The sequence below is a fragment of the Methylobacterium sp. J-043 genome, assembly GCF_022829505.1.
GTDB classification, from domain to species: Bacteria; Pseudomonadota; Alphaproteobacteria; order Rhizobiales; family Beijerinckiaceae; genus Methylobacterium; species Methylobacterium extorquens_A.
This window is the reverse complement of record NZ_JAKSYB010000066.1, coordinates 1-55,792: the sequence shown is the minus strand read 5'-3', so window position 1 is coordinate 55,792 and position 55,792 is coordinate 1. Positions and strand designations below refer to the sequence as shown.

Here is a 55,792-nt window from a genome sequence, read left to right as displayed (position 1 = left end):
GCTGACGAGCGAGTACGGCCCGGTCCGGCGCCGGGCGCTGCTCACCAACATGATGTTCTCGGGCTTCCCCCTCGGCGCGGCGCTCGGCGGCTTCCTCGCCGCCTGGATGATCCCGACGCTGGGGTGGCGCAGCGTGCTCCTGCTCGGCGGCGCCGCGCCGCTGGCCCTGGCTGCGCTGCTGGCGCTGCTGTTGCCGGAATCTGTGCGCTACCTCGTGGCCCGCGGCGCGGCGCCGGCCCGCATCCACGCGGTGCTCCGCCTGATCGCCCACGGGACTGGACCGGCCGCCGGCTACGACCTCGGCGCGGCGGCCGCGGGGCCCGGCCGGCCGGCCGGCCTCCGCCTCGTCCTCTCGCCGGCCTACCGGATCGGATTGGTCATGCTGTGGGCCGCCTATTTGATGGGGATCGACCGGTTCGGCGGCATCGCCGGCTCCTTCCTGGTGGCGGAACTTGCCGGGACGAGCCTGCCGGTGACCTTCGCGTTAGTCGCGGTTCCGGCCCTGCTCGCGGCCGCCGCCGTCGCCACCAAACGCAACGCCCGCCGCGGCGCGGCCCCGGCCCGCGCCGCCGCCCTCGGCCACTGACCGGCGGCGCGGGTCGCCCCACCGGCCGCCCGCGCCGCCCAGCCCTCACGCGACCCGAGGATTTCGATGTCCGACGCCACGTTCGACCACCCGCGGGATGCGGGCCAGCCGCCCTCGCTGTTCCCCGCCTACCGCTCGACCGTTCTGCGCAGCCCGCGCGAGCCGCTGGTGCGAATCCCCCACACGCTTACCGAGACCACCGGGCCGGCCGGGACCTGGGAGGCCCTGATGGGCCCGGCCATCGCCGACCTGACCCGCCACGACCGGGGGCCGGGCGTGGCGATCGGTCAGCGCATCGTGGTCACCGGCCGCGTTCTCGACGAGGCGGCGCGGCCCGTGCCTGACACGGTGGTCGAGGTCTGGCAGGCCAACGCCGCCGGCCGCTACATCCACCGACGCGATCAGTGGGATGCGCCGCTCGATCCGAACTTCACCGGCACCGGCCGGGTCGTCACCGATGCGCAGGGGCGCTACCGCTTCACCACGATCCGGCCCGGAGCCTATCCATGGGGCAACCACCGCAACGCCTGGCGCCCGGCCCATATCCACCTGTCCCTGCTTGGGCCGGCCTTCGCCACCCGGCTGGTGACGCAGCTCTACTTCCCCGACGACCCGCTCATCGAGATCGACCCGATCGCCAATGCCGTGCCGATGCCCTACCGCAACCGCCTCGTCGCGCGCTTCGACATCGACACGACGCAGCCGGATTACGCCCTCGGCTACATCTTCGACATCGTGCTGCGCGGGCGCGACGCCACGCCGTGGGAGCATTGAGATGACCGACGCCCTCGAAGGCCTGCCCCGCAACGCCGCTCCCCGCGCCGACAACCAGGACCCAGCCTTGTTCGGCCAGACGCCCTCGCAGACGGTTGGTCCGTTCTTCCATTACGGCCTGCCCTGGAAGGGGGGCGCCGACCTCGTCGGCGCTTCCGACATCGGCGCGCGCCTCGACCTGTTTCCGGAGGAGCATGACGTCCTCCACCTAGCCCCCCCGCGCGGGCCGGTGACGGGCGAGATCGTCTCCGTCGTCGGTACGGTGCGGGACGGGGCGGGCGAGCCGGTCACCGACGCGATGATCGAGATCTGGGGTGCCAACGCCGCCGGCCGCTACCACGGCGCCGCCGACACCCGGGCGGAGATCCCCCTCGATCCGGGCTTCATCGGCTTCGGGCGAGCGGCGGTCGATGCCGCGGGCGGCTTCCGCTTCCTCACCCTGCGGCCGGGCCGTGTGCCGGTCGCGGTCGAGAGCAACCGCTGGCAGGCGCCCCATCTCGCCATCGGGGTCTTCGGCCGCGGCCTGCTGAAGCGGCTCGCCACACGGATGTACTTCGCCGACGGGACCGACAACGACGCGGACCCGATCCTCGCCCTGGTGCCGGAGGCGCGCCGCCGCACGCTCATCGCCCCGCGCGTCGCCGAGGCACCGCCGACCTATCGGTTCGACATCGTGCTGTGCGGGGCGGACGAGACCGTGTTCTTCGCGCTGTGAGGCGGGAGACGCGTCATGGGGCGGGAGTGGTGAGGCGAAAGCCTGAGGCAAGTTCGTGAGGCAAGGTCGTGAGGCAAGAGAGATGAGCAGCAATTCCGTCGTCGTCGCGGTGGCGATCACCGGCTCGGTGCCGCGCAAGGCCGACAACCCGGCCGTGCCGATTGCGGTCGCGGAGCAGATCGAATCGACCCATCAGGCCTTCGAGGCCGGCGCGACGCTGGCCCATATCCACGTCCGCAACGACGACGAGACTCCCTCGTCCGATCCGGACCGGTTCGCCGCCGTGCAGGAGGGGCTGCGCCGCCACTGCCCCGGGATGATCGTGCAGTTCTCCACCGGCGGGCGCGGGCGCGACCCGGCGAGCCGCGGGCTGTCGCTCCGGCACCGGCCCGACATGGCCTCGCTCTCGACCGGTTCGGTCAACTTCCCGAGCATCGTCTACGAGAACCACACCACCCTGGTAACCGATCTGGCGACGCAGATGAAGGGCCACGGCGTGCGGCCCGAGATCGAGATCTTTGACCTCTCGCACATCCATGGGGCCGGGCGCCTGATCGCGGCCGGGCTGATGGACCCGCACCCCCACGTGCAGTTCGTGATGGGTGTGCAGAACGCGATGCCGGCCGAGGAGCACCTGCTCGACCTGCTGCTCTGCGAGACCCGCCGGGTCATCCCCGGGGCGACCTGGACGGCGGCCGGGATCGGCCGCAGCCAAGCGGTGGTGATGGACTGGGCGCTGGCGCGCGGGGCGGACGCGGTGCGCACCGGACTCGAGGACAACATCCGGGTCACGAAGGACCGGCTGGCGGCGAGCAACGCCGAGCTCGTCGGGCTCGCGGTCGAGGCCGTGCAGCGGCACGGCCGGCGTCCGGCGACGCCCGCCGAGGCCCGCGCCGCCCTCCGGCTCGCGGCCTGAGGATGAGCTTCTCTGCCCTCGATTCGGGCCTGCTTGGGCCGCTCTTCGCGAGCGCGGCGATGCGCGAGGCCTTCTCGGACGCGGCGCGCCTCGCCGGGATGCTGCGGGCCGAGGCGGCGCTCGCCCGGGCCGAGGCAGAGGTCGGCCTCGCGCCGGCGGCCCTCGCCGACGCCATCGCGGCGATCGCGCCGGAGACGCTCGATATCGACGCGCTGGCGGCCGGCACCGCGCTGGCGGGGGTGCCGGTGATCCCGTTCGTCGCGGCCGTGCGCAGGCGCCTGCCGCCCGAGCTGGAGCCGGCCTTCCACAAGGGCGCCACCACCCAGGACATCGCCGACACCGCCCTCGTCCTGCAGATGCGGTCGGGGTTCGACCTGATCGCGGCCGAGAGCGAGGCCGTTGTCGCCGGGCTCGTGCGCCTCGCCACGGAGTACCGCGCCACCCCCTGCGTCGGCCGCACCTACGGCCAGCACGCCGCGCCGATCTGCTTCGGCTACAAGGCGGCGACCTGGGCGCTCGGCCTTGCGGAGGTCACCGACCAACTGCCGGGCCTCCGGGCGCGCGTGCTCACCGCCTCGCTCGGCGGTCCCGTCGGCACGCTCGGCGCTCTCGGCGGGCAGGCCGAGGCCGTGGCCACCGCCTATGCCCGGCATCTCGGCCTCGGCCCCGAGACGGTCGCCTGGCACACCCGCCGCGCCCGCATCGCCGAGGCCGGAGGCTGGCTCGCCCGCCTTCTCGGGGCGCTGGCGAAATGTGCGGGCGACATCGCCCATCTCGCCTCGACGGAGGTGGCGGAAGTGTCCGAGCCCTTCGTGCCCGGCCGGGGCGGCTCCTCGGCGATGCCGCACAAGCGCAACCCCGTCTCCGCCACCGTCATCCTGGCCGCCTTCGGGGCCGCCAAGGGCCATGCGGGCACGCTCCTCGACACGATGGCCGCTGCTCACGAGCGGCCGGCCGGCGCTTGGCATGCCGAGTGGCATGCCCTGCCCCAGCTCTTCGGTCTCGCCTCCGGGGCGTTGCGCGAGGCGCGGGCGGTGGCAGAGGGGCTCGTCGTCGATCCCGGACGGATGCGCCGCAACCTCGATCTCACGCGGGGCCTGCTCTTCGCCGATGCCGCGGCCGCGGCCTGCGCGCGCCGCTGCGGCGGCGCGGCGGCGCACGCCCTGGTGGAGCGCGCCTGCGCCGAGGTGCACGCTTCCGGCCGCGACCTGCACACCGTGCTCGCGGCGATGCCGGAGGCGCAGGGCATCGATCTCGGCGCCGCCTTCGACCTCACGCACCCCGTCGCCGCCGCAGCGGCGGCCACCGACCGTGCGCTCGCACAGATCGCGGCGCGCGCGGATTCGACTGCATCGCAATGATCCTGCCGAGACGGAGCCTCGACCCCGCATGCCCCTGATCCGCATCAACGATATCGACCTGACCTACGAGTTCTCTGGCCCGAGCGGCGCGCCGGTCCTCGTCCTTTCGAACTCGCTTGGCACGACGCTGGCGATGTGGGACGGCGTGGCCAGACGGCTGCACGGGCGCTACCGGATCCTGCGCTACGACACCCGCGGGCACGGCGGCTCCGCGACCCGCGACGCCGAAACCCGGATCGAAGATCTCGCCGCCGACCTGCTCGGTCTGCTCGACGCCCTGGGCATCGCACGGGCGCATCTCGCCGGCCTGTCGCTCGGTGGCATGACCGTCCAGGCAGCGGCGGCCGCCGCGCCCGAGCGGGTCCTGAGCCTCACCCTGATGGCGACCTCGGCCCACCTGCCGAGCCCCGAGAGCTGGGGCGAGCGGGCCGCCACCGTGCGGGCGCAGGGCACTGCGGCGATCGTCGAGGCGACACTCGGGCGCTGGTTCACCCCCGGCTTCTCGGCGCACGCGCCCGCCGCCATCGCGGCGATCCGCGAGGCCTTCGTGGCCTGCGATCCGGTCGGCTACGCCGTGTGCTGCGGGGCGATCGGCCGGATGGACCTCCGGCCGGTGCTCGGCCGCATCGGGGCGCCGACCCTCGTCATCGCCGGGCGCGACGACCCGGCGACGCCGCCCGCGATGGCCGAGGCGATCTGTGCGGGCATCCCGCAGGCGGAGCTGGTCCTGTTACCGCGCGCCGCTCATCTCCTCGCCGTCGAGCACCCGGAGGCGACGGCCGCCCATCTTGGCGGCTTCCTCGACCGGCAGCGCGGCGACCGTGCCGCCACCGGCGCCGTGCCCTTCGCGGAGGGGCTGGAGAATCGCAAGGCCGTGCTGGGCACGGCCCATGTCGAGCGCTCCCTGGCGGCGGCCGGGCGCTTTGCCGGACCCTGGCAGGACTTCATCACCCGCACGGCCTGGGGCGAGATCTGGGGCGATCCGCGCCTGCCCTGGAAGACGCGTTCCCTGGTGACCCTCGCCCTGATGGCGGCGCTGGGGCGTGAGGAGGAGTTCAAGCTCCATATCCGTCCGGCGCTCGCCAACGGACTCGACCTCGACGAGTTGCAGGCCCTGCTCCTGCAGACGGCGATCTATGCCGGAGTCCCGGCCGCCAACGGTGCCTTCCGCTGGGTGCGGGACACGCTGGGCGAGGCCGCCGATGCCGGCCCCTGAGGCCGGGGCAGGAACCTGCGCCGCCCGGCGCAGATGCGCGCCGCCGGGCGGGTCGCGGTCCGGCGCCGCTTGTGAGCGCGGGTGCAGGGCTCAGGCATCCTTGCTACCGATGCGGCGCAGGAGCGCGATCAGCTGGGCGCACTCCGCCGCATCGAGCTCGGCGAGCAGCGTCGCTTCGTGGGCGTGCAGCTGCCGCCGCACCTCCGCGAAGACCGCCTGTCCCTCGGGGGTCAGGTCGAGGACGAAGGCGCGGCGATCGGCCTCGTCGGCGCGGCGCGAGATCCAGCCCTTCTCGATCAGCTCGTTCACCAGCACGACCATGTTGGCGCGGTGGATGCCGAGCACGCGGCCGATCGCCCCTTGGTTGATGCCGGGATTGGCCTCGACGACCGACAGGATGCCGAACAGCACCTGCCGCATGCCGCTGCCTTCGATGACGCGGGCAAAGTCGTTCCGCACGGCCGTGCTGGCCCGCCGGAGATGGTAGCCCACAAGATCCTCGATCGCGCCGAGCCGCGGCTGGAGATCCGCCGGGGCAATAACCAGTTCTGTCGCTTTCGCCACGCGGAGCCTCCCGAACCGGCGTGGCTTAACGAGGCGGGCAGCAGGGTTCAAGCGGACGCCGACGCGCGCCGGGCCGGTTACCGGACGCGCAGGGGCGGGGCGCCTCGGGCAGAGGGGTCCGCCGGGCGATTCCGCTTGCGGTAGGCGGCCGGACTGATCCCCGCGCGCTGGGCGAAGAAGCGCGAGAAATAGGCCGGGTCGTTGAAGCCGAGATCGAACGCGATCTTCGAGATCGGCAGCGCGGTGTAGATCAGGGCGCGCTGAGCCTCGAGCATCTGGCGCTCGTGCAGCACCGACTGCGGCGGCTTACCCACGACCTGTGTGCAGGCCGCGTGAAGGCGGTCAGGGCTGACCCCGAGATCGGCCGCGAAGCGGGCGACCGGCCAGTTCTGCCGGAGATTGGCCTCAAGCAGTCGGCGGAAGCGTCGGTAGAGTCCGGCCCGCGCCGCCGCGGCGGGCTCGGTGAAGGCACGCAGGGCGTGCGTGCGTACGACGCCGACGAGCAGAAGCTTGACCAGCGCCGCCACAGCGCTGAACGAGCCCGGCTGCGCGCCGCCGACCTCGCGCCGCAGGCCCTCGAACAGCGAGACCACGTTCATGTCGATCTCGTCGGGCGCGCCTGGGGGGCCGCTGAACACCGCCGCGGCTGTCGCGTCGAGGCGCGCGGCCTCGTGGTCGTGGGTGATGACGGACCCCAGGAAGTCGTCGGAGAGGGAGAGAACGACCCCCTCTGTCTCCGGCCGGAACGAAAAGGCGTGCACCGTGCCGGCGGGGATCCAGAGCAGCCAGGGCGCCCGGAAGCGGTCGTTGCCTGCGTCGATTCGGACCTGGCCGCCGCCCTCCGTAACCATGAGAGCCTGGGTCAGGTGGTCGTGGCGGTGGGCGGCGATCTCCCAGTCGTGCAGGCGCGCGCTCGGCCCGATCCGCTCGGCGTGCACGAAATTCGGCGCGGCGGCCTCCGCCACCTCGCCGTAGAGGCGGAAGACGGGAATCGCGCGCGTGTGGTCCGGCTGCATCGCTGGTCCTGGCCTCCCCATGGCGCGGGCGTCTCGGCGCCCAAATTCGTCCAAGTCTTTCTTGGCGGCGTGCAGGAATCCGGAATTCCGGACCTGTAGGCTCCATTGCTAGAGTGAACTTGTTCTCGGCCGGGATCTACGCCCCGGGAGCCGGAACACAGAACACGAACCGGATACACTTCGGGAGGAGATCGCCCCGCCGGCCGGCACGCGCGAGCGGCCGGATCGCGTCCGGGGCGGCCCGTGCCGCGACGGCAGGGGCGCGACCGCCGCGGGACCCCGCGTCCCGCCCGGCCGCGGTCTGCCGCGCGGCCCCTCCGCCCGGCGACGCGATGGCAGCAAGGAGGGCCTGATGACTGCGCCGAAGCCGTTCCCGATGAACGCATGGTACGCCGCGGCCTGGGATTACGAGATCAAGCGCGCGCTGACCCCGCGCCGGATCTGCGACACCCCAGTGGTGCTCTACCGCCGCGGCGACGGCGGCGTCGCCGCGCTGGAGGACGCCTGCTGGCACCGCCTTCTGCCGCTGTCGCTCGGCCATCTCCGGGGAGACGAGGTGGTGTGCGGCTATCACGGTCTGGTCTTCAACCCGGCCGGGCGCTGCACCTTCATGCCCGCGCAGGAGACCATCAACCCCTCGGCCTGCGTCCGCGCCTTCCCTGTCGTCGAGAAGTACCGGCTGATCTGGGTCTGGATGGGCGACCCGGCGCTTGCCGACCCCGCGACGGTGCCGGATTTCCACTGGAACAGCGACGCGCCGTGGGTCGGCGAGGGCGGGACCTATTACGGCCTGAAATGCGATTACCGGCTGGTGGTCGACAACCTTATGGACCTCACGCACGAGACCTACGTCCATGCCGGCTCGATCGGCGACGAGGCCATCACCCGCAACCCCTTCGAAGTCACCCATGCCGGCCGCAAGGCCGTGGTGGAGCGCTGGATGGAAGGCATCGAGCCCCCGCCGTTCTGGGCTCGGATGCTCGGCCGCCCCGGCCCCGTGGACCGCTGGCAGATCATCCATTTCGAGGCGCCCGGCATCGTGGCGGGCGATGTCGGCGTGGCTCCGGCCGGGACCGGCGCGCGGACGGGCGACCGCTCGCAAGGCGTGAACGGCTTCTTCCTGGCAGCGATCACGCCCGAGACCGAGACGAGCTGCCACTATTTCTGGAACTTCGTCCGCAACTTCCGCACCGACGACCAGTCCCTCACCAAGACGCTCAACCTCGCCCATGTCAACGACGGCAACGGCGTCTACGATCAGGACTTCGCCGTGCTGGAGGCGCAGCAGCGGGCGATCGACCGCAACCCGCGCCAGCCCTTCTACAACCTGAACATCGATGCCGGCGCGCTCTGGGCCCGCCGCCTGATCGACACGATGCTGGCGGCCGAGCAGGGCGGCCCGGCCGGGGACCCGCCGCGCCTCGCGGCCGAGTAGGGCTGGCCTTCCGCGGCGCGCAGACGCCGCCGGAGGAGGAGAGGGAGTGGGACATGCACGCGAGACCCGAATGGCAGGGCGCCCGGCTCAGGGAGATCCGCGATCTGACGCCGGACATCCGCCTATTCACGATCGAACCCGAGCGCTTCGAGCGCCCGTCGCCGGGCAGCAACATCGCGATCGGCGTCCGGATCGGGGAACGGCCCGACACGCGGCGCTACTCTCTCGTCGGACTCGCGGCGGACGGGCTCTACCGGATCGCCGTCAAACGCCTGCCCGACAGCCGCGGCGGCTCCGCCTACCTCCACGGCCTGGCGCCCGGCGCGCGGCTGACGATCTCCGCGCCGGCAAACCACTTCCCGCTCAACCGGGGACGCCCGGACTACCTCCTGGTCGCGGGCGGGATCGGCATCACGCCGATCTACGGCATGGCGGTGGCGCTCGCCGAGGCGGGCGCGCCCGTCCGCGTTCTCTACACGGCGCGCGCCGCAGCGGACCTCGCCTTCGCCGACAGCCTGCGCGAGCGCCTCGGCGCGCGGCTCCGGATCTTCCTCGACGAGCGGGGCGAGCGGATCGACCTCGCAGCCGAGACCGCCCGCCTCGCTTCAGGGGGCGAACTCTACATCTGCGGCCCGATCGGCCTGCGCGAGGCCGCCCAGCGCGCCTGGGCGGCGAGCGGCCGGCCCATCGACGGCCTGCGCTTCGAGACCTTCGGCAGCAGCGGTCGCTATCCCGCGGAGCCGTTCCGGGTCCGCATCCCGCGCCTTAGCCGGGAGATTCTCGTGCCGCACAACCAGAGCCTGCTGGACGCCCTGGAGGCGGCCGGGATCGCGGTGATCTCCGATTGCCGCCGCGGCGAGTGCGGCCTCTGCGCCGTGAAGGTCCTCGACCTCGCGGGCCGGCTCGACCACCGCGACGTCTTCCTCAGCGACGCCCAGAAGGACACGAACGCGCAGATCTGCACCTGCGTCTCGCGGGTGGCAGGCGGCAACCTCAGTATCGACGTCGCCGACCGGAGCTGACTGCGCCGATCGACTGCGAACCGGCACCCCGCGCCCGGAATTACAATCTAGAAGCGCTGTCGCGAAAAGGCGGCGAAGACGTCGGGATGGGATGGACTACGGACGACTTCGCTCTTGTCTGCCGTCGCCATTATGTTATGTCACATAACAAGAGTTGAGAATCATCGGGAGGAAACCATGCTGGACACCAGCACGGAGCCGGGCGCCGCGCCCGCGGATACGTCGTACCTGGAGCGGCGTAACCCGCTGACCGGCGCGGTCGCGACCCGGATGCCCGCCCACGACGTGGACGCCGCCCGTGCGGTCGCCGACGCGGCCGAGGCCGCCCTGCCGGCCTGGTCCGAGCTCGGGCCGACGGCCCGACGCACCGTGCTGCTGCGGGCGGCTGAGTGCCTGACGGCGCGAGCCGACGCCTTCGTGGCGGCGATGACGGCGGAGATCGGGGCGACCGAGGCCTGGGCCCGGTTCAACCTCCAGCTCGCCGTCGGCATGACCCGGGAGGCGGCGGCGCTGACCACGCAGATCGGCGGCGAGGTGATCCCCTCCGACAAGCCGGGCTGCCTCGCCATGAGCGTGCGGGAGCCCGCTGGCGTCGTCCTCGGCATCGCGCCCTGGAATGCCCCGATCATCCTGGGCGTGCGCGCCGTGGCGGTGCCGCTCGCCTGCGGCAACACGGCAATCCTGAAGGCCTCCGAACAGTGCCCGCGCACGCATGCGCTGATCGTCGAAGCCTTCCGGGAGGCCGGTCTGCCGGACGGCGCGCTCGGTTTCGTGGCGAACCGGCCTGAGGCGGCCGGCGCCGTCGTCGGCGCGCTGATCGACCACCCGGCCGTGCGCCGCATCAACTTCACCGGCTCCACGTCGGTCGGGCGGGTCATCGCCCGGCGGGCGGCCGAGCACCTGAAGCCGGTGCTGCTGGAACTCGGGGGCAAGGCCCCGCTCCTCGTGCTGGAGGATGCCGACCTCGACGAGGCCGTGAAGGCCGCGGCCTTCGGCGCCTTCATGAACCAGGGCCAGATCTGCATGTCGACCGAGCGCATCATCGTGCTCGACGCAGTGGCCGACGAATTCGCCGAGCGCTTCCGCGCCAAGGCCGCCGCGCTCAGCGTCGGCGATCCCCGGGAGGGCAGGGCGCCCCTCGGCGCGGTCGTCGACCTGAAGACGGTCGATCACGTGCGGGGCCTCGTGGAGGATGCGGTGGCGGACGGCGCGACGCTGCTGACCGGCGGGGCGGCCGACGGCGTGCTGATGCCCGCCCATGTCGTCGACCGGGTGACGCCCGCCATGCGGCTGTTCCGCGAGGAGACCTTCGGCCCGGTGGTGGCGCTCGTGCGGGCCCGTGATGAGGCAGAGGCGATCGCTCTCGCCAACGACACCGAATACGGCCTCTCGGCCTCGATCTTCACCCGCGACACTGCGCGGGGCCTGCGCGTAGCGCGGCGGATCAAGTCAGGCATCTGCCACGTCAACGGGCCGACCGTGCACGACGAGGCCCAGATGCCCTTCGGCGGCGTCAAGGCCTCCGGCTACGGCCGCTTCGGCGGTCGGGCCGGCATCGACGCCTTCACGGAGCTGCGCTGGATCACGGTCGAGACCCAGCCCGGCCATTTTCCGATCTGACGGAGGCGCGCGATGAACCGTCTCACGACACGCTGCGCGGCCGAACGGCTCGCGCTCGCGGCTGGCGCCGCCGCGGCGCAGGAGGCCGGCGCCGCCGCGCCGGGGCCGCACGACGGGATACGCCGGACCCTGTTCGTCGCGCACGGCCTCCGCAGGCCCGACCACGTCGCGGTTGATTCCTCCGCGTCGCGGTGAGGACCGGTCCCGGCCCGCGGCACCCGTCTCAAGTCTTCTCCGAACTCCCGTCGCGAATCTCATTTCGGATCTTGTCCCGCATCCACTCGCGGACTTCATTGGAACAACAGTCATGGCCAACGATCACGACACCGTCGCCTACGAGGTCCAGGACCGCGTCGCCTGGGTCCGCTTCAACCGGCCCGAAAAGCGCAACTGCATGTCGCCCGCCCTCAACCGGCGTATGATGGAGGTTCTGGATACGCTGGAATTCCGCGAGGACGTCGGCGTCCTGGTGCTCACCGGCGAGGGCACGGCCTGGTCGGCCGGCATGGACCTGAAGGAGTATTTCCGCGAAACCGAGGCGCAGGGGCTGGCCGGTACCCGCAAGGCGCAGCGCGAGAGCTACGGCTGGTGGCGGCGTCTGCGCTGGTATCAAAAGCCCACCATCGCGATGGTCAACGGCTGGTGCTTCGGCGGCGGCTACGGGCCGCTCTACGCCTGCGACCTCGCTTTTGCGGCCGAGGAGGCGCAGTTCGGCCTCAGCGAGATCAACTGGGGCATCCTGCCGGGCGGCGGCGCCACGAAGGTGGCGGTGGCGCTGACTTCGTTCCGCAACGCCATGTACCACGCGATGATGGGCGAGACCGTCGACGGCCGCACGGCCGCCGCCTGGGGCTTCGTGAACGAGGCGGTGCCGGCTGATCAACTCCGGGCGCGCGTCGCGGCGGTGGCAGCCGTGCTCCTGAAGAAGAACCCGGTCGCCCTGAAGGCCACGAAGGACGCAGTGCGGCGGGTCGCCGACATGACCTACGATGACGCCGAGGATTATCTGATCCGGGCTCAGGAAGCGGCGAACAGCTTCGACAATGAGGGTCGGAAAGAGGGCATCCGGCAGTTCATCGACGAGAAGAGCTACAAGCCGGGCCTCGGCGCCTACGACCTGTCCAAGCATAAGACCTGACGAGAGCGCCCCGGCGGACACCTGGGCGGCGGAGGCCGCCCGGCCCGTCGGCAGCCGCTGCCGCAATCCCCGACCCATCCCGATGAGCCCGCGCGCATCGCCTGCGCCGCGAGGGAGAGCCGAGTCATGCCCAACCTTGCCCGCCTGCTCCGGCCCCGATCGGTCGCGATCGTCGGCGCGTCCGACAAGCCGGGCGCGCTCGGCTCCTCGGTCCTCGCGAACCTGACGCGGGCCGGATATGCCGGCCCGATCCACCTGATCAATCCCCGGCGCGCCGAGATCGCCGGCCGCGCCTGCCTGCCCTCGGTCGAGGCGCTGCCCGAGGGCATCGACGTCGCGGTGCTGGCCATCCCCCGCGCGGCGGTGCTGGAGACCGTGCGCGCCCTGGCGGAGCGCCGGGTCGGGGCAGCGATCATCTTTTCGGCCGGCTTCGCCGAGGGCGGGGAGTCCGGGCTCGCCGAGCAGCGCGCGATCGCCCAGATCGCGCGGGACGCCGACATGGTCGTCGAGGGGCCGAACTGCCTCGGCCTCATCAATTTCGTGGACGGCGTGCCGCTCACCTTCGTGGAACTGCCCGTGACGCCCCTGGCCGGCCGGCCCGGCATCGGGATCGTGTCGCAGTCCGGCGCGATGGCGGCGGTACTCGGCGTCACGCTGCTGGCTCGGGATCTCGGCCTGTCCTACTCGATCTCGACCGGCAACGAGGCCGCGAGCGGCGTCGAGGACTACGTCGACCACCTCGTCGACGACCCCGATACCCGGGTGATCGCGATGATCGTCGAGCAGTTCCGCCGACCCGCCCGCTTCCTGGCCGCGGCCGAGCGGGCGCGCGCCGCCGGCAAGCCGGTCGTGTTGCTCCATCCCGGGCGCGGCGAGGCGGCACGCCGCTCGGCCGCGACCCATACGGGGGCGCTCGCGGGCGATTACGCGGTGATGCGCCTCAAGGTCGAGCGGGCGGGCGTCAGCGTCGTCGGCACCCTGGAGGAACTCGGCGACGTCGCCGAACTGCTGCTGCGCTGCCCGCCCTTCGGCGCGGGTGGCACCGCGGTGCTCACCGAATCCGGCGCCTACAAGGCGCTGACCCTCGACCTTGCGGAGGATGTCGGCCTCGCCCTGCCGCCGCTCGGCGACGCCGACAGCCCGGCACTGCGGGCGGCGTTGCCAGACTTCGTGCCGGTGAGCAACCCGGTCGACCTCACCGCTCAGGCCCTGGTCGATCCCGACCTCTACCGGCGTGCGCTAGCCGCGCTCTTGGACGACGCGCGAGTCGCCGCCGTGGTGCTCGGCATCATCCAGACCGACACGGCGACCTGCGCCCTCAAATTCCCGCCGATCATCGCGGCCCTGCGCGCCCTGAAGCCGGGAAAGCCCGTCGTCTTCGGCGGCCTCGACGAGGGCGCGGCTGTGGCGGGGGAGCATATCGCGGCCCTGCGCGCCCTCGGGGTCCCCTATTTCGCCACCTGCGAGCGGGTGATCCGCGCGCTAGCCGTGGCGGCGCGGCGCGGTGGGACGCCCGCGGAGGCCGTGCCGGTGCCGCCCCTGCCACCGCGCTTCGCCGACGACGTCCGGGGCGTCGCACCGGAATACCGGGCCAAGGCCCTGCTGGCACCCCTGGGCATCCCGTTCCCGGAGAGCCGCATGGCGACGACCCTGGCGGAGGCACACGAAGCGGCCGGACAGCTCGGCTATCCGGTCGTCCTCAAGGCGCAGTCGGCGGAGCTGTCCCACAAGAGCGATGCCGGCGGGGTCATCGTCGGCCTCGCCGACCCGGGCGACCTGGCCCGGGGCTGGGCGCAGCTCGCCGCCAACATCGCGCATCACCGGCCCGGCCTGGTGCTCGACGGTGTCCTCGTCGAACGGATGGGCGCGCGCGGCGTCGAACTGATCGTCGGCGGCCGCAGCGATCCGGATTGGGGGCCGGTGGTGCTGGTCGGGTTCGGCGGCGTCCAGGCGGAGGTGCTCAAGGACGTGTGCCTGCTGCCGCCGGACCTGGACGAGGCCGCCATCGCCGACCAGATCCGCACCCTGCGCAGCGCCGCCCTGCTCGACGGGTTCCGCGGCGCTCCGGCCCTCGACGTCGCGGCGGTCGCCCGCGTGGCCGCGGCCGTGGGCCGAGCGCTCCTCAGCGAGACGCGCATCCGGGAGATCGATCTCAACCCCGTCGTGGTGAGGCCCGTCGGCGAAGGCGCCGTCGCCCTCGATGCGCTCATGATCTTCGCGCCGCCCTGAGGGCGCCCGTCCTCGCCGCGACCGAACACCAGGAACCGATTGTCGGCGAGGCCAGGGGCCGTGAGCCGCGGCCCGGTTCCGGACCGGACGACAGATTTCGGAGAAGAGCCCGAACAAGGGCCGCTCATCAGACCTTTGAAGAGGGAGAGGAACGCATGGCTGACGCATTGATACTGGGGCGCAGCACCCCGAGGGCAGGAGCGGTGACGGTCGGCCTCTGCTGCCTCGTGACCTTGATCGAAGGGTTCGATCTCCAGGCGGCCGGCGTCGTCGCCCCACGGCTCGTTTCCATCTTCAACCTCACCCCTGGCCAGCTCGGCCTGTTCTTCTCGGCAAGCACGATGGGGATGCTGATCGGCGCCGCCTTCGGTGGCCGCTTCTCCGACCGGTTCGGCCGGAAGAAGACCCTCATCGTCTCGGTCGCCCTGTTCGGCCTCATGTCGATCCTCACGGGGCTGGCGCACAGCTTCGAGGTGCTGCTCCTCGCCCGTCTTCTCACGGGTGTCGGGCTCGGGTCCGCCCTGCCGAACCTGATCGCCCTCGTCACCGAGAGCACCGCGCCGGGGCGGCGCGCGAGCGCCGTGGCCCTGCTCTATGCAGGCCTTCCGGCCGGGGGCGCGCTGGCAAGTCTGTTCACGCTTGTCGGAGCGGAATCCCACCACTGGTCGACGATCTTCATCACCGGGGGTGTCGCGCCGCTTCTGGTCGTGCCGCTGATCTGGGCTTGGCTGCCGCACAGCAGCACGGCCAGCGCACAGCGGGGTGGGGGCAGCGTGAGGAGCGTCCCGACGGCCCTGTTCGGCGAAGGACGGGCAGCAACGACTCTGATCCTGTGGCTTGCCTTCGTGCTCGGACTGCTGGTCCTCTATCTCCTGCTCAACTGGCTTCCATCGCTCGTCATCGCCCGTGGCATGAGCCGGGCCGACGCCTCCTGGGTGCAGTTCGTGTTCAATCTCGGCTCCGCCCTGGGCAGCACTGCGACCGGTCTCCTGATGGATCGCTGGGGAAAAGTGACGACCGCGGCCCTCGTGTTCAGCGCGAGCGTCGCCGCCCTGATCCTGATTGCCTTGGTTCCCTCTGACCTGTCGGCGCTGGTCTTCGCGGGCTTCTTCCTCGGGGTCGCGCTGGCCGGAACGCAGGCCGTGCTCTACGCCTTGGCGCCGAGCTGTTATCCGACCGATGTCCTCGGCACGGGAGTCGGGGCTGCCGTCTCGATGGGACGTTTCGGCTCCGTCCTCGGGCCGATGCTGGCCGGAACGCTCGTCGGCGCCGGCCGGAGCGACGTCGAGGTGCTCGTCGCGCTCATTCCGATCCTGATGGTCTCGGGCGGCGCGGCCACGATCCTGAGCCTCCGTATCCGGTCAGCGTAAATCGCGTCACTTGTCGGGACCCGTCGGGACGCCGGTTTTCCAACCGTTTCAACCCGCTCCATGCGCGGAAATGCAACCACAGCGTGCTTCCGTGACGCAAGAGCACGCAGCCGCACAGCGTGGCACGCTCGAATATCAAGAATAGACCACGGCCGTTGATGCCAACCACAAGCAAATGGGGAGAGGGATGAAAGTTAAAATATCGATTTCATGCCTGTCGTACTACCGGCGGGAAAATTCGCGAAGCACACGCGGCAGAACAGCACGCGCCGCCGCTCTTCTGGCCACCACCTTGATACTTGCCGGCGCTGCGCCGGGCGCGGTGCAGGCGGAAGACCTGATCCAGGGGCCGTCGGGCGCTCCCCTGGGGCCCGAACCGCCGAAACCGTCCTCGCCCTTCTTCCGGTTCAGCGATACGCAGGTGACCTACACATACCTGAACGATCTCCGGCAGCCGGGCGTCACCGGCGGCCGGGCCGGACGCTCCATCGAAGGCCGCAGCGCGCCGGGCAACATGCTGAGCCTCACCCATGTCAATGGCTGGGAGTACGGCACCAATTTCGTCAACCTCGACCTGCGGCGCTACGGTTCGCAGATCCCGGCCGGCAGGCCGCCCTATCCCGGACCGGCCACGACCTTCGATTACGGCCAGACCACCCTGTTCCTGACCTATCGCGGCACCTTGAGCGGCAACGCCATGGCGGGAACGCCGCTCTTCGTCCTGCCCGGCATCATCAAGGACGTGTCGCTGGCCTACGGCGTCGATCACCAGAGCGACAACACGCGGCTGTCGCTGCTGCGGACCCGGGCGATGGGCGGCCTCAGCGTCTCGTTCGATGTCCCGGTCGGCTTCTTCAACCTCGCGGTGTTCGCCCAGAAGGACTGGTTCCGCTTTGCCGATCTGCTGCCGCCCCTTCGCCAGACCGGGACGGACATCGTGCCCCGCGTCGAAGCGACCTATCTGGTGCCCCTGACGTTCACGGGCCTGCCGCTGTCGCTGACGGGCTTCGCCTCCTACAACCCGCCCCGCGGCGACGACCCGAAGGGCGGACGGCTGAAGGCCGAGGTTCTGATGCGCAGCAACCTCGTCCTCGACCTCGGCGACCTCCTCTACCAAAAGCCCAACCGCATGAAGGCCTTCATCGGCGTCCTGCATCAGAAGAACCTGCTCGGCGCCAATTCCCGCGTCGTGCCCGGCGCGCAGTTCACCTCGTTCCTCGCTGGCCTGAGCTTCTCCGTGTTCTGAACGGGCCATCCATCCATTAGAGCATCGTCCCGAAAGGTGGCTGCCGGCTTTCGGAAGAAAGATGATGCGAAAACAAGAGCCTAAAGCATCGTCCTGGATCAGGTATCCAGAACGATGCTTTAGACTTCTCCGACGCTCTCCCACCTCCTATCCGAGGCGGCATGAGCGGACGCCGCCCCTATGGATACTCCGGATCGGGGTCGAGGCCGTTCCTGCCTCGTCTCTGGCGGGTCCGGTTACGCGATGAGAGGGATTTGCGGACTGCATCTCTGGCACTTCCGATCACATCGGCATCGTCTCCGCTGCGTGCGAGGACGCACCGTCGTTCCCCGCATTCGGTCCTCCTGGCTGGAACAGGCGGTCCGCTGACGGCCCAGGCTGTGTGAAAAGCGCGCTTAATGATCAGGCTGACCTTACATCGCGGAAGGTCGCCTTGAGGTTTTGCAGGACATGCGTGTCGTCGGCGGCGACCTCGTAGAAGCTGCTGTCGATGGCGCGCACGATCAACACGGGCACCGTAGTGCTCGCATCCGCGTAAGCTTGAAACTCGCCGCAGATGACCTGCTGGGTTCCGTTCGCGAGGTCTCGCAGCCGATCTCCTTTGATCCGCCTGCCGGAGGTCGCAAGCTGATCGAGACGTCCGGCCTGTCCGCCCGTCGCATCGAAATCTGCATCGTATGCGGCGACACCGCTCACCATCCATGAGCATTCGATGGCCTGCGTTCCGCAGCGCTGCCAGGATATCACGCAGGTCGAAATCAAAAATGCCGTCTCATCTCGTATATACGAACGATTTTCCTGAGAACTCTTCTTGTTAAAGTTTCGTGTAAAATAGGATATTCTTTCTTCCAAGGCGGGAAATGAAATATGGCACGCTTTGTCAAAGCCGCAGACCGCAATCACGCTACGTTGATTTCTGCCTGTCTGGACGATTGGGTTGCCCGAAATAACCCGACCCGCGTCGTCGATGAGCTCGATCTCACGGCCCTCGGCTTTGCCGGCCTGACGCCCGCCGCCACCGGTCGACCCGGCTATCACCCTGCGACGTTGTGCAGGGCGGTGACAGAACGATCCACTGGAGCGTCGGCGGAGTGCTGATGCGGGCGGGGTAAAAGCCGGCCAGTGGAGAGGCTTCTCTTTCGAGAGGGGCCGAGGATGTTCGTCGTGCAAGTCTACGCGGCCGTTCGGCAGTTCGTATTGAGCCGGGAGACGATCACCAAGATGGGTCGGTTCTCGCTACCGCCGGGCTACACACGCTCGAAGCCGGTCGAGAAGCCGAAGCTCGGGCCCCTGCTGCCGGTGATCGCGGCGATCCTGGATGCGGACCGGATCGCACCGGTCAAGCAACGGCATACGGCCAAGCGGACCTTCGAGCGCCTGCGCGACGAGCATGGCTATGCTGGCGGCTACACGGTGGTGAAGGATCACGTGCGTATCTGCCGGGCACAGGGGCAGGAGACCTTCGTGCCGCTGGCCCACCCGCCCGGTCACGCCCAGGTCGACTTCGGCGAGGCGGTGGCCACGATCGGCGGCGGCAGCCCTCCAGGGCTGGGATTGACCTGACCGGTATTTTGGACCGAGCCGATTGAGAGGCTACTGCATGGTAGCGGCCACGGGTAGCCGGAAGGCCAGATCCGGGAAGGTGACAGGCGCGGGCGGCCGGTAGCCCAAGGACGAATGCGGTCGAACGCGGTTGTACGTATTCTGCCAGATCCCAATCACGGTCTGTGCCTCCTTGAGCGAGTAGAAGATTTCTTGGCGTAGGCACTCATCCTTCAGCTTGCCATTGAAGCTCTCACAATAGCCATTCTCCCAGGGCGATCCTGGTGCGATGTACTGGATCTGTGGGCCGGTTTTGGCGACCCATTTCCGCAAAGCCTTCGAGATCATCTCTGGACCATTGTCGCAGCGGATGTTCTCTGGGATGCCATGCAGACACATCGCATCGGCCAGCGCCTCGATCACACCCAGACTATTGATGCGCCTCGCGACCTTGAGCGCCAGGCAGGCGCGACTGTGCTCGTCGATCAGCGTCAGGATGCGCAGGCTTCGCCCGTCATGGGTCTGACCCTGGACAAAGTCGAAGCTCCAGACGTGATTGCGATGGAGAGCCCGCAGCCGTACGCAGGAGCCATCGTTCAACCACAACCGGCTTCGTGGCCGATGCTTTTGCGGTACCTTGAGCCCCTCACGACGCCAGATCCGCTGAACCCGGTCCTTGCCCACCTGCCAGCCCGCCGCCTGCAGCAGCGCGGTGACACGGCGGTAGCCGTAGCGTCCGTACTCGGACGCCAGGGCGATGATGGCGCGGGTCAGCGCATCCTCGTCAGCCGGCACCGTCGGCACGTAGCGTTGCGTGCCCCGGTGCTGGCCGACGATCCGGCAGGCATGGCGCTCCGAGAGGCCGTACTTCTCCTGGATCGCGTCGACTGCCTGCCGGCGTCGCTCCGGGGCTATAAGTTTCCCGAGGCGACATCCGCCAGCACTTGCTTCTCCAGGGACAAGTCAGCCACGAGCCGGCGCAATCGCGCGTTCTCCCGCTCCAGATCCTTCATCCGACGGGCCTGATCAATCTGCAGGCCGCCGTACTCCTTGCGCCAGCGATAGTAGCTCTGCTCGGAGATCTCGGCCTCCTTGCAGGCCAGGGCCAAAGTCTTGCCCTGGGCCGTTTGAACCTCGATCTGGCGCAGCTTCAGAACCACCTGCTCCGCACTCGCCTTCTGACCTCGCTTCATATCCAGCTCCTTCAGTCCTGGCTGATCCTCTCAATCAGCCCGGTCCAAAGCCAGCCGGTCAGGTCAATCTCATCGTCCAGCCCGAGGGCCCGCATCCGGTCCATGTTCAGGCCCAGCACCTTGGCTGAGCCCTCCGACTTCACGGCGGCGTTCATGATCTTCTGGACCGCGGCGGCGGACGCCCAGCGGCGCGAGGCGGTGTCCACCACGCTCATCCCGGACATGATCTTCGTCGTCGTCAATGACCCCTTCGATCGGTTCCGATTGAACCGTCAGGCATACGAGATGCCGTTCGGTGGGGGCATCCACCGCATCAGTTCCAGCTGCCATCACCTTCGGGCCGATGCTGGCGTCCGCGTTCGATGGCTCTCGGCACAAGCCAGCAGCCAGATGGCGAGACCGCCAAGAGACAGCACCGCACCGACGAAGCCTACCGAGGAAAAGCCGTAGCCCAATGCGATGGGGATGCCGCCAAGCCATGGGCCGATCGCATTCGCCACGTTGAAGGCGCTGTGGTTGAAGACCGCCGCCGCTGTCTGGGCGTTTCCAGCCACGTCCATCAGCCGTGTCTGAAGCACACCGCTCGTGGCGCTAAAGAAGCTGACGGCCAGCATGGCAAGCCCGACGGTCCACGCGTTCTCGGCCGCGAGCGCGAACCCGACGAGGGCCAGTGCACCGGCGGACAGGAAGATCACCGGCGTTCTCAACAGAGCTCGGTCGGCGAGCCGTCCGGCAACGAAGTTTCCACCGGTCATGCCAAACCCATAGAGCGCGATCATGATCGGAACCCACCGCTTCTCCAGCCCCGTGACGGCAACGAGGATGGACGCCGTGTAGGCATAGACGGCGAAGAAGCCTGCGAAGCCGATGGCGCCGGTCAGAAGCACGAGCCAGATCTGTCGGTTCCAGAGCCCCTTGAGTTCAGTCAAGGCACCCGCTCGGCGATCCGGCATGTCCTGAGGAAGCTGCCATATGCAGAGCCCGGTCACCACAACCGCGAGAAGACCCGGCGAGGCAAAGGCCCAGCGCCATCCATAGGCCTGGCCGAGCGCCGTCACGGCGAAGACGCCGACGATCATGGCGAGGGTCAGGCCGAGGATGACCGTCGCCACGGCACTGGCACGTTTGTCACGCTCGACGAGAGAGGCGGCCATGAGAGCGGCAATGCCGAGATAGGCACCGTGCGGGATGCCGCTCGCAAAACGGAAAACCAGTAGCGTCGAAAAGGACGGCGCCATCATGCTCAAGCCGTTGCCGAATGCGAACAACGCCATGCAGCCGATCAACAGGCGTCGCCGCGATACGCGCGCCAGCGGAAACGCGATGAGGGGCGCGCCGACGACCACACCGATGGCGTATGCGCTGACGACGCGTGCCGCGGCAGGCTCGCCGAGGCTGAAATCCGCGGCGATCTCCGGAAGGAGGCTCATGGCGGCGAACTCGGCGGTTCCGAAGGCGAAGGCACCCAGTGCGAGCGTCAGGAGGATGAGTGAAACGTTGACGCGCGTTCGCTCGGCCTTTGGGATGAACGCTCTTGCGGCGGTCGGCAGGTGGGCATGGGACATCTTGTGCCTGCGGTTCTGGCGCCGCCTCGAGGCGGCGGCCTCCTTGGGGAGGCGTTTGCGTCCTCGGTTTGCCGTCGATGGGGCGAGCGAGGTGGCCGCGGCGTGTCGGCGCCGAAGGTCGCGACGGGGGCGTCGTCGCGCGTCGAGCGCTCGGCCGAATGGGATCGAGGAGCCGGCAGCTCTCGACGCACGCGATCCTATGAGCTGGGGAGCCAGCGGCGTGCGATCTCCCGGCCCGGAGAGGGGATCTGGATCAGTTCGATGAGCATCCCCCAGGGCGTGCGGATGAATCGGATCGTGTTGCCGTCCCCGGCCTCGTAGGAGCTCAACGGCGAGGGACCCTCGAGAAGCTGCGCCCCACAGTCCCGCGCCTTGGCCGCGATCGCCGCCACGTCGTCGCAGTAGATCGAGAAATGGTGGAGACCGATGTCGTTGATGCCGGTCGGCGTTGGGCGATGCACCTCGCTCATCTCGAAGAGTTCGAGGTTGGGCCCGTTGTGAAGGCGCAGCATGCGCAGGTCGCGGATCACGCTGGTGGGTGAGATCCCGTTCACCGCGCTGACCTCGGGCCCGCCGATCGGCGCGGCCTCCTTCCTGGTCAGGGCGTAGAGTTCCTCGGCCCCGAAGACATCGCGAAAGAAGCGGACCGCCGCCTCCATATCCGGGACGGTCAGTCCGACATGCTCGATGCCGCGCGGCTGGGGCGTTCGGGTGTCCTGCGTCATGGCTTCAGCTCCAACTTGCGAAGGTCTTGGCCGCGAACTCGGCCAGGGACTGTTCGCTCTCTTCGGTGTCGCCGCTGACGGAGACGGCACCGACGAACGCGTCGGCATGCGTCAGCGGTACGGCCCCGCCGAGCGGGATCAGGCCAGGCAGATCGCCGAGCCAAGGCTTCTCTCGCGCCAGCTTGCCGAACGCCTGGAGCGGCGCCCGGAAACCGGCACATGATCGCGCCTTGCCGATCGCGGCATCGACGCTGCCGTGGAAGGCACCGTCCATCCGGTTGAACGCGACCAGATGGCCGCCGCAATCGACGACGGCGACGCTGACGGCGCAGTTCCGCTCGCGCGCCGCATCCACCGTCGAGGCCAGGATGCGGTTGGCCGTCTCGCGATCGACGGATCGCTGCGTGTTGAAGGTGCTGGTTTCGGCCATGGTGCGCCTTGCCTGTCGTTTGGAAGCGGCACGCGGCGAGGGACGAGACGGTATCGATCGCTGCATGTCGGGAGAACCGCCTCCGCCGCGCCGTCGTTGCAGGCCGTCTTCGCAATGCACAATCCTCGAAACGGGAAGAATTGACGGTTTCGGGTCGGGGCCGATAGCTCCGGCGTCACCCCCGATCTCGGGTCGTGCCGATTCGGAGCTTTCCGTGGTCAAGCTGAACAACATCCAGAACCTTCGGGTCTTCGACGCCGTGGCACGCGTCGGCAGCCTGACCCGCGCGGCCCGCGAGCTAGGCGTCTCCCTCACGCTGGTCTCGAAAAGACTGAAGGAACTGGAGGCGGAACTCGGTTTGCGGCTGGTGCAGCGCTCGACCCGCAAACTCGCGCTGACCGAAGAAGGGCATGTCTTCCTCGATCGCTGCCGCGACGTGCTGGATGCCGTCGCTGCGGCCGAGGACGTGCGTCTGCGGCAGACCGAAAGCGGCATCATCCGCATGTCCGCTGGCGTGGCCTTCGCCCATCGCCAGATCGCCCCGCGTCTTCCCCCCTTCCTCGACCGCCACCCGGACGTGACGGTCCAGCTGATGGCGAGCAACGAGATGGACGACCTGATCCAGCATCGCCTCGACTTCGCCGTCCGCCAGCTCGACCTCACCGACAGCGCGCTGGTGATGCGGCGGCTGGCCCCCGATGCGCGGATCCTGTGCGCCTCGCCGGGCTATCTCGCCCGGCATGGCGTCCCCGGCCATCCGCAGGACTTGCAGGATCATCGCTGCCTGACGATTGGCCTGCCGCCGCCGCGGCGATGGCCGATGTGGCGCGGCGAGGAGGCCGTCGAGATCGACGTCCCCAGCACCGTGACCGGAACGAGCGGCGAGATCGCCCATGCCGTCGCGCTGGCCGATGGCGGCATAACGCTGAAGTCCGTCTGGGATCTCATCCCCGACCTCCGCAGCGGGCGCCTGGTGCGGATTCTGCCAGAATGGTGGGGCAGCCGGGAGCGCTGGCTTCACCTGGTCTATCCCGCACGCCGCCACCAGCCCCGACGCGTGCGCGCCTTGATGGACTTCCTTCAGGTGGAACTGGCGCAGGTCGTGGAAGAGAATGCCGATCTCGGGCTGTTCGAGAACTCGTGAGCGTCGCGCCTTGCCGGTGTAAGGCCGGAGCAACGTGCAGACTTTCCGTTTTCGCAACAATCCCTTGCTGCGACTGCCAGGAACGATGCCCGGCTCGCCCGCTTGAATGCCCCGTCACCGCCCTCGATCCGACGAGGCCGAACAAGAATATGGAGGATGACGCGACATGACGAATACGCTCGACGCAGCCATCCGAAGCGCGGCCCTGGCGGGGACTGCCGACCCTCCTTCTCGCAGCGTCCCCGGGCGGGGCGGCGGCGGGGCGGCGTCCGCCAAGGACGCTGCGCCGACGCCGATCGAGTTCTATGCCTCGATCTCCGTCAAACCGGAGGCGATGGACGGGTTCCTGGCGGTGATGCGCGCGAACGCGCGCGCCTCGCGCGAGGAGGCCGGCACCGTCTCCTTCGACGCCTACCGCCGCGCGGACTGTGGCAACGAGCTGCTCCTGATGGAGCGCTGGGCCAACGAGGCCGCGGTCGAGGCACATGGCCAGACGCCGCACCTTCAGGCCGTCGTCGACCGCATCGAAAGCGACTTGAACGGGGCGCCGCAGGAGCTGCATCTGGTGCGCCTCTCGCCGATGGCGCCGGAAAAGCCGATCACGGACCCGGCCGCCACGCGCAACGTCGCCGTCACCCTCCACGTCAAGCCGGAGAAGCGCGAAGCCTTCCAGCAGGCTCTTCTGGACGTGGTCGAGCCGTTCAACGCGATCTGGGCGGAATCCCTTGCCCGACCGCTCGGCGAAGGTCGGCGCCTTCTCTCGGACGCCGCACCGAGCTGAGCCGTCGCGCTGGCGCGCGACCGCCGAACGATCGCCCCGCGGCACCGCCCCGTGCCGGACATGGACGCTTGGTGCCGGAGCGCCGCCGTCCCCGGCGGCGCCCGCACCCTTTCCAGATCCCGCCACCAATCCGGAGACCCCGCATGACCGCCCGCCGCCGCGACGTTCTCCTGTCCGCAGGCGCCTTCCTAGCCGCCGCCACGCTTCCCGGCCGTGCCGGCTCCGCCCAGGCGACCGGCGCGGCGGGCGGGCCGCCCGAGGTCGTCCTCTCCGGCGGCTTGGTCGTCAGCATGGATCCGTTGGTCGGCGATCTCGAACGGGGCGACGTGCACGTGCGCGACGGCGCGATCGTGAGGGTCCCCGAGCCGAGATTGCCGCAGAACAGGCGCTCGTCGGCGCCGGTGGTCTTCGGGCCGCCGCCGACCGTGCGCTGGCCGATCTGCCGGAAGGCCTCGGCGAAGCTCGCCGGGTTCGGCGTCGTCCGGGGGGTGAATGTGTGCCGACCGCCCCACGGAGGCCGAGCCGGATCGATCCGGCCGGTGGCGATCTCGTGCAGCAGGGTCCCGAGGTAGCTCGGATCGGCCGGATATGGGCAGACCCGCCACAGCGCCCGGATCGCCAAGCGCTGGGCGGTCGGGTGCGCGAAGAGACGGGCGCGGGTCCGGCGCCAGCCGTCGGCCCGCTGCCGGCGGCTCTCCTGCTGCTGGCGCTCCCATTGGCCGGTACGCCGCACCATCTCGACGTCGACGTCGAGCTGGCGCTCGGCGATCGCTTCGGCGAACAGGGGCAGCGCCGCCTGCTCGCGGACTTGTTTGCGCCGGTACGCCGCGCGTTTGCGCGACGTGTCCTCGAACGGCGTCGGACGCGGCCAGCGCTTGAAGCGCATCACGCCGCCTCCTGCAGGGGCGCCGTCTCGTCCTCCGGCCCATCCTCCTCGATCTGTTCGCCGACACCGGCCGGGGCGAGCTCGGGCGGCAGGCGGCCGAGCAGCCAGTCGGCCGAGCGGCTGGCAAGCCCCGCCGCCTGCACGATGGCGCGGGGATCGGAGCGCAGCACCTCGAGCCAGGACGCGATGTAGTCGGCGTGGCGCACCGTCGGTACGATGCCGAGGCTGGCGCAGACGTAGGCTGCCGAGATCTCGGCGACGAGCTCCTCGCGGGCGTGCCCTTCGCTGCCGTAGCGGCCAGTGAAATCGCGGGCGAGCCGCGAGGGATGGCCCGTCGCGTGGCTCATCTCGTGCGCCGCGGTCCTGTGAAAGTTGATCGGCTCGTGGAAGGCCTGCGGCGGCGGCAGCACGATCGCGTCGTCGGATGGGCGGTAGAACGCCATCTGGCCACCCATGTGGATGGTCAGGCCGCTCGCCTCCATCAGGGCACGGAAGCGCGGCTCGATCAGGTCCTCGCGCGGCGGCGGGGGCGGCAGGTAGAGGTCCTCCGGCAGGCCGTCGCACTGCGCGGCGTTGAACACCCAGTACTGCTTCAGGAACGCGATCGAGCGCGCCTCCTCGCCCGCCTGCGAGGCCCGCGCACGCTCCTGCTCGGGTGTGAAGCGATTGGCGTAGACGACCGGGGTGCCCTTCTCGCCGCGGCGGACGCAGCCGCCGAGGGAGAGCGCCTGGCGGAAGGTGAGCCAGCGCTGGGTCGGGTAGCCCATGGCCATGCCGCTTCCCCACAGCAGCATCACGTTGATCCCGGAATACGCCCGGTCGGTCTGGGCATTACGCGGCATCCCGACCGCGGCGGTCCCCGGCAGGTCGCCCCACGGCTGCACCCACGGCACGCGGCCCTGTTCGAGCTGGGCGATGATCGTGTCGGTGATGCGCTGGTAGAGATCGACGCGCGGGGCTGGAGTGGCCTCGGTGCGGCGGGCAGCGGCTTTCCGGGAGGAGGAGGGGCGGCGGGCCATCGGCGGTGCTCTCGCGACGGGCGCCGGAGCCTCTCTCCAGCCTGATCTCCCGTCACGCAGCGCAGCGCCCCCTCTCCCTCTGAAGGGCAGCGCCACGCGGAAGGGTGAGCGGGGAAGGCGCGACGCCGGGGGGAATCCGCCTATCCCTGCCTGGGGCTGGAATGATCGAACACGGGCAGGTCGAACGTCGTCGGCTCCAGCTCGGTGTCGAAGAGGATCCAGACGGCGTCCTGCGCGTGCGCGGCGCGCAGCACCGCGACGAGGGAGGCGGGCAGCCCGTCGGGCATGCCGGCGCCGACGATGCCGGTGTGGATCCAGCAACCGTGGCTGTGCGGATCGACGATCAGCGCGTGCCAGGGATCTTCGGCGTCGTAGGCCGCCCCACCCGGCCGGCCGGGACCGGTCTCGGCGACGTCACGTAGTTCTCCGGCTCGAGGTACTGAACCGAGGCCGGGCAGAAAAACAGGCAGATGGTCATGGAAGGGATCTCACGACGGCTGCCGGAAACCATCTCTCCGGACACCGAACCGTCGCGAAACTCAGCCCTGTCTCCAGCTCTTCGGCGCCCCGCCCAGCGGTCCGAGGCGCCAGAACCCGATTAGGTCAGCTTGATGAGGGCTGCAAGCGCTGCAAACCCGGCCACGAAACCGGCCGCGACGATGCCGCCGAGACGCACCGTCATCTGGAGCGTCTGAAGCTCCATTGCCGTGCGCAGATCTTCCTTCGTGACGAGTTCGTGCATGATGAACTCCCGGGCCGCCTCGGCATGGGCCTCTGCCTATTCGGCAGGGATACCAGCCGTGCGCAGGGTCTTGGAATATCCGAGTGTGTCAAACGCGTAAGCCATTCCGATGTTCTCCGCTTGATCCTGAACCCGCCCCGCCCGTCGGGGCGGGGCGCCGAGGCTCCGGGGCTCAGTCCCGGCGGCTCTGCTGGCGGCCCTGCTGGCGGCCCTTGGAGCGGCTCCAGATCGCCTGGAAGGTCTTGCCATCCTCGGCGGCGAAGAGGTTGGCGAAGAGCGGGGCGGGCAGGCTCGGATCGTCGATCTTGAGGGAGATGTAGAGCAGGGGACAAAACCGGAGTTTGACGGGTTGAGCAGGCATGGATGCTCTCGTGCCCGACGATCTCTGGGCGGTGATCTCGCCGCTCCTTCCGCCTGAACCGGAGAAGCTGAAGGGCGGTCGTCCGCGTGCCTCGGATCGCTCTGCGCTGGCCGGCATCATCTTGGTTCTGCGCACCGGCATGCAGTGGAAGCACGTGCCCGGGAACGCCCTGGGCTGCAGCGGCAAGACGAGTTGGCGGCGGCTCGGTGAATGGCAGGCGGCGGGTGTGTGGGCGAACCTGCATCGCGTGCTGCTTGAACAGCTTCAGGACGCGAACGCCTTGAACTGGTCACGGGCCGCGCTCGACAGCGCCAGCGTGCCAGCCAAAAAGGGGGCGCGGCGACCGGCCCGAACCCAACTGACCGCGGCAAGCCCGGCACCAAGCGTCACCTCGTCGTTGACGCCGATGGGACACCACTCGGCCTGACGCTGACGGGGGCCAACTGCCACGATAGCCGCATGCTGGCTGCAACCCTCGACGCGGTACCGGGCCTACGGACAGGCCGCCGCGGTCGCCCGCGCCGGAGGCCGGACAAACTGCACGCCGACAAGGCCTACGATCATCGCCGCTGCCGGCAGGAATGCCGGGCGCGGAGCATCATGCCGCGCATCGCCCGCCGCGGTGTCGAGAGCAGCCGCCACCTCGGACGACATCGCTGGATCGTTGAGCGTACTCTGGCGTGGATCGCCCGTTTCCGTCGCCTGGCGATCCGCTACGAGCGACGTGCCGACCTTCATCTCGCCTTCACGACACTCGCTTGTGCCCTCATCTGCCGCAAACAGGCGAAAAGGTTTTGTCCTTAGTTCTTAATCCGTATCACCTGACCGACCTCGACGCCTTTAGTAGCTTCGATGACACGGGCCGTCGCGTAAGCCCGAGGGACATCGCCAGGAGGCTCGTGATAGACATCGATGACGACCACGCGCGCGATAACTGCACTCCCCTCGGCTTCTGCGGGCAGCGTCTCCAACAGCACCGTTTCGCTGGGAGGCGCGGGACGACAGGCGATCCCGGGCGTGGACAGCAGACCCATAGCCAAGAGAGCTAGGAATGGAATTCTGAAGGTACGTATCACGGGACGGCGCATCGAAGCCCGGATCGCATGCTCGCCGAGCATCGGCAGCACGACGCGAGGGGCGACCACAGCGCCGTGCTGCCGCTCAAGGTCATGGATTTGTAAGGTCGGCATCGTCCAGCCCCCGCCTGGGACCATCCTGGTACGGTGTTGAGCGTCTGCAATGGGTCGGAAGCGGCGGTCTTGGCTTGCAATGAAAACCGTCGTCTTTCGACCATATCGATCGATTGCTTCGGTGACAATCCACGGTGGATCGCTTACGACGTAGCAACTCTTGGCGGTGCAGCCTGGACAAGGCCTTATGAAAAATACCTCGGACCGCCGTGCGATCTTGATGGCCCTGATCCTCCTCCCTGTAAGCATGCCGGCGCCATCCAGTGTCGGGCAGCCGTCGGAGCTGAAGGCATCAGCTACCTATCGGGTCACGCGTCAGTTCTATGGATGCTGGAACGTCAAACGGCCGCCGGTCAAAGGATCACCGTGGCCGGCTTCGCAAACCACTCGGTGTTTTCATCACGGGCGAGCAATCTATGGCTCCACAAGCGATGCAGGCGACGGATGGGACTTCTGCGAGCGCTGGCGAGTGACAGGGGAGCAGCTGGCGCTGCGCGACAATTATGGACACGCGGAGCAGTGCCTTTATGCGTTCTCGCAGGACGGTCTGAAATTGATCCTACGCAACTGTCCATCGGCAGGTGATTGGCAGTGGATCAGTAAATTGACACATGGTCAGCCAACCTGCAGGACACAAGATATTATTGTGTCTACCGACAAAAGTAATGCGCAGCCTTAGTACGTTCGTTAAAAACGCAATATCCAAGATCACCAGTTGCCGTCAGAACAGCAGGCTTAGCCGATCAGGGTCGCCGTCATGGGTGCGAGCGTACGATAAGCCTCCCGTCACTGATAGATTTATTGTACAACTCATCTGAGACGGATTTTATCGAGGTCGTGCAACGAACCCTGTCCGGATGGCGGAGCGTCCGCTGAGCGATCCCCTTGCGGACACGCGAGTAGCAGAACGGATTTGAATAGCCGTGCATTCGACCACGTGAGCGCGAGCCAATTAGACCTGTCAGGCTGTCCTGCCCCAAAAAATCCCCCGGTTCCGGGGCATCGCGGCGATCATTTTGGCTGCATCCCGCACGTTCGATAGGCAAGATGGCTAACGAGCGGTGGTGTGTAACAAGGGCAACCAACCTCTCACGAATGTGCCACCATGCTTTGCCAGAAGAAAATAAAAAAATTTCCTTTTTTACTTGATTAGCAGAAGGCGCCCCGCGATGACTCTGTTAGTCCGCAGGGCTTCTTAGGATCGTCCAGAGGTAGATAATCGTGACCGCCAACGAGTTGACTGCTACGCCCGACAACGATCTCCTCGACCTCACTGCCGAGGTGGTCGCCGCCTACGTCACCAACAACACCGTACCCGCACGAGACCTTGCTGATCTCATCATCAGCGTACATGCCGCACTCTCTGGCTTGGGCGCGTCGGTCGCGCCGGCTTCTGTCGAGGAAGAGGTCCAGAATCCGACGGCCGCGCAGATCCGGAAATCCGTCACACCTGACGTGCTGATTTCGTTCGTGGACGGCCGTTCCTATAAATCGCTGAAGCGGCATCTCGGCACGCACGGCCTCACACCGGACAGCTACCGGGCCCGGTATGGCTTACCCTCCGACTATCCGATGATCGCGTCGAACTATGCGGCGCAGCGCTCGGCCCTGGCCAAGCAGATCGGTCTCGGCCGCATTGGGGGGCGGCCTAAGCAGCGGGCATCGAGTTGACGTCTCACTCAGCGCGCGACACCGGCGAGTGCACGATCAGCGACCTGGCCGAGTTGTTTTCGGTCTCGTGCCGGACTGCCGCCGCACGCTCGCCCGGCTGCCTCAAATTGCTGAGGGACACATGCAGGGGAGATCTTACGCAAATGTACAGAAAACGTTCGTTTTTCTCACACGCATGATCGCACAACCAGAAGACCGCCTGGGGTGGGAATCTGACGTTGTAGAGGAAACCTCATGACCAATAGGCCGCCGATCAAGCTGTCGCGCTTGAGGGACATCGGTTGGAGAGAGTGGGACCCAATCGGTCTCCTTGCGGCCGGTGAGACGTGGGACCATAAGCTGTTCGCCGACGAATACGACGCCTACCTAATGAAGGTGGCCGGTGATCTTCGTCGTGGCGGAGAGCTTCAAGAGGCCGCCTCCTATCTGGTCAGCATCGAGCGCGACTACATGGCTATCGGTGTTCGTCCCGGGTAGGAGTCCAGGGCCGAGACGACAGCGCGGGCCATCCAGGGCTATATGGCGGACCTCGATGGGAAGCACTCGACTTCTGCTTAGGGTGGAAGCCGGGCATCAGCGGAGCGATGATCTACGACGTCCAAGCGTTATCGGCAGGCGAGAATGGAAGCAGATTATAGAAAATTGAAGGCTGAGTGGCGCGCTGGAAACCGCGACCGAGAGAATGCACTCCAGCTGATGTACTTCGCTTGGATGCATTGGGCCGACCCATCCTTCGTTACTGGGATGGAAGATGACTCAGACGCGCATGAACTGTGGCACGCCATCTTCGACCACTTCGGTGGAGAGGAGGCACGAGATCCCGAGTTTTTGTATGTCGCTACTCTAATGGCCAGCATCACTCCGTGGGGGCTCGGGGATGAAGTTGTGTGGTACGCATGCGCAGCCCGGATGAGAGATCGCTTAGTCAAGCTGAAGCCCGAGGGCTTGTTGCCAGATCATTTTCAAGGTCGCGGTGAGTATGGCAAATATTTCTCACATCATGCGCACAGTCTGTCCAAGTGATTGAGCTATGTCCGCGAAGGGTCGGTTGCAGCTGTACCCAGATGTAAGGAAAACCGTTGTTTTCTGCACAGCCCAAGCTGTGCGCCAGCTGGAATTGCATCGGTCTCGCTATCACATGTTCTGCAAAAACTCCCGCCATATCCCTTTTTCGCAAATTGTTCTGCATTGGACATTTACTCTAAATATAAACAGATGATTGGAATAGTAATATTAAATCAGTATTGTTTCATCGGCATAGATCGGAAGTTTCTATCATATTCCAACGTCCGCTCACCACCCTTACATTTGGCTTCATAACGGAAAATTCGACTGTTATCTGGCGCTCCAGAGCAAAAATACTACCATTATTTTTGATTATTGCGCTGAAACTATAATAAGGTGAATTGATCGATATATACGGTCGGAGATGCGTCAACCGCCGGTCATCAAGCGGAAACCTGCCGCTATTGAACGACTGGATGATGATGTCTCGATCAGCTTGTGTGATGGAGGGAATCAAATCGAGGTTCCCAAGATCGGTTCGCCGAAGTTGGATGCCCTGGGCGCGCGTGAGAACGGTTAGTTCTCGTTCCAGACGTGCCGCAAGTGCGCCCATTCTCGCGCAGGGCTCAAGGAGCGCCCTCACGCTGGGGAAGATCTCTCCGCTCCTTCGTGTCTGATGGATACGCTCGAGCAATTTGGCGCGTGAAGCAGCCTCTGGGTCTCCTCTCGTCAGAACAGAGGTGATGAGGTCGATATGGCCGGTATTGAGATCGATCTTGTCGCCTTCCGCCTCGAGATCCAGCTCGACATCCATGCCCTCGAAGCGCCAGCGAACCGGACGCACCCTCCCCTCCAACAATCCCTTGATGGAGTCTTCTTCCGCCGTCACGCTGCCGGCGGCTCGCACGATGGCGGCTTGGGCGACACCCCGCGCCCGCGCTTCCTCGATCAACTGCCCGACATCGGTTGCGCTTGAGCGGATTTCGTCGAGCAACGCCACGAGCGCCCCGGAGATCGTCCCGAGCATCAGAAGGGTGAGAACCAGGACGAAGCCATCGCGTCCGCGGCGCCCGTCATGTCGTCCACCTCGTTTATCGGCCATGATGGCTTTCACGGCGACCGGTTCGACAGGCCTCCTCATGCGGCAGTCCTGCACAGCCCCCCGACGCATGGCCCATCGCTCGCTCGATGATCTCGATGGACGGTCCGAGACCGGGGACTTCGATGCGCATCAGCACCGCGAGCGGTAACCTGTCGCGGCCCACCCATTCGCTGCGCCATGCCGCGGTGACACGGTCGGGATTCTCGATGAAGTAGGAGAACGACAGGGCGCGTGCGCCCTGAAGGATCGTTTCCTCGCGCAGCATCTCCGACCGTCGATCCCTCCAGCGAAGAAGCAGAGCTCCATCCGAGCGCTCGGGATGCCATTTCAAGGTCATGGGCTCGGGGCGGTCGAAGCCCAGGATCGGCAGGCCGACCGACACCAGATTGAGTTCCGTATCCGTTCCTCCTGTGGAAAGACCGTCTGTGGTACGCAGATCGGGAACCGCCCCCGCGACAAGCGCACGAAACATCCGGGCTGCCGAGACGAGGTTTTCGCGGGCTGCGGTTTCCCGATGCGCTCGCTCATCCAGACGCTGCACGGTCCAGCTCAAGCCGCTGCTCAACGAAAGAATGAGCCCGACGATCGCGATGACGATCAGCATCTCGGCGAGGGTGAACCCGTCACGCCCGCCCGAGGCAAAATCCGGCTTCACAGGTCAGAACCCGGCAGCCGCAGGGTGTTCAGTACCACCGCGTTTCTTTCCGCTCCGCGCGCCGGTGCGACCTGGACCGAAACGTGTAAGAGGTTCGACCGACCCTGTAGACGAAACCCAGGCTCGATGTAGGGACGGATCACGATCCGCCAGTGGGAACCATCCCCGAGTTGCCCACTGGTATCCTGCGTTCGAAGCGGAAGGTCGAGGCCGATCCTGTTCAGGATGGCTTCCGCCGCGAACACGGCCCGCAAGCGATCCGTGTCGTGGGTCAGCCTCTCTGCCCTCGACGAAACCACGCGACCGACCATCGACACACACAGAGCAAGGATCGCGACAGCGACGAGAGCTTCGACGAGGGAGAACCCTTCCTGGCTGCAAGCGACGTGGCGTGACGTACAGTCTCCAAAACGTGATCCATGTAAGGCGAGTGCCCCCGGTGGCACTGGGGGCCGTGCCTCACTGAGGCCGTCACGGACCGAGCGTACGGACATCGAGAGAAGGCCTCTCGTCACGATCAAAAGGTCGAGGCCCGGAACGGCTTCCGCCCGATGGCACACCTGTCGCGGATCAGAACCCCACACGTAACAAACCTGTGAGCTCACCTGCAAGCTGGGGCGCCAAGTGGCGGAACTCGTGGCAGTTGTACCAGCGCAGCTCGAGTAACAGGATGTCGCGGTCGAGGAGCGTCATGCCCGGACACCTTCGATCGGTGGCACTGCTCGCACTCGGCATGATGCTGACGGCTTGTACGACTGGCCTCCAGACCGCATCCTCGGATGACGAGATCGGCTTGCTCGGGGCAGCTGGCTCCGGCATCACCGCCCCGCAGGGTACCGCGGTTTCGACTGGCATGCTGTTCGACCGTGGTGTCCGGAGGCCGCGAGGATACACGGAGTTGGGACGTATGGATCCCGGGCCCGAGCAGCGGGGCCAAAGACCCGAGGTCTCCAGCGATGCCGATGGGAAGAGCTTTTCCCTCAACTTCGTCGATACCGGGATCCAGGATTTCGTCAGGATCGTCTTCGACGAGATCCTGCATGAATCCGCCATCGTCGATCCAGGCCTGGAGGGGCGGATCACCGTTCGAACGACCCAGAACGTCTCGAGGACGAATGCGCTCGACCTCGTCCGCAACGTCCTGCAGATGAACGGCGCAACCCTGGCTAAAACCGGTTCGGTCTATCGTATCGAGCGCTCGGGCAACGCGGCAGGCCAGAAGGGGCGGTCGGACGATAGCGTTCGAGCCTTCCAGCTCCGCCACATCGATGGAGAACAAGCAAAAAGCGCGGTGCAAGCTTTGTCGGGCGGAAAGATCAACATCTTTTCCAGCAAGAACAGCCGCTTCATCTACGTTTCGGGAGCCGACGGCGATCTGGAAGCCGCTCGAGAAATCCTCTCGACCCTCGATGTCGATCAGATGAGCGGCATGTCCTTCGGACTCGTCCCGCTGCAGGAGGCCGGCGCCAAATCGGTCGCCACCGAGCTGACGAACATGTTCGGGGCGAGCGGCAATCTGAAGGCCATGGCGATCCAGCGCATCAACGCCGTTCTGCTGATCGGGCAGCCCCCCGATCTGCTGGGCCGCGCGAAGGCGTGGGCTCACAAACTCGATCAAGGGGGCCAGGACCAGCGGAAGGTCTTCGTCTACGCCATCCAGAACCGTCGAGCGCAGGATCTGGCAAAAGTGCTCAACGGTATGATGGGCAGCAACGCATCTTCGGATCCGAGCCGAGCTCAGGCTGCGGTCGCGCCGCTCGTTCGTCCTGCCTCTGCATCGAGCGGCGGCGCATTCAACGACCGCTTCATGAACGCCCCACCCGAGGGATCGGGTGTCGGTTCGGACAGTGGCTCGGCAACGCCCGGTGCCGAACCTGCGTCGATGGCCGGGGAACGGCCGAACCCCTTCGCCCGCGGTCATATTGGGATCAGCGCGGACATCTCGACGAACTCGCTGGTCGTGGTCGCCAAGCCCGACGAGTATCGGCTGGTGGAAGCCGCGATCCGCCGCCTCGACGTCCAGCCGGCCCAGGTCCTGATCGAAGCGACGATCTTCGAAGTTCGCCTCAACGATACCCTACGTCACGGCGTGCGCTGGTTCTTCGAAAGCGGCAATCACGGCGGCATCCTGACGGACAATGCCAGCGGCAGCACGGGCGCCGTCCATCCGGGCTTCAACTACATCTTCCAGATCCCCAGAGCCCGTGTGGTTTTGAACGCCCTGGAGGGGATGACGAAACTCGAAGTGATCTCGTCCCCCGCCCTGACGGTGTTGGATAATCAGACGGCGACCCTCAAGGTCGGTGATCAGGTTCCGATCGCCACGCGGTCCGCGCAGAGCGTCACGAACCCGGACGCACCGCTCGTCAACGACATCCAGCTCAAGGATACCGGCATCATCCTGTCCGTGACACCACGCGTGAACGTGGGCGGCCTGGTTCAACTCGATATCACCCAGGAAGTGAGCGATGTCGTGCCAACGACGAGTTCGGCGATCAACTCGCCGACGATCCGCCAGCGTTCGGTGAACAGTTCGGTCGCCGTCCAAAGTGGAACCGAGATCGTTTTGGGCGGTCTTATTTCTAAAAGAAACGAAAGTTCACATTCGGGCATTCCAGTCCTGAAAGATATTCCCCTTGTCGGAGAAGCATTCAGCAGCAATGTCTTGAACGCGAAAGACAGGACGGAACTGCTGATTATCATCAGGCCTGTCGTGATGTCGAATCAATCCGATGTATTTGCTGTTACCCAAGAAATAAAAACCAAAATGAGAAATGGCATTGATCGCCCAACACGTTCGGTCGTTTCAAGAAACTACTAATCGATGACGTAACGGTATTTCGCGAATTGATTCGATATATCTATCATGTATTTTAATCAATAATATAAAAGGTACCTGCGTTTTAGTATAAAATCAATCTAATTTATCGAAATTGTGACTGCTTGAGAACACGCATCTGCAGATGAGTGCCTTTGGAAACCTTTGGTTTGTCTGTTGCTTTGCCGAGCCTGCAACCTTAAGAACGGGGGAGTTAGAATCACTTCATCTAGAGGATGCAGGTGGTGGAGTCGTTCATGAGCGCAGCGGCAGGCATCCGCCTCTCGGTAGTGAGCCAACTCGGGCAACGAGCGATCGTCGCACTGCTTTCGGCAACGTTGATTGCAACGCCATTGCCGGCCCTTGCCCAGGCCAGGGAAGCCCCCTCCCCCGTAGTGTCCGATGGAACCGCCTCGCCTCCCTCTCCGAGCCCGGCTCCCGAGGCCCTCACACCGTCGGCACGGGAGCCCGCGCCCGCCGCGGGCGGTTCGGCCGATGGCAAGGAGCCGCAAGGCACGCCAGTGCCGACCGCCGTGCAGCCTCGATCCATGGCCGCCATGTCGGCGCGTGTCGCCGGGCAGGGGGCGGACCCGTTTGCACCCGACCTTGGCTCGGGCTCGATGCGCCACGTGGCGCAGACGCCGGAGACGCTCGGTTTCGGCGCCTTCGCTCAGAGCCTCGCGATCGAGGTGCCCAAGTTCCACGGGCTCGAGCCGAAGCTGTCGCTTCAATACAGCTCGGGCGGCGGTCTCAATGCGGGCCGCCTGATGGCCGGCTTCATCGGCGTCGGCTGGGAGGTGCAGGGCCTGCCCGACATCGTGCGCACCGCCCCCGTCAATGGGACCCCGCGCTTCGACGCCTCCGACGTGTTCCAGTTCGACGGTAAGGATCTCATTCCCTGCACCGAGGGCATGACCAGCCCGAGCTGTACCCAAGGCGGCAACTACACCGGCAAGGTCGAGAGCTACGAGCGGATCCGCTACGATACCGAGGCAAACACCTGGACGGTCTGGGCCAAGGACGGAACGCGCACGCTGTTCTTCGCGGTGGCGCACTGGGGCGGTGCCGTCGAGGCCGATGACGACGCTCCCGACCTGATCCGCTACCAGTATCGCTGGCTGCCGATCGAACGCGAGGACATCCACGGCAACAAGGTCAGCTATAGCTACACCTGCCGGACCTTGCCGGTGTGTTACCCCGAGCGGATCGTCTACAACAACACCGAGATCCAGTTTGTCGCCGCCGACCACCCGGCCTACCAGACGCGGGCGACGGGGCGGAGCCTGGCCCGGCTCGACCAGCAACTCCGACGCATCGAGATCCGCACGGGCGGGCTCGGCGTCCGCGCCTACGGCCTATGGCAGGAGACCAGTCCCTCGACGGGGCTGCAGCGGCTCGTCGACGTCCGCCGGTTCGGCACGGCCTGGGAGCTGACGGAGGATGCCCGCCCCGCCGGCGAGAACATCCTTATCGGGCACTACGCCTACAGCGAATCCGATATTCAGTTCACACCGGGATCCGATACAACACATGATGAAGTAAATGAAGTATTCGATCTGCCTGGAGACTTCGACGGTGATGGTCGGCAGGACGTTCTAATCATTCGACCTTCGTCCCAGATGGATTTATGTTCCATCGAAATTAAATTGTCGACGGCTACAGGCTTTGTTCAGCCGCAAATGGTCCAGCCTGTTGCAGGTGGAATCCTCCCTTGCTGGGCGAGCGGGCTTAGCCTCATGCCGAGTTTCGGCTTCAGGCTCGGAGATTTCGACGGCGACGGATTGACGGATATCTCGATCTACAAGCAGCCAACTTTCGGCGTGTATCTGACGCGATACGATCGTTCGACGAACACGATTTCGTTCGAAGACAAATCATTTCCTCTTTCTCACCCTGTCGCAACAAACCCGACATTTAGTTCATATGCTGACATCGAAGGCGATGGTGTGACTGAGATCATTCCAGTCGGACACAGTACAATATATAAGTACGATGGATCGTCCTTTATTCCAATTCAGTTTCCACCCGTTGCAAGGCAATCGGATAGTTTCGAGGAAAGACTGACATCGAGCGGCGACGCGAATGGCGACGGCCGGGCTGAAGTCGTCACCTACCACATCCTCAATTACGGAAATCCGGCAGAGTACCTGGCCACCCGCTACCGATGGGCCGGGATGCTGTTCGAGAGCCTGTTCGCGTATCAGTTTTCGCGCGCGGCCGACCCATTCGTCGGTACGGCTCACCCGGTCTACGACCTGCCCGGCGACCTGAACGGCGATGGTGCAACGGACGTCGTCCGCTACCATTTCCCCGACGGAATGAGCGGCGATCCGGTGATTGATCAAGCGGGTCTGCAGTCCATCAGCGACATCGGCCTGCACGTCTCGACCGGTCGCTCGTTTCAAGCCGTTGCCCAGCTCGCGCCGCAGACGAGCTGCGCGCCCATCTATCGAATGACAGCCAGCGAAAATCCTAGCGGCCCGAACGTCTGCGAGGTGCGCGTCATCGACATCGACGGCGACGGCCGCGGCGACGTCGTCGTGTCGACGCCGATCGGCACGGACGGACAGACGGCGCCCATCGAGCTGTTCCTCAATCGCGGCGGCGGAAACTGGGAACGCCGGGTGCTTCCGGCGATCTCGATCTACACGTTCGCGGACCTGAACGGCGACGGCAAGCCGGACATCATCGCCCAGGCCAACAGCACCGGGCAGAGGGGGACCTTTCCGTCCGGCTCCGTCCTCTACGCGACGGGGCCGATCCCGGATCTGATGACCGCGGTGACCTCGGCCCTCGGCGGCGTCACTCGCGTCGAGTACACCCCCTCCTCGGCCTGGGGCGCCACGCCGGGCACCCGCATGCCCTTCGTCACCCAAACCGTCTCGAAGATCACCGTCGAAGACGGACGCGGACAGGCCGCCGTCACCACCCTGTCCTATCGTGGCGGACGCTACGACTTCCCCAACCGCCGCTTCCTCGGCTTCGCCGGCCTCACCGCCACCCTGCCTTGCTCCGAGGGCGAGACCGCCTGCCCCGGCCTCGACATCGCCTTCTCGCAGGACTTCGCCTCCGTCGGCACCCCGATCCAGGTCGAACGCCGCGACGGCGCCGGCACCCCGCTGCGCCGCACCACCACCACGCTCCAGGCCAACAACGCCGCGCCGCCCTACACCGCCTTGCCGGTGACCCAGGAGAGCAGCGAGTTCTTCGCCGGCGCCGCCAAGACGGTCCGCCTCAGCCGCAGCTTCGACGCCTTCGGCAACATCACCGCCGAGACCAGCCACGGCGACGTCGATCGTGCCGGCGACGAGCGCCACCGCGCGATCGCCTACGCCGCACCCAACGTCGGATCCTACATCGTCGACAAGCCGGTCCGCGTGCGCCTCCATGCCGGCGACAGTCCCGCCCAGCCGGTCGTGGCCGACACCATCACCCTCTACGACGGCGCGACCACCGAGGGGGCCGCCCCCACCCACGGCAACCCGACCCAGATCCGCCGCTGGCGCGACACCGCCGGCGATTGGGTCAGCGCCGCCCGCGAATACGACACCTTCGGCAACCTCGTCGCCGAGACCGACGAGGTCGGCGCCACCACCCGCTACACCTACGATCCCGGTTTCAACGTGTTCGTGGTCGCCACCACCAACGCCCTCGGGCAGGCCACCGCCACCGGCTGGAACGTGCCCTGCGAACAGCCCGAGACCCAGACCGACCTCAACGGCGGCGTCACCACATGGACCTACGACGGCCTGTGCCGCCGCAGCCGGGTGACCCGTCCCGGCGGCGACTTCACCGGATGGCTCTACGTCGATATCGGCCAGCCCGACCAGCAATACGTGCGTGAGACCCGTCCCGCTCCCAACGACGCGCCCGGCGAGATCTACGCCATCACCGACATCGACGGCCTCGGCCGCACCTGGCGCACCCGCGGTCGCGGCCCGGGCGAGCAGGACATCCATGTCGATCGCGTCTTCGACGGCCGCGGCAACCTCACCACCGAGACCCTGCCGTACTACTACGGAGCACCGAGCTACGGCGTCACCACCGCCTACGACGCCCTCGACCGGCCGGTGCGCCTGACCCAGCCGGACGGCGCGGCGACCACCCTGGCCTATCGTGCCTCCGGCCTGCCGAATGGCTCCACAGCCGTGGACCGGGTCGATCCGCTCGGACGGACCTCCGCGGCCGACCGCGACGCCTACGGCAATCAGGTCAGCAACGGACGCATCACCGCCGGAGCCTGGTCGACGGTCTACAGCAGCTACGACAGCCTCGATCGGCTCGTGCAGGTCAGCGATCCGATCGGCGCGGTCTGGCGCTACGCCTACGACAGCCTCGGGCACCGCATCCGCGCCGAGGATCCCGACCTCGGCACCTGGCTCCACGACTACGACGCGGCCGGACGGCTGAGCCGCCGCACCGATGCCAAGGGCACGATCACCGACTACGCCCACGATGCCCTCGGCCGCGAGACGCAGCGGACGGTGACGCAGGCCGACGGCACAGTCGCGGTCACGGCCAGCGTCTACGACCAGGCCGGCCCAGCCACCGACCCGGATGGGCTCGTCACCCGCAACGTCGGCCACCTCGCCGAGCAGCGCAACGCCACCGTCACGCTCTGCCGCGACCACGACGAGGCCGGGCGCCTGATCCGCGAGCGCTGGCTCACCGCGGCGGACGCCCGCTGCAACGCCGAGGCGACGACCGGCGAGGCCTACCGCACCCTGACACGCTACGACAGCGGCGGCCGCGTGACAGGCCGGGCCTACCCGGACGGTGACGGCGTCGGCTATCTCGCCCCCTCCGACCCCGGCGCCTGGCGCTACGACGCCGCCGGGCGGCTGTTCTCGGTACCCGGCTCGATCGGCGCGATGAGCTACGACGCCGCCGGGCGGCTGCTGAGTGCCGCCTACACCAACGGGGTGCAGGCGAGCTTCACCTACTCCGCGACCCGGGGCTGGCGCGAGCAGGCAGTCAGCACCCGGGACGGGGCGGCGCTCCTGTCCACGGTCTATGCCCACGATGCCGGGGGGCGCATCACCGCGGTGACCTCGTCCGAGCCGGGCGAGAACTGGACTTATGCCTACGACGACCTCGATCAGCTCACCGTCGCCGACAACCACGGCGACGACAGCCGCGACCGCACTTTCAGCTACGATACCGGCTACCGCCTGCTGAGCGCGGCCGGGCTCGGCGCCTATGCCTATCCCGGCGAGGGTGGGGCCCGCCCGCACGCGCCGGCCGCGGTCGGCGCGTCGCAGCGGAGCTACGACGCCAACGGCAACCTCGTGACGGCGACGTCCGGATCGGGTCTGCCGGCCCGGACCATCACCTGGGACGGCGAGAACCGCCCGACGGTGCTGGCGACGGAAACCCTGGCCGGCGGCGGCGGCCAGCCCGACGTCGCGGTGCAGGCGGCCTACGGCCCGAACGGCAGCCGCTACAGCCTGACACGGCCGAGCCCGCCGCTCGCGCCCTGCGCCGACCCGCCGCCGGCCGTGGTGACGCTGTCGCTGGGGCCGGACCTCGAGCTGGTCCGGCGTCCGGTCTGCGCCGACGGCGCGGTGAGCGAGCAGGCGACGTGGACGAAGTACCTGCCGGGCGGGGCCAAGCGGGTCGGGTCGGGGGCCGGGGTGCAGGCGCAGGTCCTGCACCAAGACCACCTCGACAGCGTGCAGCTGGTGACAGATGCGGGGGGGGCGGTGGCGGAGCGCTCGGGCTACCTGCCGTTCGGTCAGCGGACGCAGACGCCAGCGCCGCTGCCGGGGGCGGTGCGCGGGTCGAACCTGGAGAACCGCGGGTTCGTGGGCGAGCGCGACGACGGCGACAGCGGCCTAGCCTACCTGAACGCGCGCTACTACGATCCGGCGGTGGGCCAGTTCCTGTCGCCCGACACGCTCGATCCGACCGAGCCGGGGGTGGGTACCCACCGCTACGCCTACGCCTTCAACGACCCCATCAACAGGAGCGATCCAGGCGGGCAACAATCCGAATCGGTCACGCTTGAGGAAATCAGCGTCACCGCTGGATCATCCATTGGAGGTGGATCGAACATCGGCGTCGGCTTTGGAAGCTCATTCGGAGGTGGTTGGGGATACGGTCAAGGTGGGTACTATAGCAACACATTGGCTCAAACAGGCTTGATCTATGGTGCTATGCTAGGCAGCTTTTGGGGAGGCGGGTCTGGCGGTTTGGGTGGATTTGCGGCTGGATTTGCTTGCGGGCCAGGCGCAGCCGCTTGTTCGCCAGTAGCAGCTATCGCTGCAGGTGCGGCAGGAGCAACTGCAGGTGCGGCAGGAGGTGCAGCCGTTGGAAGCTTGACCGGTAGCTTAATTGGATCTGCAGTCGATCAAGGACTTATAGTATTCAACAACTCAACGGGCTCACCTTCCGCAGCGGACAGATTCAAAACCGTCGCACGCAGTCACGGAACAACCCCAAACGGAGTTGGTAATATCGTTGGGTGGGGGGGTGGCAGAAATGCCGCAGCTGAAGCAGCAAGGCGAACAGATCAGGTTAACAAGTCGCTCGTATCACAAATGCGAGAATCAGGGTTAACACGAGAACTCGCGATAGCCGCACGAGATGCATATAGAGCTGCTGCAGAAACTGGACGGAGAGGGGGCGATGTTGCCGTTGCTCGCTTACGTCTAATGGAAAGAATTCTTCAAAATTGGTGAGAACATGATCAAAAAGATAGTAATCCGAAACAAGTCATCTTTGGAACTAGGTGTTATGCTTGAGCCATGGACAGACAGAGATGATGTCCAGCCAAATAAATCCATCGAAATAAATGTGGATTTTACGGACGAAGATGAACTTGTGATAGATATAGGAGATGATAATTTTATATCTCTTTGGACGCCCCCCGGATCAAATATAAAAGAAGAAAATTCGTAGCAAAAATGATCGACAACTTACATAAAAACACAAGCATTATAATATATAAGCCATATAACTAGCAGTCCTTTCTTGTATAGTATTGGCAAGTTGCGTAACTGAAATTGATTCGTAGAGTCGCTGCGCGCAAGCGAGCCATACATAACCTTCTTTCCGAGGTAAAAATGTCAGACCAACCATTTCTTTTGAGCAAGCCACAAAACTTTGCTGTAATACAGTTACCAAATCGCAAGTATCCCGGCGTAGTAATCCAAGGAGATACGCTAAATGAGTTGGTAAAAAGCTTGAAGAAAATAGAGACTAATGCAAAAAACTCTGAAGTCGGAGTATTAGTAGAAGAAATAGGTGAAAATATTGCGCTACTGTCAGGCGCGTTACAATTTTACTCCGAAATTTGCGATATCAATAAAATAAAAAAACCTTTTACTGAATAGATTACGTTACGATATTGCACAAACTGCACGCAATTCACATCGGTAAAGACCATAGTATCAATTTTTCATCTTGTCATCAATTTTGGCGGCGCAGGCCGTTGTGTTTTCACGCTTAATACTGAGCCTTGTCGGTGGCAACTCAATTAGGCATGTATCAGACAAACATATAGTTATTTTTCGATTGAAAATCTTATATTATGTTTTGAACAAAATTATACGATAGATATTATTCACCCTATGATCAATATGATCAAAATACATCGGCGGTAGATACGCTTGAGGAAAAAGATTGACGAGTCTAAGTACGGTAGCAAAGCGATTGATAGAATCTGGTGCTATTAGTCGCCAGACACTCGAACGCGCAGAACGAGCTGCCCAAGAAAGCGGGTCTCGTGTCGATCAAGCCCTCAATCGCCTTGGCCTCGTCTCCGACGACCTTATCATTGAGACTTGGAGCAGCGTCACCGGCATTGCGTCCATCTCTGCCTCAGAGCTTCCCACAACGCCGCCCTGCACCGAAAGCTTGCTACCGGCCTTTCTCCGCCATGCGCGCTGTGCTCCTCTTCGTATCACAGACGGGGTCCTCACCCTCGCCATTGAGGATCCCCTCGATAGCTTCACCCCGGGTGCGATCAGCGCTCGCACCGGCTACAAGATTGAACTGCGCCTTGTGCGCAGCGGCGACCTCGACGCTTGGCTCAAGAGCCTCCCCGACGACACCCTCCAAGCCACCACGCCCGCTAGCACCGACGAGGCTGTCAGCCTCGACGTCGAGCGCCTGCGCGACCGTGCCAGCGATGCTCCTGTGGTGCGCCTCGTCAACGCCCTCATCGACCATGCCATCGAGACCAAGGCCTCCGACATCCACCTCACCGCAACCCGTGTCGGATCACGCCTGCGCTACCGTATCGACGGCATCCTGCGCGACGCCGAGCCGCCGCCGGCCGGACTGCACGCCTCCGTCGTCTCGCGCATCAAGATCATGGCCGGTCTCGACATCGCCGAGCGCCGCCTACCCCAGGACGGGCGCATCCGCGTCAGCGCCCGCGGCCAGGAGATCGACCTGCGCGTCGCCACCATGCCTCACGCCCACGGCGAGGGTGCCGTCCTACGCGTCCTCGACCGCTCCGCCGTCGCGCTCGAGTTCGAGGCGCTCGGGCTGTCCGTCCCCGTCGTTGCCGCGCTGCGCCAAGCGCTCGCAGCCCCCCACGGCCTGATCCTCGTCACCGGTCCGACCGGGTCGGGTAAGACCACCACGCTCTACGCCGCGCTCAAGGAACTCACCGGCCCCAGCCGCAACATCGTCACCGTCGAGGATCCGATCGAGCATCATCTCGACGGGGTCAACCAGATCCAGGTCGCCCGCAAGGTCGGACTCGACTTCGCCGGCGCGCTGCGGGCGGTCCTGCGCCAGGATCCGGACGTGGTGATGGTCGGCGAGATCCGTGACCGCGAGACCGTCGCCGTGGCGATCCAGGCCGCGCTCACCGGCCACCTCGTCCTCGCCACCGTCCACACCAACACCGCCGTCGGCGCCCTGCCCCGCCTCGTCGATATGGGAGCGGAGCCCTACCTCGTCGCCTCGACCGTGCGCGGTGCCCTGGCCCAGCGCCTGGTTCGTCGCCTCTGCCCCGATTGCGCCGCACCGACGCCGCTCGACACCGCGCTCGCCCGCGCCATCGGCATGCCCTCCGACGGGCCGGCGCAAGTTCGCCGGCCCGTCGGATGCGCTGCCTGCGGCGGGACCGGCTTCAAGGGCCGAGTGGCGATCTCCGAGTTCATGACGCTGTCCCAGCCGGTGCGTGATCGCCTGCTCGCCGGCGACGACGAGTATGCCCTGGCCGACGTCGCCGCCGAGGGCGGCATGACGCGGCTCGGACAGGACGGCTACGAGAAAGTCCTTGCCGGCGAGATCGGTCTGGATGAACTGGTCCGGGTGATCGGACTGGCCTGATGCCGGAGTTTCGCTTCATCGCCGCGACCGCGGCCAACGAGCGCCGGGAGGGACTGCTCGAGGCCGGCGGCGTGAGCGAGGCGGCCGCCGAGTTGAGCCGGCGCGGGCTTCTCGTCATCCGCATCACCCCGCGGGCGCGGCACGGGTCGCTCTGGGCGCTCCTCAACCGGGATGTGGCCTTCACGGCCCCGATCTCGGCCCGTGAGCGGGTATCCCTGACCCTCGAATGGGCGAACCTGCTCGAAGCCGGGGTACCGCTCGACGAGATGCTGATGCTGTCCGCGACCGGGGTGCGCCGCAAGGGCGTCCGGACGATCGTGACCGCGATCCGTGAGGCGGTCAAAGGTGGCGCTTCGCTGCACGAGGCCCTCAAGGCGCATTCCCGCTGCTTCTCGCCGACCTACGTGGCCCTGGTCCAGGCCGGCGAGGCAGCCGGCGCCCTGGGACCGGCCCTGTCCCGTCTGGCTCGTGATCTCGAGGCGGGACAGGATTTCTCGGCCAGGATCCGCGGCGCCCTGCTGTACCCCGCCTTCCTGGTCGTGACGGCCACGGGGGCCATCGTCGTCCTCCTCACCGTCGTCGTACCGAGCCTCGAAGCCATGGTGACGGAACGCGGATCGGAGGCCCTGCCGTTCGCGACCCGGGCCGTGATCGCCACGAGCCACGGATTGCGCGACTACGGAATGCCTGTAGCCTTCGTGGCCGTCATGGCCATCCTCGGTGCCGTCGCCCTGTTTAGGCTACCATCCGCGCGGAGGCGCTTCGACCGCTTCGTGCTCGGGTTGCCCGGTCTCGGTTCACTCGCCCGGACCGCCGATGCCGGCCGCTACCTGCGGACCCTCTCCGCGCTCGTGGCCGGGGGCGTCGCGCTGCCCCGCGCCCTGCCCCTGGCCGTTCCCGCCCTGCGGAACCGGGCGCTGGCCGCGGCCCTCGAGACGGCACACGCGAAGGTTCTGGTCGGGGCCGCCCTCGGGGACGCACTGAGCGAGAGTCGGACGCTGCCCTCCGACGCCCTCGTGCTGGCCCGGCTCGGCGAGCGCACCGGGCGACTCGCCGAGGCGCTGGGACACGCTGCCATCCTGCTGGAGAAGAGGCTTCGGCTGCGTCTCGAAGCGATCGCCACCCTGATTGGTCCGATGCTGACCCTGGGCTTCGGCCTCGTCGCCGGGTTGATCGTCTACGCCATGCTCTCCACCATTCTCGGCATCAACGAGCTCGTGCGCTGATGATCCTTCCCGGCCGCCCCCCCGCATCCCCGCCGCGGCGCTCAGGCCCGCGAACGCGGTGGCGTGAAGCCGTGGCGAACGAGGACGGCATGACCCTGCTCGAGATCCTCGTCGTGATGGTGATCATCGGCCTGCTCGCCACCCTCGGCAGTGTCCAGCTGATGGGATATCTGGGGCGGGCCAAGACCGATACGGCCCGCCTCCAGATCAAGGAACTGGCGACGGCGCTCGATCTCTACCGGATCGACGTCGGACGCGTGCCGACCACGGAGGAAGGCATTGCATCGCTGCTGCAGGCTCCGCAGGGATCCGAGCGCTGGGCCGGGCCCTACCTGAGCCGGAAGACCGCCCTCCTCGATCCCTGGGGCCGTCCATACCGCTACACCGCGCCCGGCGAGCGCGGAGACTACGATCTGGTCAGCCTGGGAGCGGATGGCAGACCGGGTGGCGAGGGAGAGAACCGTGACATCGCCATCGCCGACGACCGCTGACCGGCAGGGGTTCACGCTGCTGGAGATGCTGATCGTCCTGGCGATCCTGGCGCTGACGAGCGTCCTCGGCGGGTTCGCGCTTCAACCACTGCGACAGCGCATGGACCTGAGTCAGGCAGCGACGCGCCTCGACGCCCTTCTGAGGACGGCACGCGCCGAGGCTTTGCGGACGGGACGCATCACACTGGTGCGGTTCGATGCCGGAACCCGACAGCTGATCCTCCCATCGCAGGGACGGACCTACACGCTGGCGCGATCCATCGCCGTCTCCGTCACCGGCGCCGCGATCGGCACCGGTTCGGACAAACCAACGATCCTCTTCCTCGGCGACGGTTCGAGTTCCGGCGGCGTGATCGAACTGCGCAGCGGCACCTTGAGAACCGCGCGCCGCATCGGCTGGCTCACGGGCCGTATCGATCGGAGCGAAGGGCCTTGATACCGGCGCGCTCCCGCCTGCATGCGGTCGCGAGCGTCGTGGGCCGCGCCTTCACCTGGTGGGGTGACGGGCTGAAGATGACGCTCCCGGCGCCGTTGGTCGCGCTCGTCCTGGGCGACACACGCATTCTCCACCTGGATATCGAGGACGGTGATGGTCGGATGAGGGCGCGGCTCTTCGCATCCTCCTTCCGTAGCCGCGTCGTGACCGAGGCTCTCGTCGCGGATGATGGGGGTGGCCCGCGTGAGATGCCCCGGTCCCTTGTCGCCGCGGCCCGCTCGCGGCCGGTCGTGCTGCACGTATCCGGTCAGGCCGTCCTCAGCCGGACCGTGACGTTGCCGACGGTCGCCTTGGAGGATCTGCGACAGGCGGTCCGCTTCGGCCTGTCCCGCTGGACCCCGTTCTCCGCCGACGACGTGGTGTACGATGCCGTCGTCGTCGGCACGACCGCTGAACAGGCGACCGTTCGGGTTCGCATGGTTCCCCGCACGATCCTCGAACCGTTCGTCGATCGCGCTCGGCGGGCCGGGCTCGGGGTCACGCAGATCGCACTCGGAAGTGCCAACGTGGCTTACGCACCGACGGCGCCGAGAGGGACGCGCGCGCAACGTGCAAACCGCATCGATGCGGCCTTGCTCACCAGCGCGCTCCTGATCACCGTGGCGATCCCCATCCTTCTCCATCTCCGTGGGAACGATGCGTTGAGAGACCTACGGGCCTCCGTCCAAGCCGAAGTGGCGCACCGCACCCGTCAAGTCGCACTCGAGACCGAGTTGGTTCGCCTCGCTGGCTGGCGCCGGACCGCGCTGCTCAAGCGGGCGAAGGTGAAGCGGGTATCCAGCGTCGTGGCGGACCTGGCCCGAGCACTTCCCCCGGAGATCCTCGTTCAAGAATTTTCCTGGAGTGGGGAACGAGGACAGGCACGCCTGTCGGGTGAGCCGGATCGCATCAACGCTGCACTCTCCCTCCTCCGCAGCACGCGACTCGAGCGGCTCACGGAACTCACGAAGGGGGTATTCAGGGCGGAACTCGTTGCGCGGGACGATCCACCGTGAAGACCGTCGCCACGACCACAACTCTGCACAAGGCTTCGTCCCTGCTGCTTCTCGCCCTCGTCGTCGTAGCGATCGCGCTTGTGGCGTGGCCGATCATCGGCTCCTTGTCGGCGATGCACGAGGACATCGCGGCCGAGCGCGCCCGTCTGGCAAACCTGCGCGCCAAGCGCGTCGACCTGAAGAGCATCGAGGGCGAACTCGAAGCCGAGCGTTCGGAAGCGACGGGCAGGAACCCTCTGATCCTGGACGTGACCGGCAGCGCCGCGGCTTGGGAGCGTATGGAGAGGCTCCTGAGGGAGATCGCAGCCCGCAGCGGCGCGACGGTCGTATCGGTCCGCGGGCTCCCGCTCGAGAACGAGGTCGACCTGAAGGCGGCACGCATGGAACTCATGCTGCGGACATCGCACGAGGGGATCAGGCCCCTGATCGAGAACATCGAGGCTGCCCGACCGCTCGTCTTCATCGAGACGATCACCATGCGCGGCAGAGCGGCTGCAGGCGTCCCGGACAGGGAGACGATCGATGTGAAGGCGACCACGCGCGTTCTGGCCACGATTTCTCCGGTTCAGGTACCGCGGCGATGACGGCGAGGCGCGTGGCGCTGGTGGCCTGCAATCTCGCTGCCCTGCTGGTACTGCTGACGATCTGGCGAGCCGAACCGGAAGGCATCGCGACAACGCGTCCCGCCGCCGTCGATCCCGCCCGCTCCTCTCGCCTCCCATCGCCCGATGGTCCTGCCGTGTCGGCTCCCATCACCGCGAAGACGTTGTTTCGAGTTCCCAAGCCCGTCGTGAAAGCAGCGTCGAACGACCAGCCGTCCCTTCCCGCGCCGAAGCCACCGTTCTGGCTGGTCGGCATCGTATGGGGGGAGACGGATCGCTTCGCGATCGTCCAGTCGTCGCGCACCGGCCCGATCCACCGGGTGCGGGCCGGCGAGACGGTCGACCGATGGCGCCTCGAGCACATGACCGCACGCGTCGCGACGTTCCGAATGAACGATGTGAACGTACCGCTCGATCTCCAGCGCGCCCGCTCACCGGCTTCCGATCCCACTCCGAACACCTACGGTCGGGTCGGCAGACACTGATGCCGAAAACAGGGCGGGCAGCACATCATCATGACGGGATGACCTGAAACATCGTCGTCGTGTGCAGGCCGATGACGAGAAAGGGCCCGAAGGGTAGCCGTGTCGTCCGTGTGATCGGGAAACCGAGCAGGGTCGCGCACCCGATTGCCGACAATCCCGTTAGACTCGCCAAGAGCATCATCGTGGGTAGGCCGGAGAGCCCTACCAGCGGTGTTGCGGCCGCGATGAACTTGACGTCTCCCAGCCCGAGCCCGGTGCGGCCACGAGCGTAGGCATAGGCTTCGCGGAAACCGTAGAGCAGTGCGAAGGCAACGCAGCCCGCAACAAGAGCATGGGCCATTGCCATCAGAGGTTCCCCCGTCCCGTCCATGGCAACGAAGCCGAGGCCGAGAGCGAACAGGCACGCGTTCAACGTATTGGGGATGATCCCGTGTCTGATATCGATCAGGGCGATCGGGATCGTGATCCCAAGTGGCAACAGCGCCAGAAGGAGTGGATCGACCATGTCAACAGTCCTGCACGACCGTTCGCAAGGATCGATCGTGGCGGCACATTCGGTGATGGAGACGGGAGCGCAGTGCGGGGCTTCGTACATCCCCTCCGGACGCCACATCTCTCTTAGAGTTACGACAAACGTTCCCGCTCCGCCTCGCAATTGTCTGTAAGTGATCACGCACGCCGCGGGGGTCTCTCGGGTTCGGGATTGGCTGTCGCAACCCGACCCTACCCGGTAATCGCCGATGACCACCCTTCGGCTTCACCATTACCTGGGACACCCCTCCTATCTAAAGGAGCGCCAGCTCAGCTTGGAGGCGTATCTGCCAGCTATTAAAATCCTGCGAATCAAAGCACAGCAGAAGAAAAATCCTGCTTGTTTGAAGCCTCCGGACAGTGTAAATCGCTGGTTCCGGAAAGAAAAAAGGCCGCCCGGTTAAGGAGCGGCCCGAAGTCTAGGGAGGAAATGCCCAAGAAGGGCTACGGGACCGCGACGCCATCGCGATCTCGCATGCAACAAAATCTCTTGTTGCGACGCACAAAGCAACCCCCAACGGGATGCCTTATGTTAAAAATGATGCGTAACCGGAGGGTACGTGCGCCAGCGCACCCTCATCGCAGACCAGCCTGCTTGTTCCCTATGTCTGCCGCTGTCCGGGCCATAGCGTAAGGCCGCCTTTCCACGAGATCTCGGCAGTACTGATTGGACCGGTCCTGATCAAACGAGACCGGAACCTGGCAGGCGCGGGCATCGTGGCCGCCGACGAAAATCCCGCGCTGAAAGCCAGCCGGTAAGTCCGGACCGGAAGGCGCCAGATGTCCTAGCAACGCTCTGTGTGAGTTCCGACGCGCTATCCTCCGCTTTGCCTGAGGATGATCAAGAGGAGCAGCTTGAACGCCTATCCCTGCTCCCGAAATGCAATACCCCGAACCTACTGCGCCGACACGGTGACCGTGCAGCGCTGCTCCTTGCCGGCCTTCGCCGCCGCCTCCCGGCACCCCGACAACACCTCCCTGTTGGCCTGGACCAGGCGGTTCGCATCGAGAATGCCTTGCCAGCCCGCCGGGCTGCCCGCCTGCATCAGCGCTCCCCCGGCCCGCCAGCGGTCGGCGTTCAGCACCGTGGCGGCGACACTCATCTCGACCGAACTCGGCAGCACCCGCGGCAGGAACAGCACCGCCAGGACCCCGGCCAGGAAGGTCGCCCCGCCGACACCACCGAGCCACAGGTTCTGCCGCCGCCGCTCCCGTACTCCCGCGACCTGCTGCATGAACTCACGCCGCACACGATCCAGATCCTTCGTCTGCCGCTCCACCCCCTGCACGGCCGTCTGCACCAGCCCTTCGGCGCGGTTCTCCATCACACGGGCATAGTGCTCCGCGCTGTGGCGCAGCAGCGGCGACTGTTCCACCGCCCGCAGCCGCTCGCCCACCGTCGCGAGCCCCTGGGTCAGCCGGGCGAGGTCGGTCCCGTAATCAACCGCCGCGCCCTGCCGCTCGAACCGGTCGAAGGCCGCCTCCACCCCGCGGCGGATCACGATCATCTCCCCGCCGAGATCGGCCGCCAGCCCCTCCACCGTCGCCCGCAGCGCCGCGAAGGCCGCGCTCGCCTCGTCGCCCGCCGCGTCGGCATCCGTGAACTCCGGGTCCGGGTTCCGGCCGCCGCCGCGATCGTCGTCGTTTCGCATGCCGTCTCCTCTCAAAACCCCAAGCCGAGGTCCTGGCCGCGGCTGCGCGCCAGTTCGCGTTGCCGGTCCTGCACGGTGAGCGCGAGCCCCAGTTCTCGCCGACGCGGACTCAGCACCGCCATCACCTCCGGATCGCGCTCCAGCGTCTCGCCCATCGCCCGGATCTCGTAGTCGCGCTGCTCCTGCGAGCGCTTGGCCCAGCCGGCGCCGATCTCCGCCTTGCCGAGGTAGATGCGGTGCGTGGGCGCGTTCTCGCTGTCGCCAGTCGTCTCGACGATCGTGACCCGCTTGGCCTGGATCGTCAGGGTCGCGATCTCGCCGGTGAAGCCGTTCTGGGTCCGGGTGAAGGTGCCGATGGTCGCCATGGTGAGGTCCTCTCTCGCTTCGGAGCCGCGCCCTCGCGGCCTCGATGGCGGTCGTTGAGCCGGAGGCGGCCGGCGCCGCACCAGCGTGCTGGCCGAAGCGCAGCGGAGGACGGCAGGGGGCCGGGTTTGTTGTTCCGCGAGGAGCCGCCCGCAGGGCGGCGGGGAAGAAACCCGGGATCCCGCCGTTGCGGTAGTCCGGCCGAGGCGAAGCCGTCCCCGGTTAGACCAGCCGATCTCGAGAGGCCGCAGGGCAGCGGTTCGTGCGCGGGGGTTCGAGGACAGCCTGGCGTCCCCTGGCCCGCCGGACCGACCTGACACGCGCTCCGGTCGATGACGCTCGCTCCGAGCTCCCAGCCAGGATCACGCCGCCTCGATGTCGGTCCGCGCGAAGCCGTCGCCCTTGTAGAGCAGCGGCAGCCGGTAGTAGCGGGCACAGGCATAGGCGAGGCAGTCGCCGAAGTTGAGGGCAGCCGGGTGCCGTCCCTCGCCGTAGCGATCGTAGGCGTCGAGCGCGCCGTCGGTGACGCTGGCGGGCACGCTGACCACTTGGATGCTGGCGAGCGCCAGATACGCCTGGAGCGCCTCCCTGGCCTCCGGGATCGGCAGGCCGAGGCTGCGGGCCACCACGACGGTGTTCGCCCATACCGCGGGCGGCGTGGTGATGCGGCGCGGCGCCCGCTGGAGGCGGGCCACAAGAATCCGCGCCTCGGCTTCGTCGGTGAGGATCGCGATCAGCGCGGAGGCGTCGACGAACATCAGCGGCCTTCGCCGTAGAGGCTGTCGATGAGCGCCTTGTCGACGGGCTGTCCCGGCCCGGAACCGGCGCGCTGCTTCAGTTGGCGCACGAAGGCGACCGACTGCTCGACGAGATCGGCCTTGCCTTTCTCGCGGGCGATCTCATTCTGAAGCGCCTGCCGGACTGCTTCGGTCTTGGTGCTGCGCGCCAACGCCGCGAGCTCATCGGCCAAAGCATCGACCTGCGGATCCTTGACGTAGAGCGGCATGAATATCCCGCGCGGGCCGAAAGGCTCGAAAGGGTAGAGCAATGCCGAGGTGGCCCGCCGACCAGCTTCTCCGGCACGGCCCGGAGCTCCCGCTGGCGGAGCAGGTCCGGCGCTACCAGCACAACATTCGCACGATCCGGGAGGTCGGCTGCGTGGTGCCGCGCTCGGCCTATGTCGACACGCTCGATCCGGTCGAGATCGAGATGTGGTTCGTCGACAGTGCGGAGAGGAAGCACCGACTGAAGGCGGCGATCCAAGGCTTGGCCGCCCTGCCGCCGGAGCCCGAACCGGAGTGAATGGAGGCCTCGGCCGAAGGCGGAGCAATTATAGATTTGACTTCTATCGCTTACGCGCGACGATGGCCTGCATCCGGTCGATGGTTACATCTATCTCGACAGAGAAACCTATCGTGCGTAATTCACTAGAGATCGATGATGGAACAAGACGGATCTTTCGATAGCTGCTTTTACGAAGATGCCATCCATTGTTCGAACGGAGATAAACAAGATCGTTTACTACGACATGCTCGGGCTCATACAGCAGCGCGCATAGCATAATACGCCGGTCGTCTGCGCGCACTGGTATAAATCGGTCGGCACCGGTCAGCTCAACCGAGAAATCTCGAAACGTCAGTGCGAGCCGGCCATTGGGACGTAATGTGTGGTAGGCATCGTGCAACAGCTTCGACACATCGGCTCGATCATCAAGGTGGGTGAGTGTATCCCCCATGCAGACAATGGCGTCGGCACCCTCTGCACCAACGATTGACTTAAATTCACGCAAGTCTGCAAGTTGAGCATCGATGGATCGACTGCCGGTAACAGACTTTAACTCATCAAGCAGTGCCTGACTTGTATCTAAAGCAATAACTGATTGGCACCCAAGATCACATAGAGCCGCTGCTCGATAACCTGGACCGCAGCCAAGATCGAGAGCCACGCCTTTCGACACGGCTAGGGTCTGTCGTCGCCTGAACGTCCTGGGAGTGTGAGCGTTTTCCGTCCTCTGGATGGAGCGGGCTGATGCTGAACGACGCGCAGTGGGCGGCTCTAGAGCCGCTGGTGCATGCCTGCCGGCCGAAGGCGAAGACCCCGCCGCAGGACCTGCAACGCACGCTCTCGGCCATCCTGTGGCGGCACCAGAACGGGGCCAAGTGGCGCGCCATTCCAGACGAGTTCGGGCCGTGGTGGCGGGCGGCGCAGATCTTCATCCGCTGGGCGCGCGCCGGGGTGTGGGAGCGCCTGCTCGCCCTGGTGCAGGAGCGCGGCGTGCAGCTCGGCATGGTGTTCCTCGACGGCACCAACATGCGGGCGCACCAGAAGGCGGCAGGTGCGGCCAAAAGGGGGGATCTGCGACCGAGCGAGACGGTCGTGAAGCGCTTGGCCGGTCTCGTGGCGGGTATGGCACCAAGGCCTGCGTGATCGCCGACGGCGCGGGCCGCGCCGTCGCCTTCCGCCTCGCGCCGGGACAGGCGCACGAACTGCCCCACGCCGTGCCGTTGCTCGACCAGTTGCCCGGCGTGCCGCTGTGGGTCGTGGCCGACCGCGGCTACTCCAGTCACGGCTTCCGTCAGCACATCCGCGACGTGGGCGCCAAGCCGGCCGTCCCCACCAAGCGCAACGAAGCACCCACCCGCTGCCCGGACTGGATCTACACCAACCGCAACCGCGTCGAGCGCCTCTGGGCGCGGCTGAAGGAATGGCGGGCGGTGGCCACCCGCTACGAGAAGACCGCCGCCAGCTTCACAGGCGTCCTCTGCCTCGCCGCAGCCTGCGATTGGATCAAGTGACAACAGGCCCTAGGAAGCCAAGCACCTCCAACAACTTGCGCTGCTCCGCAACCTTGTCCAAAAATGTCATTCCACTCATCCATAAATAATGACTGGCTAGCAAATCTTCGTAGTGGCGCTGAACTTCGCTCATGAGCGGTGCTCCATGGATCAGATTGTCGGCTCGCGGCTATCGACGATCTCCGTCTCTTGTCCAAGCCCATGGGACGGGGAGGCCCGACGACATGCACGACGGGCGAAGGCTCTGCCGCGGCAACGAACCGATCCCGTCCTGCTCACCGACTGAAGAGCACGGTCCAGGGGCAGGCCGCCCTGCCGCGTGAACCCGAGGCGGATTGAGCAAAGGCCTCGGCCGGGGCAATCCCCCGGCCCGGCGCACGCCGCTCTCATTCGCCGTGGGGGTCGAACTCGTGGATCACGCTCGCCGGGTCGCCGTCGAACTCGTCGCTGGGCATGACGCCGTAGCCGCCGTCGGTGACAAAGAGGGTGACGCAGACCATCAGCGACTGGGCCAGGTGGTAGGCGCTGCTGCGGGCGAGGGTGAGATCGTGCGCCATGGTGCGGCTCCCGTCCTGCGGCGGGGACCGTCCCCGCTCGACAGGCGCCCGAAAGGTCCGGACGGGGCCGCGATCACCGCGGGAGGCGAAGCCGGGAGCGGCCGCCCGCGCATGCGGAGCGGACCCCTTGAGGGTTGATCGTGGAAGGCCCCGGGAGTGACCAAGGGTCAGCGCCGATCAGAGCGGGGTGGCCCCTGCACGACGCGCCGAGGTATGCGCCGTCGTCGGCCTCTCGTGATGTCGTCGCCAGCGTTGCCGGATCTGAGCGGGTCGG

The 55,792-nt window shown here is 66.7% G+C and carries 58 protein-coding genes and 2 pseudogenes (1 of these 60 cut by a window edge); 34 read left to right on the top strand and 26 right to left on the bottom strand.

Annotation, left to right across the window (positions count from 1 at the left end; translation table 11 throughout):
• The 6 genes from MKK50_RS22465 to pcaDC all read left to right on the top strand — a co-directional run.
• A protein-coding gene (locus tag MKK50_RS22465) for an MFS transporter (RefSeq protein WP_253374225.1) crosses the window boundary here: on the top strand, window positions 1-586 show its 3' portion. 413 nt of this gene lie to the left of the window's left edge; only the last 586 of its 999 coding nucleotides appear in the window; its start codon lies off the left edge, out of view; the stop codon is at window positions 584-586.
• 66 nt (window positions 587-652) lie between these two features.
• On the top strand, window positions 653-1,360 hold the full coding sequence (gene pcaH, locus MKK50_RS22460) for a protocatechuate 3,4-dioxygenase subunit beta (protein ID WP_253386686.1): 708 nt from the start codon (window positions 653-655) through the stop codon (window positions 1,358-1,360).
• Window position 1,361: 1 nt separating this feature from the next.
• Window positions 1,362-2,075 (top strand): protocatechuate 3,4-dioxygenase subunit alpha, encoded by a 714-nt coding sequence (gene pcaG, locus MKK50_RS22455; RefSeq protein WP_253374223.1) that lies wholly within the window; start codon window positions 1,362-1,364, stop codon window positions 2,073-2,075.
• An 82-nt stretch (window positions 2,076-2,157) separates the two neighbouring features.
• Entirely contained in the window at window positions 2,158-2,991 is an 834-nt protein-coding gene (locus MKK50_RS22450; RefSeq protein WP_253374222.1) for a 3-oxoadipate:acetyl-CoA acetyltransferase, read from the top strand.
• Window positions 2,992-2,993: 2 nt separating this feature from the next.
• A complete protein-coding gene (locus tag MKK50_RS22445; RefSeq protein ID WP_253374221.1) occupies window positions 2,994-4,352 on the top strand; it encodes a lyase family protein in 1,359 nt (452 codons plus the stop codon).
• Window positions 4,353-4,380: 28 nt separating this feature from the next.
• On the top strand, window positions 4,381-5,568 hold the full coding sequence (gene pcaDC, locus MKK50_RS22440) for a bifunctional 3-oxoadipate enol-lactonase/4-carboxymuconolactone decarboxylase PcaDC (RefSeq protein WP_253374220.1): 1,188 nt from the start codon (window positions 4,381-4,383) through the stop codon (window positions 5,566-5,568).
• A gap of 90 nt (window positions 5,569-5,658) precedes the next feature.
• On the opposite strand, the gene MKK50_RS22435 is transcribed toward pcaDC, so the two are convergent.
• Window positions 5,659-6,132, bottom strand: coding sequence for a MarR family winged helix-turn-helix transcriptional regulator (locus MKK50_RS22435; protein ID WP_201026749.1), 474 nt, complete (start codon window positions 6,130-6,132; stop codon window positions 5,659-5,661).
• A gap of 77 nt (window positions 6,133-6,209) precedes the next feature.
• Entirely contained in the window at window positions 6,210-7,148 is a 939-nt protein-coding gene (locus MKK50_RS22430) for a helix-turn-helix domain-containing protein (RefSeq protein WP_253374219.1), read from the bottom strand.
• Window positions 7,149-7,500: 352 nt separating this feature from the next.
• Between MKK50_RS22430 and MKK50_RS22425 the strand changes: the two genes are divergently transcribed.
• The 8 genes from MKK50_RS22425 to MKK50_RS22390 all read left to right on the top strand — a co-directional run bounded on the left by MKK50_RS22425 (window position 7,501) and on the right by MKK50_RS22390 (window position 17,208).
• Window positions 7,501-8,583, top strand: coding sequence for an aromatic ring-hydroxylating dioxygenase subunit alpha (locus MKK50_RS22425; protein WP_253374218.1), 1,083 nt, complete (start codon window positions 7,501-7,503; stop codon window positions 8,581-8,583).
• 53 nt (window positions 8,584-8,636) lie between these two features.
• Complete coding sequence (locus MKK50_RS22420; protein WP_253374217.1) at window positions 8,637-9,605, top strand: PDR/VanB family oxidoreductase; 969 nt, start codon at window positions 8,637-8,639, stop codon at window positions 9,603-9,605.
• A 177-nt stretch (window positions 9,606-9,782) separates the two neighbouring features.
• Window positions 9,783-11,225 carry an aldehyde dehydrogenase gene (locus tag MKK50_RS22415; protein ID WP_253374216.1) on the top strand — a complete coding sequence of 481 codons (1,443 nt, stop codon included), beginning with the start codon at window positions 9,783-9,785 and terminating at the stop codon, window positions 11,223-11,225.
• A 12-nt stretch (window positions 11,226-11,237) separates the two neighbouring features.
• Window positions 11,238-11,420 (top strand): hypothetical protein, encoded by a 183-nt coding sequence (locus tag MKK50_RS22410; RefSeq protein ID WP_253374215.1) that lies wholly within the window; start codon window positions 11,238-11,240, stop codon window positions 11,418-11,420.
• 112 nt (window positions 11,421-11,532) lie between these two features.
• Window positions 11,533-12,363 (top strand): p-hydroxycinnamoyl CoA hydratase/lyase, encoded by an 831-nt coding sequence (locus MKK50_RS22405; RefSeq protein WP_060771147.1) that lies wholly within the window; start codon window positions 11,533-11,535, stop codon window positions 12,361-12,363.
• A gap of 126 nt (window positions 12,364-12,489) precedes the next feature.
• Entirely contained in the window at window positions 12,490-14,592 is a 2,103-nt protein-coding gene (locus MKK50_RS22400) for an acetate--CoA ligase family protein (protein ID WP_253374214.1), read from the top strand.
• 155 nt (window positions 14,593-14,747) lie between these two features.
• A complete protein-coding gene (gene mhpT, locus MKK50_RS22395) occupies window positions 14,748-15,962 on the top strand; it encodes a 3-(3-hydroxy-phenyl)propionate transporter MhpT (protein ID WP_253374213.1) in 1,215 nt (404 codons plus the stop codon).
• Window positions 15,963-16,383: 421 nt separating this feature from the next.
• On the top strand, window positions 16,384-17,208 hold the full coding sequence (locus MKK50_RS22390; RefSeq protein ID WP_253374212.1) for a hypothetical protein: 825 nt from the start codon (window positions 16,384-16,386) through the stop codon (window positions 17,206-17,208).
• Between the two features lie 402 nt (window positions 17,209-17,610).
• Here the strand turns inward: MKK50_RS22390 and MKK50_RS22385 are convergent, their stop codons facing one another.
• On the bottom strand, window positions 17,611-17,907 hold the full coding sequence (locus MKK50_RS22385; RefSeq protein ID WP_253374211.1) for a hypothetical protein: 297 nt from the start codon (window positions 17,905-17,907) through the stop codon (window positions 17,611-17,613).
• Window positions 17,908-18,075: 168 nt separating this feature from the next.
• Here MKK50_RS22385 and MKK50_RS22380 point away from each other — a divergent pair.
• Both MKK50_RS22380 and MKK50_RS22375 read left to right on the top strand, forming a co-directional pair.
• Window positions 18,076-18,264: pseudogene (locus MKK50_RS22380) on the top strand (IS5/IS1182 family transposase); the annotation flags it as partial.
• Between the two features lie 99 nt (window positions 18,265-18,363).
• Window positions 18,364-18,741, top strand: a pseudogene (locus tag MKK50_RS22375) (IS21 family transposase); the annotation flags it as partial.
• 60 nt (window positions 18,742-18,801) lie between these two features.
• Here the strand turns inward: MKK50_RS22375 and MKK50_RS22370 are convergent.
• From MKK50_RS22370 to MKK50_RS22350, 5 genes are all read right to left on the bottom strand, one after another.
• A protein-coding gene (locus MKK50_RS22370; protein WP_253374210.1) for an IS3 family transposase occupies window positions 18,802-19,943 on the bottom strand; the annotation gives its coding sequence in 2 pieces (ribosomal slippage) (window positions 18,802-19,676 and window positions 19,676-19,943; 1,143 coding nt in all).
• 11 nt (window positions 19,944-19,954) lie between these two features.
• Window positions 19,955-20,185 (bottom strand): hypothetical protein, encoded by a 231-nt coding sequence (locus MKK50_RS22365; RefSeq protein WP_253374209.1) that lies wholly within the window; start codon window positions 20,183-20,185, stop codon window positions 19,955-19,957.
• 87 nt (window positions 20,186-20,272) lie between these two features.
• Entirely contained in the window at window positions 20,273-21,508 is a 1,236-nt protein-coding gene (locus MKK50_RS22360) for an MFS transporter (RefSeq protein WP_209688099.1), read from the bottom strand.
• 197 nt (window positions 21,509-21,705) lie between these two features.
• The gene (locus MKK50_RS22355; RefSeq protein ID WP_253374208.1) at window positions 21,706-22,233 is read right to left on the bottom strand and encodes a VOC family protein; all 528 of its coding nucleotides are present in this window, start codon (window positions 22,231-22,233) and stop codon (window positions 21,706-21,708) included.
• Window positions 22,234-22,237: 4 nt separating this feature from the next.
• Window positions 22,238-22,663 carry a GlcG/HbpS family heme-binding protein gene (locus MKK50_RS22350; RefSeq protein WP_209688097.1) on the bottom strand — a complete coding sequence of 142 codons (426 nt, stop codon included), beginning with the start codon at window positions 22,661-22,663 and terminating at the stop codon, window positions 22,238-22,240.
• Between MKK50_RS22350 and MKK50_RS22345 the strand changes: the two genes are divergently transcribed.
• The gene (locus MKK50_RS22345; RefSeq protein WP_253399433.1) at window positions 22,647-23,807 is read left to right on the top strand and encodes a LysR family transcriptional regulator; all 1,161 of its coding nucleotides are present in this window, start codon (window positions 22,647-22,649) and stop codon (window positions 23,805-23,807) included. The two genes, MKK50_RS22350 and MKK50_RS22345, sit on opposite strands and share 17 nt — an antisense overlap.
• Window positions 23,808-23,973: 166 nt before the next feature.
• On the top strand, window positions 23,974-24,588 hold the full coding sequence (locus MKK50_RS22340) for a putative quinol monooxygenase (protein ID WP_209688095.1): 615 nt from the start codon (window positions 23,974-23,976) through the stop codon (window positions 24,586-24,588).
• Here MKK50_RS22340 and MKK50_RS22335 read toward each other — a convergent pair.
• The 5 genes from MKK50_RS22335 to MKK50_RS22315 form a co-directional block, all read right to left on the bottom strand.
• A complete protein-coding gene (locus tag MKK50_RS22335; protein ID WP_253374205.1) occupies window positions 24,509-25,474 on the bottom strand; it encodes a hypothetical protein in 966 nt (321 codons plus the stop codon). The two genes, MKK50_RS22340 and MKK50_RS22335, sit on opposite strands and share 80 nt — an antisense overlap.
• Window positions 25,474-26,493, bottom strand: coding sequence for an ArdC family protein (locus MKK50_RS22330; RefSeq protein ID WP_253374204.1), 1,020 nt, complete (start codon window positions 26,491-26,493; stop codon window positions 25,474-25,476). The genes MKK50_RS22335 and MKK50_RS22330 overlap by 1 nt, the downstream gene beginning before the upstream one ends.
• Window positions 26,494-26,633: 140 nt before the next feature.
• Window positions 26,634-26,951 (bottom strand): DUF5983 family protein, encoded by a 318-nt coding sequence (locus MKK50_RS22325; protein ID WP_499025406.1) that lies wholly within the window; start codon window positions 26,949-26,951, stop codon window positions 26,634-26,636.
• Between the two features lie 140 nt (window positions 26,952-27,091).
• Entirely contained in the window at window positions 27,092-27,235 is a 144-nt protein-coding gene (locus tag MKK50_RS22320) for a hypothetical protein (RefSeq protein WP_253374203.1), read from the bottom strand.
• A gap of 172 nt (window positions 27,236-27,407) precedes the next feature.
• Window positions 27,408-27,596, bottom strand: coding sequence for a DUF736 family protein (locus MKK50_RS22315; RefSeq protein WP_499025391.1), 189 nt, complete (start codon window positions 27,594-27,596; stop codon window positions 27,408-27,410).
• Here MKK50_RS22315 and MKK50_RS22310 point away from each other — a divergent pair.
• Window positions 27,595-28,400 (top strand): IS5-like element ISMdi24 family transposase gene (locus tag MKK50_RS22310; protein ID WP_085985085.1). Its coding sequence is split into 2 segments (ribosomal slippage): window positions 27,595-27,928 and window positions 27,928-28,400, totalling 807 coding nucleotides; the frame shifts between segments, so codons are not numbered across the junction. The two genes, MKK50_RS22315 and MKK50_RS22310, sit on opposite strands and share 2 nt — an antisense overlap.
• On the opposite strand, the gene MKK50_RS22305 is transcribed toward MKK50_RS22310, so the two are convergent.
• Window positions 28,397-28,786, bottom strand: a complete 390-nt coding sequence (locus MKK50_RS22305; RefSeq protein ID WP_499025389.1) for a hypothetical protein — start codon at window positions 28,784-28,786, stop codon at window positions 28,397-28,399. The two genes, MKK50_RS22310 and MKK50_RS22305, sit on opposite strands and share 4 nt — an antisense overlap.
• Before the next feature lie 1,221 nt (window positions 28,787-30,007).
• Between MKK50_RS22305 and MKK50_RS22300 the strand changes: the two genes are divergently transcribed.
• From MKK50_RS22300 to MKK50_RS22290, 3 genes are all read left to right on the top strand, one after another.
• Complete coding sequence (locus MKK50_RS22300) at window positions 30,008-30,457, top strand: Ros/MucR family transcriptional regulator (RefSeq protein ID WP_499025387.1); 450 nt, start codon at window positions 30,008-30,010, stop codon at window positions 30,455-30,457.
• A gap of 234 nt (window positions 30,458-30,691) precedes the next feature.
• Window positions 30,692-30,934, top strand: coding sequence for a hypothetical protein (locus MKK50_RS22295; protein ID WP_499025386.1), 243 nt, complete (start codon window positions 30,692-30,694; stop codon window positions 30,932-30,934).
• Window positions 30,935-31,078: 144 nt separating this feature from the next.
• Entirely contained in the window at window positions 31,079-31,480 is a 402-nt protein-coding gene (locus tag MKK50_RS22290) for a hypothetical protein (protein WP_499025385.1), read from the top strand.
• Between the two features lie 226 nt (window positions 31,481-31,706).
• On the opposite strand, the gene MKK50_RS22285 is transcribed toward MKK50_RS22290, so the two are convergent.
• The 4 genes from MKK50_RS22285 to MKK50_RS22270 all read right to left on the bottom strand — a co-directional run bounded on the left by MKK50_RS22285 (window position 31,707) and on the right by MKK50_RS22270 (window position 33,912).
• Complete coding sequence (locus MKK50_RS22285) at window positions 31,707-32,576, bottom strand: hypothetical protein (protein ID WP_499025383.1); 870 nt, start codon at window positions 32,574-32,576, stop codon at window positions 31,707-31,709.
• Entirely contained in the window at window positions 32,554-33,219 is a 666-nt protein-coding gene (locus tag MKK50_RS22280; protein ID WP_499025381.1) for a prepilin-type N-terminal cleavage/methylation domain-containing protein, read from the bottom strand. Before MKK50_RS22280 ends, MKK50_RS22285 begins: the two co-directional genes overlap by 23 nt.
• Entirely contained in the window at window positions 33,216-33,713 is a 498-nt protein-coding gene (locus MKK50_RS22275) for a type II secretion system protein (protein WP_499025379.1), read from the bottom strand. The genes MKK50_RS22280 and MKK50_RS22275 overlap by 4 nt, the downstream gene beginning before the upstream one ends.
• A gap of 76 nt (window positions 33,714-33,789) precedes the next feature.
• A complete protein-coding gene (locus MKK50_RS22270; RefSeq protein WP_440322347.1) occupies window positions 33,790-33,912 on the bottom strand; it encodes a hypothetical protein in 123 nt (40 codons plus the stop codon).
• A gap of 19 nt (window positions 33,913-33,931) precedes the next feature.
• Here MKK50_RS22270 and gspD point away from each other — a divergent pair, with 19 nt between their 5' ends.
• From gspD to MKK50_RS22220, 10 genes are all read left to right on the top strand, one after another.
• A complete protein-coding gene (gene gspD, locus MKK50_RS22265; RefSeq protein WP_440322349.1) occupies window positions 33,932-36,040 on the top strand; it encodes a type II secretion system secretin GspD in 2,109 nt (702 codons plus the stop codon).
• A gap of 254 nt (window positions 36,041-36,294) precedes the next feature.
• The gene (locus MKK50_RS22260; RefSeq protein WP_499025377.1) at window positions 36,295-42,717 is read left to right on the top strand and encodes a toxin TcdB middle/N-terminal domain-containing protein; all 6,423 of its coding nucleotides are present in this window, start codon (window positions 36,295-36,297) and stop codon (window positions 42,715-42,717) included.
• A 384-nt stretch (window positions 42,718-43,101) separates the two neighbouring features.
• Window positions 43,102-43,371: a DUF6959 family protein gene (locus MKK50_RS22255; protein ID WP_499025375.1), complete on the top strand. Its 270-nt coding sequence runs from the start codon at window positions 43,102-43,104 to the stop codon at window positions 43,369-43,371.
• A gap of 289 nt (window positions 43,372-43,660) precedes the next feature.
• Window positions 43,661-45,325: a GspE/PulE family protein gene (locus MKK50_RS22250; RefSeq protein WP_499025373.1), complete on the top strand. Its 1,665-nt coding sequence runs from the start codon at window positions 43,661-43,663 to the stop codon at window positions 45,323-45,325.
• Window positions 45,325-46,551, top strand: a complete 1,227-nt coding sequence (locus MKK50_RS22245; RefSeq protein WP_499025371.1) for a type II secretion system F family protein — start codon at window positions 45,325-45,327, stop codon at window positions 46,549-46,551. The genes MKK50_RS22250 and MKK50_RS22245 overlap by 1 nt, the downstream gene beginning before the upstream one ends.
• Entirely contained in the window at window positions 46,551-47,042 is a 492-nt protein-coding gene (gene gspG / locus MKK50_RS22240; protein ID WP_440322289.1) for a type II secretion system major pseudopilin GspG, read from the top strand. Before MKK50_RS22245 ends, gspG begins: the two co-directional genes overlap by 1 nt.
• A complete protein-coding gene (locus MKK50_RS22235) occupies window positions 46,984-47,478 on the top strand; it encodes a GspH/FimT family pseudopilin (protein WP_440322291.1) in 495 nt (164 codons plus the stop codon). The genes gspG and MKK50_RS22235 overlap by 59 nt, the downstream gene beginning before the upstream one ends.
• Window positions 47,475-48,533 (top strand): hypothetical protein, encoded by a 1,059-nt coding sequence (locus MKK50_RS22230; RefSeq protein ID WP_440322293.1) that lies wholly within the window; start codon window positions 47,475-47,477, stop codon window positions 48,531-48,533. The genes MKK50_RS22235 and MKK50_RS22230 overlap by 4 nt, the downstream gene beginning before the upstream one ends.
• Complete coding sequence (gspM, locus tag MKK50_RS22225; RefSeq protein WP_499025369.1) at window positions 48,530-49,117, top strand: type II secretion system protein GspM; 588 nt, start codon at window positions 48,530-48,532, stop codon at window positions 49,115-49,117. The genes MKK50_RS22230 and gspM overlap by 4 nt, the downstream gene beginning before the upstream one ends.
• Window positions 49,118-49,128: 11 nt before the next feature.
• Window positions 49,129-49,620 (top strand): hypothetical protein, encoded by a 492-nt coding sequence (locus MKK50_RS22220; protein ID WP_499025367.1) that lies wholly within the window; start codon window positions 49,129-49,131, stop codon window positions 49,618-49,620.
• 28 nt (window positions 49,621-49,648) lie between these two features.
• On the opposite strand, the gene MKK50_RS22215 is transcribed toward MKK50_RS22220, so the two are convergent.
• The 5 genes from MKK50_RS22215 to MKK50_RS22195 form a co-directional block, all read right to left on the bottom strand.
• Window positions 49,649-50,125: a prepilin peptidase gene (locus tag MKK50_RS22215; protein ID WP_499025365.1), complete on the bottom strand. Its 477-nt coding sequence runs from the start codon at window positions 50,123-50,125 to the stop codon at window positions 49,649-49,651.
• Between the two features lie 922 nt (window positions 50,126-51,047).
• A complete protein-coding gene (locus tag MKK50_RS22210; RefSeq protein ID WP_499025362.1) occupies window positions 51,048-51,803 on the bottom strand; it encodes a DUF6118 family protein in 756 nt (251 codons plus the stop codon).
• 11 nt (window positions 51,804-51,814) lie between these two features.
• Entirely contained in the window at window positions 51,815-52,168 is a 354-nt protein-coding gene (locus MKK50_RS22205) for a DUF736 domain-containing protein (RefSeq protein WP_499025359.1), read from the bottom strand.
• A gap of 360 nt (window positions 52,169-52,528) precedes the next feature.
• On the bottom strand, window positions 52,529-52,924 hold the full coding sequence (locus tag MKK50_RS22200; RefSeq protein WP_209688091.1) for a type II toxin-antitoxin system VapC family toxin: 396 nt from the start codon (window positions 52,922-52,924) through the stop codon (window positions 52,529-52,531).
• The gene (locus MKK50_RS22195) at window positions 52,924-53,172 is read right to left on the bottom strand and encodes a type II toxin-antitoxin system VapB family antitoxin (RefSeq protein WP_209688090.1); all 249 of its coding nucleotides are present in this window, start codon (window positions 53,170-53,172) and stop codon (window positions 52,924-52,926) included. The genes MKK50_RS22200 and MKK50_RS22195 overlap by 1 nt, the downstream gene beginning before the upstream one ends.
• Before the next feature lie 41 nt (window positions 53,173-53,213).
• On the opposite strand from MKK50_RS22195, the gene MKK50_RS22190 reads away from it, so the two are divergent.
• Window positions 53,214-53,468 (top strand): hypothetical protein, encoded by a 255-nt coding sequence (locus MKK50_RS22190; protein WP_209688089.1) that lies wholly within the window; start codon window positions 53,214-53,216, stop codon window positions 53,466-53,468.
• 43 nt (window positions 53,469-53,511) lie between these two features.
• Here the strand turns inward: MKK50_RS22190 and MKK50_RS22185 are convergent, their stop codons facing one another.
• On the bottom strand, window positions 53,512-54,111 hold the full coding sequence (locus MKK50_RS22185) for a methyltransferase domain-containing protein (protein ID WP_253374201.1): 600 nt from the start codon (window positions 54,109-54,111) through the stop codon (window positions 53,512-53,514).
• An 83-nt stretch (window positions 54,112-54,194) separates the two neighbouring features.
• On the opposite strand from MKK50_RS22185, the gene MKK50_RS22180 reads away from it, so the two are divergent.
• A protein-coding gene (locus MKK50_RS22180) for an IS5 family transposase (RefSeq protein ID WP_153876776.1) occupies window positions 54,195-54,961 on the top strand; the annotation gives its coding sequence in 2 pieces (ribosomal slippage) (window positions 54,195-54,510 and window positions 54,510-54,961; 768 coding nt in all).
• On the opposite strand, the gene MKK50_RS22175 is transcribed toward MKK50_RS22180, so the two are convergent.
• Together MKK50_RS22175 and MKK50_RS22170 are read right to left on the bottom strand one after the other, a co-directional pair.
• Window positions 54,954-55,094 (bottom strand): hypothetical protein, encoded by a 141-nt coding sequence (locus MKK50_RS22175; RefSeq protein ID WP_209688086.1) that lies wholly within the window; start codon window positions 55,092-55,094, stop codon window positions 54,954-54,956. The two genes, MKK50_RS22180 and MKK50_RS22175, sit on opposite strands and share 8 nt — an antisense overlap.
• Window positions 55,095-55,347: 253 nt before the next feature.
• On the bottom strand, window positions 55,348-55,518 hold the full coding sequence (locus tag MKK50_RS22170) for a hypothetical protein (protein WP_209688085.1): 171 nt from the start codon (window positions 55,516-55,518) through the stop codon (window positions 55,348-55,350).
• Between the last annotated feature and the right edge of the window lie 274 nt (window positions 55,519-55,792).

Coding starts and splice junctions, on each gene's coding strand:
- pcaH (WP_253386686.1), top strand. CDS start 653: ATGTCCGACGCCACGTTCGACCACCCGCGGGATGCGGGCCAGCCGCCC.
- pcaG (WP_253374223.1), top strand. CDS start 1,362: ATGACCGACGCCCTCGAAGGCCTGCCCCGCAACGCCGCTCCCCGCGCC.
- MKK50_RS22450 (WP_253374222.1), top strand. CDS start 2,158: ATGAGCAGCAATTCCGTCGTCGTCGCGGTGGCGATCACCGGCTCGGTG.
- MKK50_RS22445 (WP_253374221.1), top strand. CDS start 2,994: ATGAGCTTCTCTGCCCTCGATTCGGGCCTGCTTGGGCCGCTCTTCGCG.
- pcaDC (WP_253374220.1), top strand. CDS start 4,381: ATGCCCCTGATCCGCATCAACGATATCGACCTGACCTACGAGTTCTCT.
- MKK50_RS22430 (WP_253374219.1), bottom strand. CDS start 7,148: ATGCAGCCGGACCACACGCGCGCGATTCCCGTCTTCCGCCTCTACGGC.
- MKK50_RS22425 (WP_253374218.1), top strand. CDS start 7,501: ATGACTGCGCCGAAGCCGTTCCCGATGAACGCATGGTACGCCGCGGCC.
- MKK50_RS22420 (WP_253374217.1), top strand. CDS start 8,637: ATGCACGCGAGACCCGAATGGCAGGGCGCCCGGCTCAGGGAGATCCGC.
- MKK50_RS22415 (WP_253374216.1), top strand. CDS start 9,783: ATGCTGGACACCAGCACGGAGCCGGGCGCCGCGCCCGCGGATACGTCG.
- MKK50_RS22410 (WP_253374215.1), top strand. CDS start 11,238: ATGAACCGTCTCACGACACGCTGCGCGGCCGAACGGCTCGCGCTCGCG.
- MKK50_RS22405 (WP_060771147.1), top strand. CDS start 11,533: ATGGCCAACGATCACGACACCGTCGCCTACGAGGTCCAGGACCGCGTC.
- MKK50_RS22400 (WP_253374214.1), top strand. CDS start 12,490: ATGCCCAACCTTGCCCGCCTGCTCCGGCCCCGATCGGTCGCGATCGTC.
- mhpT (WP_253374213.1), top strand. CDS start 14,748: ATGGCTGACGCATTGATACTGGGGCGCAGCACCCCGAGGGCAGGAGCG.
- MKK50_RS22385 (WP_253374211.1), bottom strand. CDS start 17,907: ATGGTGAGCGGTGTCGCCGCATACGATGCAGATTTCGATGCGACGGGC.
- MKK50_RS22360 (WP_209688099.1), bottom strand. CDS start 21,508: ATGTCCCATGCCCACCTGCCGACCGCCGCAAGAGCGTTCATCCCAAAG.
- MKK50_RS22355 (WP_253374208.1), bottom strand. CDS start 22,233: ATGACGCAGGACACCCGAACGCCCCAGCCGCGCGGCATCGAGCATGTC.
- MKK50_RS22350 (WP_209688097.1), bottom strand. CDS start 22,663: ATGGCCGAAACCAGCACCTTCAACACGCAGCGATCCGTCGATCGCGAG.
- MKK50_RS22340 (WP_209688095.1), top strand. CDS start 23,974: ATGACGAATACGCTCGACGCAGCCATCCGAAGCGCGGCCCTGGCGGGG.
- MKK50_RS22335 (WP_253374205.1), bottom strand. CDS start 25,474: ATGCGCTTCAAGCGCTGGCCGCGTCCGACGCCGTTCGAGGACACGTCG.
- MKK50_RS22330 (WP_253374204.1), bottom strand. CDS start 26,493: ATGGCCCGCCGCCCCTCCTCCTCCCGGAAAGCCGCTGCCCGCCGCACC.
- MKK50_RS22320 (WP_253374203.1), bottom strand. CDS start 27,235: ATGCACGAACTCGTCACGAAGGAAGATCTGCGCACGGCAATGGAGCTT.
- MKK50_RS22315 (WP_499025391.1), bottom strand. CDS start 27,596: ATGCCTGCTCAACCCGTCAAACTCCGGTTTTGTCCCCTGCTCTACATC.
- MKK50_RS22305 (WP_499025389.1), bottom strand. CDS start 28,786: ATGCCGACCTTACAAATCCATGACCTTGAGCGGCAGCACGGCGCTGTG.
- MKK50_RS22295 (WP_499025386.1), top strand. CDS start 30,692: ATGACCAATAGGCCGCCGATCAAGCTGTCGCGCTTGAGGGACATCGGT.
- MKK50_RS22290 (WP_499025385.1), top strand. CDS start 31,079: ATGGAAGCAGATTATAGAAAATTGAAGGCTGAGTGGCGCGCTGGAAAC.
- MKK50_RS22275 (WP_499025379.1), bottom strand. CDS start 33,713: ATGTCCGTACGCTCGGTCCGTGACGGCCTCAGTGAGGCACGGCCCCCA.
- MKK50_RS22270 (WP_440322347.1), bottom strand. CDS start 33,912: ATGACGCTCCTCGACCGCGACATCCTGTTACTCGAGCTGCGCTGGTAC.
- MKK50_RS22260 (WP_499025377.1), top strand. CDS start 36,295: ATGAGCGCAGCGGCAGGCATCCGCCTCTCGGTAGTGAGCCAACTCGGG.
- MKK50_RS22255 (WP_499025375.1), top strand. CDS start 43,102: ATGTCAGACCAACCATTTCTTTTGAGCAAGCCACAAAACTTTGCTGTA.
- MKK50_RS22245 (WP_499025371.1), top strand. CDS start 45,325: ATGCCGGAGTTTCGCTTCATCGCCGCGACCGCGGCCAACGAGCGCCGG.
- gspG (WP_440322289.1), top strand. CDS start 46,551: ATGATCCTTCCCGGCCGCCCCCCCGCATCCCCGCCGCGGCGCTCAGGC.
- MKK50_RS22235 (WP_440322291.1), top strand. CDS start 46,984: ATGGCAGACCGGGTGGCGAGGGAGAGAACCGTGACATCGCCATCGCCG.
- MKK50_RS22215 (WP_499025365.1), bottom strand. CDS start 50,125: ATGGTCGATCCACTCCTTCTGGCGCTGTTGCCACTTGGGATCACGATC.
- MKK50_RS22210 (WP_499025362.1), bottom strand. CDS start 51,803: ATGCGAAACGACGACGATCGCGGCGGCGGCCGGAACCCGGACCCGGAG.
- MKK50_RS22205 (WP_499025359.1), bottom strand. CDS start 52,168: ATGGCGACCATCGGCACCTTCACCCGGACCCAGAACGGCTTCACCGGC.
- MKK50_RS22200 (WP_209688091.1), bottom strand. CDS start 52,924: ATGTTCGTCGACGCCTCCGCGCTGATCGCGATCCTCACCGACGAAGCC.
- MKK50_RS22195 (WP_209688090.1), bottom strand. CDS start 53,172: ATGCCGCTCTACGTCAAGGATCCGCAGGTCGATGCTTTGGCCGATGAG.
- MKK50_RS22190 (WP_209688089.1), top strand. CDS start 53,214: ATGCCGAGGTGGCCCGCCGACCAGCTTCTCCGGCACGGCCCGGAGCTC.
- MKK50_RS22175 (WP_209688086.1), bottom strand. CDS start 55,094: ATGAGCGAAGTTCAGCGCCACTACGAAGATTTGCTAGCCAGTCATTAT.
- MKK50_RS22170 (WP_209688085.1), bottom strand. CDS start 55,518: ATGGCGCACGATCTCACCCTCGCCCGCAGCAGCGCCTACCACCTGGCC.